General features: G+C 68.1%; 45 protein-coding genes and 1 tRNA gene (1 of these 46 only partly in view). 21 read left to right on the forward strand and 25 right to left on the reverse strand.

Annotated elements, in window-relative coordinates:
- A protein-coding gene (locus CH42_RS04450) for an acyl-CoA dehydrogenase family protein (protein WP_053352064.1) crosses the window boundary here: on the forward strand, window positions 1-426 show its 3' end. Its footprint begins 798 nt before the window's first position; only the last 426 of its 1,224 coding nucleotides appear in the window; its start codon lies off the left edge, out of view; it ends in the stop codon at window positions 424-426.
- Window positions 427-431: 5 nt separating this feature from the next.
- Here the strand turns inward: CH42_RS04450 and CH42_RS04455 are convergent, their stop codons facing one another.
- The 4 genes from CH42_RS04455 to CH42_RS04470 all read right to left on the reverse strand — a co-directional run bounded on the left by CH42_RS04455 (window position 432) and on the right by CH42_RS04470 (window position 4,800).
- On the reverse strand, window positions 432-920 hold the full coding sequence (locus tag CH42_RS04455) for a MarR family winged helix-turn-helix transcriptional regulator (protein ID WP_053351982.1): 489 nt from the start codon (window positions 918-920) through the stop codon (window positions 432-434).
- A gap of 50 nt (window positions 921-970) precedes the next feature.
- Window positions 971-1,663, reverse strand: coding sequence for a GTP cyclohydrolase II (locus CH42_RS04460; RefSeq protein ID WP_053351983.1), 693 nt, complete (start codon window positions 1,661-1,663; stop codon window positions 971-973).
- An 81-nt stretch (window positions 1,664-1,744) separates the two neighbouring features.
- Window positions 1,745-3,220 carry an amino acid permease gene (locus tag CH42_RS04465; protein ID WP_053351984.1) on the reverse strand — a complete coding sequence of 492 codons (1,476 nt, stop codon included), beginning with the start codon at window positions 3,218-3,220 and terminating at the stop codon, window positions 1,745-1,747.
- Window positions 3,221-3,285: 65 nt separating this feature from the next.
- Entirely contained in the window at window positions 3,286-4,800 is a 1,515-nt protein-coding gene (locus CH42_RS04470) for an aminotransferase class I/II-fold pyridoxal phosphate-dependent enzyme (protein WP_053351985.1), read from the reverse strand.
- A gap of 73 nt (window positions 4,801-4,873) precedes the next feature.
- Between CH42_RS04470 and CH42_RS04475 the strand changes: the two genes are divergently transcribed.
- Window positions 4,874-5,773, forward strand: coding sequence for a LysR family transcriptional regulator (locus CH42_RS04475; protein WP_053351986.1), 900 nt, complete (start codon window positions 4,874-4,876; stop codon window positions 5,771-5,773).
- A gap of 7 nt (window positions 5,774-5,780) precedes the next feature.
- Here CH42_RS04475 and CH42_RS04480 read toward each other — a convergent pair whose 3' ends face one another.
- Window positions 5,781-6,344 (reverse strand): TetR/AcrR family transcriptional regulator, encoded by a 564-nt coding sequence (locus tag CH42_RS04480; protein WP_053351987.1) that lies wholly within the window; start codon window positions 6,342-6,344, stop codon window positions 5,781-5,783.
- 133 nt (window positions 6,345-6,477) lie between these two features.
- On the opposite strand from CH42_RS04480, the gene CH42_RS04485 reads away from it, so the two are divergent.
- The 3 genes from CH42_RS04485 (at window position 6,478) to CH42_RS04495 (ending at window position 13,141) form a co-directional block, all read left to right on the forward strand.
- Window positions 6,478-8,178 (forward strand): amidase, encoded by a 1,701-nt coding sequence (locus CH42_RS04485; RefSeq protein WP_053351988.1) that lies wholly within the window; start codon window positions 6,478-6,480, stop codon window positions 8,176-8,178.
- Between the two features lie 131 nt (window positions 8,179-8,309).
- Window positions 8,310-10,274: a hypothetical protein gene (locus tag CH42_RS04490; RefSeq protein WP_053351989.1), complete on the forward strand. Its 1,965-nt coding sequence runs from the start codon at window positions 8,310-8,312 to the stop codon at window positions 10,272-10,274.
- An 89-nt stretch (window positions 10,275-10,363) separates the two neighbouring features.
- Window positions 10,364-13,141 (forward strand): Ig-like domain repeat protein, encoded by a 2,778-nt coding sequence (locus tag CH42_RS04495; protein WP_053351990.1) that lies wholly within the window; start codon window positions 10,364-10,366, stop codon window positions 13,139-13,141.
- Between the two features lie 100 nt (window positions 13,142-13,241).
- On the opposite strand, the gene CH42_RS04500 is transcribed toward CH42_RS04495, so the two are convergent.
- On the reverse strand, window positions 13,242-13,799 hold the full coding sequence (locus CH42_RS04500; RefSeq protein WP_053351991.1) for a MarR family winged helix-turn-helix transcriptional regulator: 558 nt from the start codon (window positions 13,797-13,799) through the stop codon (window positions 13,242-13,244).
- A 100-nt stretch (window positions 13,800-13,899) separates the two neighbouring features.
- Here CH42_RS04500 and CH42_RS04505 point away from each other — a divergent pair.
- The 3 genes from CH42_RS04505 (at window position 13,900) to CH42_RS04515 (ending at window position 16,509) form a co-directional block, all read left to right on the forward strand.
- Window positions 13,900-13,971: transfer RNA gene (locus tag CH42_RS04505), tRNA-Gln, on the forward strand.
- Window positions 13,972-14,056: 85 nt separating this feature from the next.
- Window positions 14,057-15,487 carry a bifunctional UDP-N-acetylglucosamine diphosphorylase/glucosamine-1-phosphate N-acetyltransferase GlmU gene (glmU, locus tag CH42_RS04510; RefSeq protein WP_053351992.1) on the forward strand — a complete coding sequence of 477 codons (1,431 nt, stop codon included), beginning with the start codon at window positions 14,057-14,059 and terminating at the stop codon, window positions 15,485-15,487.
- 44 nt (window positions 15,488-15,531) lie between these two features.
- Entirely contained in the window at window positions 15,532-16,509 is a 978-nt protein-coding gene (locus tag CH42_RS04515; RefSeq protein WP_053351993.1) for a ribose-phosphate diphosphokinase, read from the forward strand.
- A 178-nt stretch (window positions 16,510-16,687) separates the two neighbouring features.
- Here CH42_RS04515 and CH42_RS04520 read toward each other — a convergent pair whose 3' ends face one another.
- The 7 genes from CH42_RS04520 to hpaH all read right to left on the reverse strand — a co-directional run bounded on the left by CH42_RS04520 (window position 16,688) and on the right by hpaH (window position 25,176).
- Window positions 16,688-18,241 (reverse strand): APC family permease, encoded by a 1,554-nt coding sequence (locus tag CH42_RS04520; protein WP_053351994.1) that lies wholly within the window; start codon window positions 18,239-18,241, stop codon window positions 16,688-16,690.
- 280 nt (window positions 18,242-18,521) lie between these two features.
- Complete coding sequence (gene hpaD, locus CH42_RS04525) at window positions 18,522-19,664, reverse strand: 3,4-dihydroxyphenylacetate 2,3-dioxygenase (RefSeq protein WP_053351995.1); 1,143 nt, start codon at window positions 19,662-19,664, stop codon at window positions 18,522-18,524.
- Window positions 19,665-19,700: 36 nt separating this feature from the next.
- Window positions 19,701-21,197, reverse strand: a complete 1,497-nt coding sequence (locus tag CH42_RS04530) for an aldehyde dehydrogenase (protein ID WP_053351996.1) — start codon at window positions 21,195-21,197, stop codon at window positions 19,701-19,703.
- 65 nt (window positions 21,198-21,262) lie between these two features.
- A complete protein-coding gene (locus CH42_RS04535; RefSeq protein ID WP_053351997.1) occupies window positions 21,263-21,940 on the reverse strand; it encodes a GntR family transcriptional regulator in 678 nt (225 codons plus the stop codon).
- Between the two features lie 2 nt (window positions 21,941-21,942).
- Entirely contained in the window at window positions 21,943-23,481 is a 1,539-nt protein-coding gene (locus CH42_RS04540; protein ID WP_053351998.1) for a fumarylacetoacetate hydrolase family protein, read from the reverse strand.
- 115 nt (window positions 23,482-23,596) lie between these two features.
- The gene (locus CH42_RS04545; RefSeq protein WP_053351999.1) at window positions 23,597-24,406 is read right to left on the reverse strand and encodes an HpcH/HpaI aldolase family protein; all 810 of its coding nucleotides are present in this window, start codon (window positions 24,404-24,406) and stop codon (window positions 23,597-23,599) included.
- A complete protein-coding gene (gene hpaH, locus CH42_RS04550; RefSeq protein WP_053352000.1) occupies window positions 24,391-25,176 on the reverse strand; it encodes a 2-oxo-hept-4-ene-1,7-dioate hydratase in 786 nt (261 codons plus the stop codon). The genes CH42_RS04545 and hpaH overlap by 16 nt, the downstream gene beginning before the upstream one ends.
- Window positions 25,177-25,343: 167 nt before the next feature.
- On the opposite strand from hpaH, the gene CH42_RS04555 reads away from it, so the two are divergent.
- The gene (locus CH42_RS04555) at window positions 25,344-27,452 is read left to right on the forward strand and encodes a DEAD/DEAH box helicase (protein ID WP_053352001.1); all 2,109 of its coding nucleotides are present in this window, start codon (window positions 25,344-25,346) and stop codon (window positions 27,450-27,452) included.
- Window positions 27,453-27,699: 247 nt separating this feature from the next.
- Here CH42_RS04555 and CH42_RS04560 read toward each other — a convergent pair whose 3' ends face one another.
- Window positions 27,700-29,112 (reverse strand): aldehyde dehydrogenase family protein, encoded by a 1,413-nt coding sequence (locus tag CH42_RS04560; RefSeq protein WP_053352002.1) that lies wholly within the window; start codon window positions 29,110-29,112, stop codon window positions 27,700-27,702.
- Between the two features lie 197 nt (window positions 29,113-29,309).
- Between CH42_RS04560 and CH42_RS04565 the strand changes: the two genes are divergently transcribed.
- Entirely contained in the window at window positions 29,310-30,878 is a 1,569-nt protein-coding gene (locus CH42_RS04565; protein ID WP_053352003.1) for a GMC family oxidoreductase, read from the forward strand.
- A 109-nt stretch (window positions 30,879-30,987) separates the two neighbouring features.
- Here CH42_RS04565 and CH42_RS04570 read toward each other — a convergent pair whose 3' ends face one another.
- On the reverse strand, window positions 30,988-31,290 hold the full coding sequence (locus tag CH42_RS04570) for an EthD family reductase (RefSeq protein ID WP_053352004.1): 303 nt from the start codon (window positions 31,288-31,290) through the stop codon (window positions 30,988-30,990).
- A gap of 18 nt (window positions 31,291-31,308) precedes the next feature.
- Window positions 31,309-32,967 (reverse strand): amidohydrolase, encoded by a 1,659-nt coding sequence (locus CH42_RS04575; RefSeq protein ID WP_053352005.1) that lies wholly within the window; start codon window positions 32,965-32,967, stop codon window positions 31,309-31,311.
- A 329-nt stretch (window positions 32,968-33,296) separates the two neighbouring features.
- Between CH42_RS04575 and CH42_RS04580 the strand changes: the two genes are divergently transcribed.
- Complete coding sequence (locus tag CH42_RS04580) at window positions 33,297-34,010, forward strand: SDR family NAD(P)-dependent oxidoreductase (RefSeq protein WP_239683944.1); 714 nt, start codon at window positions 33,297-33,299, stop codon at window positions 34,008-34,010.
- Between the two features lie 65 nt (window positions 34,011-34,075).
- On the opposite strand, the gene CH42_RS04585 is transcribed toward CH42_RS04580, so the two are convergent.
- The 8 genes from CH42_RS04585 to CH42_RS04620 form a co-directional block, all read right to left on the reverse strand.
- Window positions 34,076-34,771 (reverse strand): ABC transporter ATP-binding protein, encoded by a 696-nt coding sequence (locus tag CH42_RS04585; RefSeq protein WP_053352006.1) that lies wholly within the window; start codon window positions 34,769-34,771, stop codon window positions 34,076-34,078.
- On the reverse strand, window positions 34,768-36,528 hold the full coding sequence (locus CH42_RS04590) for a branched-chain amino acid ABC transporter ATP-binding protein/permease (protein ID WP_053352007.1): 1,761 nt from the start codon (window positions 36,526-36,528) through the stop codon (window positions 34,768-34,770). The genes CH42_RS04585 and CH42_RS04590 overlap by 4 nt, the downstream gene beginning before the upstream one ends.
- Entirely contained in the window at window positions 36,515-37,390 is an 876-nt protein-coding gene (locus CH42_RS04595; RefSeq protein WP_082309289.1) for a branched-chain amino acid ABC transporter permease, read from the reverse strand. Before CH42_RS04595 ends, CH42_RS04590 begins: the two co-directional genes overlap by 14 nt.
- A gap of 151 nt (window positions 37,391-37,541) precedes the next feature.
- Complete coding sequence (locus tag CH42_RS04600) at window positions 37,542-38,726, reverse strand: ABC transporter substrate-binding protein (RefSeq protein ID WP_053352008.1); 1,185 nt, start codon at window positions 38,724-38,726, stop codon at window positions 37,542-37,544.
- Window positions 38,727-38,802: 76 nt separating this feature from the next.
- Window positions 38,803-39,627 (reverse strand): MoaF C-terminal domain-containing protein, encoded by an 825-nt coding sequence (locus tag CH42_RS04605; protein ID WP_053352009.1) that lies wholly within the window; start codon window positions 39,625-39,627, stop codon window positions 38,803-38,805.
- A gap of 276 nt (window positions 39,628-39,903) precedes the next feature.
- Entirely contained in the window at window positions 39,904-40,866 is a 963-nt protein-coding gene (locus CH42_RS04610) for an AraC-like ligand-binding domain-containing protein (RefSeq protein ID WP_053352010.1), read from the reverse strand.
- A gap of 141 nt (window positions 40,867-41,007) precedes the next feature.
- A complete protein-coding gene (locus CH42_RS04615; RefSeq protein ID WP_053352011.1) occupies window positions 41,008-42,285 on the reverse strand; it encodes an aspartate aminotransferase family protein in 1,278 nt (425 codons plus the stop codon).
- Window positions 42,286-42,387: 102 nt separating this feature from the next.
- Window positions 42,388-43,401 (reverse strand): phosphotransferase enzyme family protein, encoded by a 1,014-nt coding sequence (locus CH42_RS04620; RefSeq protein ID WP_053352012.1) that lies wholly within the window; start codon window positions 43,399-43,401, stop codon window positions 42,388-42,390.
- 131 nt (window positions 43,402-43,532) lie between these two features.
- On the opposite strand from CH42_RS04620, the gene CH42_RS04625 reads away from it, so the two are divergent.
- A complete protein-coding gene (locus CH42_RS04625) occupies window positions 43,533-44,156 on the forward strand; it encodes a TetR/AcrR family transcriptional regulator (RefSeq protein WP_239683936.1) in 624 nt (207 codons plus the stop codon).
- A gap of 16 nt (window positions 44,157-44,172) precedes the next feature.
- Here the strand turns inward: CH42_RS04625 and CH42_RS04630 are convergent, their stop codons facing one another.
- Window positions 44,173-44,739: a TetR/AcrR family transcriptional regulator gene (locus CH42_RS04630; protein WP_053352013.1), complete on the reverse strand. Its 567-nt coding sequence runs from the start codon at window positions 44,737-44,739 to the stop codon at window positions 44,173-44,175.
- Between the two features lie 241 nt (window positions 44,740-44,980).
- On the opposite strand from CH42_RS04630, the gene CH42_RS04635 reads away from it, so the two are divergent.
- The 9 genes from CH42_RS04635 to CH42_RS04675 all read left to right on the forward strand — a co-directional run bounded on the left by CH42_RS04635 (window position 44,981) and on the right by CH42_RS04675 (window position 56,200).
- Window positions 44,981-46,675: a CocE/NonD family hydrolase gene (locus tag CH42_RS04635; protein WP_053352014.1), complete on the forward strand. Its 1,695-nt coding sequence runs from the start codon at window positions 44,981-44,983 to the stop codon at window positions 46,673-46,675.
- A complete protein-coding gene (locus tag CH42_RS04640) occupies window positions 46,672-47,184 on the forward strand; it encodes a DUF3237 domain-containing protein (RefSeq protein ID WP_053352015.1) in 513 nt (170 codons plus the stop codon). The genes CH42_RS04635 and CH42_RS04640 overlap by 4 nt, the downstream gene beginning before the upstream one ends.
- Window positions 47,185-47,306: 122 nt before the next feature.
- Entirely contained in the window at window positions 47,307-48,950 is a 1,644-nt protein-coding gene (locus CH42_RS04645; protein ID WP_053352016.1) for an ABC transporter substrate-binding protein, read from the forward strand.
- 31 nt (window positions 48,951-48,981) lie between these two features.
- Entirely contained in the window at window positions 48,982-49,941 is a 960-nt protein-coding gene (locus CH42_RS04650) for an ABC transporter permease (RefSeq protein WP_053352017.1), read from the forward strand.
- A complete protein-coding gene (locus CH42_RS04655; RefSeq protein WP_053352018.1) occupies window positions 49,938-50,801 on the forward strand; it encodes an ABC transporter permease in 864 nt (287 codons plus the stop codon). The genes CH42_RS04650 and CH42_RS04655 overlap by 4 nt, the downstream gene beginning before the upstream one ends.
- Window positions 50,798-52,582 carry an ATP-binding cassette domain-containing protein gene (locus CH42_RS04660; protein ID WP_053352019.1) on the forward strand — a complete coding sequence of 595 codons (1,785 nt, stop codon included), beginning with the start codon at window positions 50,798-50,800 and terminating at the stop codon, window positions 52,580-52,582. Before CH42_RS04655 ends, CH42_RS04660 begins: the two co-directional genes overlap by 4 nt.
- Window positions 52,579-53,061: a DUF3237 domain-containing protein gene (locus CH42_RS04665; protein ID WP_053352020.1), complete on the forward strand. Its 483-nt coding sequence runs from the start codon at window positions 52,579-52,581 to the stop codon at window positions 53,059-53,061. Before CH42_RS04660 ends, CH42_RS04665 begins: the two co-directional genes overlap by 4 nt.
- 42 nt (window positions 53,062-53,103) lie before the next feature.
- Entirely contained in the window at window positions 53,104-54,885 is a 1,782-nt protein-coding gene (locus tag CH42_RS04670; RefSeq protein WP_053352021.1) for an amidohydrolase, read from the forward strand.
- 247 nt (window positions 54,886-55,132) lie between these two features.
- Entirely contained in the window at window positions 55,133-56,200 is a 1,068-nt protein-coding gene (locus tag CH42_RS04675) for a hypothetical protein (protein ID WP_156322462.1), read from the forward strand.
- The last annotated feature ends 165 nt before the right edge of the window (window positions 56,201-56,365 follow it).

Genomic DNA, 56,365 nt, shown 5'->3' on the forward strand with positions numbered 1-56,365 from the left:
CTCGGGGTCGCGTGGGGCGCACTCGGCCAGGCCACCGCGGTGTACGAGACGGCGGTGCACTACGCGCAGCAGCGCGTGCAGTTCGGGCGCTCGCTCGCGGCCTCGCAGATCGTGCAGGCACGCCTCTCCGAGATGCTGAGCGCGTTGACCTCGCTGCAGACGCTGCTCATGCAGCTCACGCGCGCCGAGGAACGCGGAGAACTCACCGGCCCGGGCGCCTCACTCGGCAAGTACACGGCGACGCGCACGGCGCGCGACCTGGCCCGCAACGCGCGTGATCTGCTCGGCGGCAACGGCATCCTGCTCGAGAACCGCGTGGCGCGGCACTTCGCCGATATCGAAGCACTGCACACTTACGAGGGCACGGAGACGGTGCAAGCTCTGATCATCGGTCGCGACATCACGGGTATCTCGGCGTTCGCCTGAGCCCGCTACAGGGCGCGCTCAATGCCGGGCAGCAGCTTGCCGAGCAACACGGCGAGCTGCTGCTGCTCGGCGGCGTCGAGCGGGCCGAGCACGAGTTCGCGGATCTGCGCGACGTGCGCGGGCGCTGCGTCGCGCAGCGCCTCGAGCCCCGCGCTCGTGAGGTGCGCCGAGCGTGCGCGGCGGTCTGCGCCGCAGCTCGAGCGCTCGACCCACCCGCGCTCGACCAGCGCATCGATCGCGTGGCTCAGGCGCGAACGGCTGAGCCCGGCGATGCGGGCGAGCTCAGACATCGAGGGCTGCTCGTCGGTCGGGCGGGCGAGCATCACCAGAATCGCGTAACGGGCGTGATTGATGCCCGCCTCATCGCGGAGGGTGCGATCGAGTGCCTGAGGCAGCAGCTGCGCTACGCGGATCAGGGGCAGCCACGCGGCCATCTCGGCGTCGGCGAGGCGCCGTTCGGTGCCGGATCGCCCGACGTCGTCGACGCTCGGCATTGTCCGGGCAGGTGGCTGCGTGCCGCCCGCGTCGGCAGAGCTCCCGCTGCTCACGCCGCGGTGAGGTCGATCGTGTGCGCGGTGTGATCGCGCTTCGATTCGAGGTACTTGCGGTTGAACCCGGAGAGGTGCACCGAGGTGGGAACGCGGCCCGCGACCTCGATGCCGAGCGCGCTGAGCTGCTCGGCCTTGTCGGGGTTGTTGCTGAGTAGGCGGATGCGCTCGGCGCCGACGGCCCGCAGCATCTGCGCGGCCGAGGTGTAATCGCGCTCGTCTTCGCCGCGGCCGAGCGCGACGTTCGCCTCGTAGGTGTCGAGGCCCGAATCTTGCAGCGCGTAGGCGTCGAGCTTGGCGTAGAGGCCGATGCCGCGGCCCTCTTGCCGCAGGTAGAGCAGGAAGCCTCCCTGCTCGGCGATGCGTTCGACGGCTTCGCGCAGCTGCGGGCCGCAGTCGCAGCGCTCTGAACCGAAGACGTCGCCGGTGAGGCACTCGCTGTGCAGGCGCACGAGCGGGGCATCTGCCTCAGCGGATTCCGCACCGGCTGCGGCGACTCCGGTGGCAAGCGCTGCCTCCCAGTCGCCGAGCCCGAGCAGCAGGTGCTCTTTTCCGTCGACGAGGTCGGTGAAGGTGAAGACGTCTGCGGTGGTCGCGTAGTCGTCGGGGAAGCGCAGGGGGATGCGTACGCGGGTGCGCACAGAGGCAGCCGGGGACGCGTCGATCGTGGTGTGTGAAGTTTCAACCATGTGCGATACAACGCGCACGGGTGGCGGGTATTCCCGGGGCTCGCCGAGATGACGCCGTGTTGCCGGCGAGCCCCGGGAGGGTTACTCGTCGTCGAGCGGGTGCGCGACGGTCGGGATCGCCCCGGTGAGCGGGCGCCCCTCCTTGATCAGGCGGCGCTTGCGCAATTGCCACAGCACGGTGAGCAGAATAAACCAGACGGGGGCGGCGAGAATCGAGGCCCGTGTGTCGGCGCCGTAGAGCAGCGTGCCCGCGATGAACACGAAGAATCCGAGCACCAGCCACGGGGCGACGCGCGACAGCGGCATCTTGAACACCGAGGTCGCGTGGCGATCCGGGTGGCGCTTGCGATACACGATGTAGCTCACGACGATCGACCCCCAGGTGAACAGGATGAGCGTCGCACACATCGAGGAGACGAACGTGAAGGCCGCGATCACGCCGTCGCCGGCGAAGAGCAGGGGAATCGCCGCGAAGAGGAAGACGCAGGTGAAGAACACCGAGCGCCGCGGCACACCGTGTCGATCGGTCAGCGCGAACTTTCGGGGAGCATGGCCGTCTTTGGCGAGACCGAAGAGCATGCGCGTACCCGAATACAAGCCGGAGTTCGCGCTCGACGCCGCCGAGGTGAGCACCACGAGTTGGATCACGACCGCCGCGAGTCCGAATCCGGCCGTGGCGAGGGTGGCGACGAAGGGGCTTTTGTCGGGCGAGATCTCGTCCCAGGGCGTGACCGACATGATGACGACGAGGGCGCCGATGTAGAAGATGAGAATGCGCACGACGATCGAATTGATCGCCTTCGGCAGCGTCTTTCGCGGGCTCTGGGTCTCGGCGGCGGCGGTGCCGACGAGCTCGACGCCGATGAACGAGAAGATGCCCATCTGGAAGCCCAGCACGAAGCCGCTCGCACCCATCGGGAAGAGGCCGCCGTGCGTCCAGAGATTCGTCACCGACGTCGTCGTGCCGTCGGGCGAGGTGAACTGCGTCGCCATAAGGATGATGCCGACCACGATGAGACCGAGGATCGCCACGATCTTCACGATCGCGAACCAGAACTCCGTCTCGCCGAAGAATTTGACCGGCTGCAGATTGAGCACGGTGAGCACGAGTGCCGTGATGAGGGCGGGCACCCACGCCGGAATGTGGGGGTTGAACCACTGCACGTAGGCGGTGATCGCGACGATGTCGGCGACGCAGGCGATCACCCAGGAGAACCAGTAGTTCCACGAGACGAAGAACCCGGCCCACGGCCCCAGCATGTCTTTCGCGATGTCGCCGAAGGTCTTGTAGTGCAGGTTCGAGAGCAGCAGCTCGCCCAGGGCCCGCATGATGAAGAAGACGAAGAAGCCGATCACCAAGTAGACCAGGATGATCGAGGGGCCCGACACACTGATCAGCTTGCCGGAACCGAGGAAGAGGCCGGTGCCGATCGAACCGCCGATGGCGATGAGCTGGAGGTGGCGGTTCTTCAGGCCGCGCTGCATGCCGCCATCAGGCTCTTCGGCGGCTGCCGACCCTCCGGGGGACTGCGGCGTTCCCGTGTGCGTACTGGTCATGACACTCCTTCGTGCGTCGGCCGGATGCCGACTGGTGTGGTGGTGGGGAGATGAACGCGCGGGCGTCAGACGACCACGCGGAACGTTTCGAGGGCAGCGTCGACCGATCCTCGAACATACCCTGCCGGGCTCGCGGCGGTGGCGCGGAGGAACGCGACGACCTCGGCCGACAGCACCTCGCCGGGCAGCACATTGGGGACTCCGGGCGGGTACGCCGCAAGCGCGTCGGCGGAGACGCGGCCGACGGCATCGATCGCGCTGACGACCTCGACATCGCTGAAGAATGCCTCGCCCAACCCGATCGCCCGCTCACAGGCGGCTGGCAACGCGATCGGACGCTCCGGCTCGACCTCGGCCTCGGGCAGCTGCTGCAGCGCATCGAGGAATCGGTCGGCATCGATGTTCGACGTCGCGCCGATCAGCGCGAGCAGGGCCGACGGGGTCGAGAGCTCGCAGTAGATGCGGTGGTCGCGCAGCAGCAGATGGTGCGCCTCGCCTCCGGTGATGCCCGCACCGCGCGTATCGATCGCGATCTTGAACGGGTCGTTCGCGATGGCATCCGCGCGATCGAGCACGTCGGGCGTCGCGTCGCGATAGCGACGATCCTCGCGGATCGCGGTGCGGATGCGCTCGGCGGAGCGCAGCGAACGGCCGATGAGGTCCGGGCGCGTGGCGATGTGCTTGCGGGCCTCGTCAAGCGAGGCGAGCAGCAGGGCGCTGGTCGAGGTCGACTGGAACGAACGGACCACGCGGTCGACGAGCGATTCGAGCTGGGCGGCGAACGGTCCGTGCCCGAGCTGGATCATCGCCGACTGCGTCAGCGATCCTGCCGCTTTGTGCGTGCTCGAGATCACGAGGTCGGCGCCGAGGCGGGCCGCATTCACCGGGAGGTCCGGGTGCATGCCGAAGTGAGATCCCCACGCTTCGTCGACGATGAGCGGCACACCGTGGTCGTGCGCCACGCGGGCGATTGCCGCGATATCGGCGACCGCGCCGAAGTAGCTGGGCGAGACGACGTAGACCGAAGCGCTCTCGGGGTGCGCGTCGAGGGCCTCAGAGATCTGCGCAGCGGTCACGCCGTGCGAGGCGCCGAGCCCGGCGTCGACCGACCCATAGACGAAGTGCGGATCGAGCCCGACGTGCGTGGCCCCGTCGATCACGCTCGAGTGGACGCTGCGCTGCATCACCGTCTCACGGCCGAGTCCTCGCGCCACGGTGGTCGCGACGTGATTGCCGCCGGAGGCGCCGTTGGTGATGAACCACGTGCGACTCGCACCCCAGGCCTCGGCGGCCAGCTGCTGCGCACGCATGAGCGGGGTGACCCGGCCCGGAGTCGTGAGGCGCCACGTGCGCTGGTCGACTCCGCTGAACAGCATGGGAAAGTCGAGGGCGACCGCGTCGGCACCGACGAGCGCATCGATGCCGGGCGCGTTGCCGGCGACACCGTGGTGCGCGGGCACGTGCAGTCGCTGCCAGGGCTCTGCGGCGAGTGACCGCAGCGCATCGACATACGGCGTCTCGAACTGTTGAGCAGAGACTGGGGCGAGGGCCGCGTCCGCGCGGCGGGGTGAATCGAGCACGTCCCCACGATAGGCAGCCGTGAGCCCCTGCGGAATATCAAGTATTCGCCGTTTGTGACATACCCTCTATGACATGATCACCCTGCAGCAACTGCGCGTCCTGCTCGCGATCCGCGAAGCGGGAAGCCTGACCCGCGCGGCCGACGCGCTCCAATACGGGGTGCCGACGGTGACGCACCACCTGCGCGGGCTCGAGGCGCACCTCGGCACGCAACTCGTCGTGCGCGACCGGCTGGGAGCACGGCTCACCGAACTCGGCGCCCACTTCGCCGACGAGGTGGCCCCCGTGCTGACGCGCATCGCGCGCGCCGAACGCAGCGTCGCCGAGTTGCGCGACGCGGGCACGGTGACCCTGCGCGTCGGGAGCTTCTCGTCGATGGGATCTCGGCTGATTCCGGCAGCGGTTTCCGAGTTGCAGCGCCGGTCGAACGTGCGGGTCGAAGTCGTGGAGGCTGAGCCGACGGAGGTGGTGCGCATGGTGCGCACCGGGGAGGTGCACGCCGGGCTGATCTACCACGTCTCGACCGAACCCGGCTTTGAAGGGACCGATCTCGTGCAGCGCTCCCTCTTCTCCGAACCGTACCGCGTGCTCGTCGGGCGCGAGAGCGCGTGGGCTGCGGCCGACGTGATCGACTTCGCCGAACTCGGCGACACGGCCTGGGTATGCAGTCGCAGCGACGACGAGGCCTCGGACCGCGTGCTGCGACGGGTGCACCAGGCGCTCGGGCTGCCGATGCGCGTGCTCATGCGCACCGACGACCTCTACATGATTCACGGCCTGGTCGCCGAGGGGCTCGGCGCGGCGCTCACCACCGACGCGGCCGTCGACGCGGACTTCGACGTGGTGCTCCGCCCGGCCGTGCAAGATCTGGGGGAGCGTCGCGTATCGTTCGTGACGCGACGCGGGCCCGTGCCGCCGGCGGTCGGGTGGCTCGGCGAGGTGTTCGAGCGAGCGACGGCCGATCTGCGATGAATCGCGGCTAGAAGCCGGAGTGCTGCAGGGCGTCGCGCACAGCGCTCTGCGCGGCCCGGGCATCGATCTGACCCGTCAACCAGCGCCCCGAGAGCCCCTCGACGAGTGCGGTGAGGAGCAGTGCGACGGCGTCGGGATCGCCTGGGATGCCGCGATCCCGCGCCGCCTCGCGCACGAGCTCGGCGACCGTACGCTGCCAGGCCGCGGTCGACTGCGCAACGGCTAACGCCTGTACGGGCTCGAACACGGCGAGTGCGCGGAGCTCGTTCCACGCGATCGAGCCGGCGCGAATTGCCGGGTCTTCGCCGAACTCCGAGCACAGCAGAGCGGCGAGTCGCTCGGCGGCCGGCGCATCGGCCGAGCTCTCGGCGGCACGCCCAACTGCACCGGCGGTGACGTGGTCGAGCGCGGCTCGCAGCAGTCCGTCGCGATCGCCGAAGTGATATGCGAGGAGGCCGATCGATACCCCGGCTTCACCCGCGACGTCCTGCATGCGGAAGCCGCGAATGCCGGCGCGTGCGATAACGCGCTCACAGGCGTCGAGAATGCGGTCGCGTGCGTCGTTGGCCATGCGATCCCTTCGGTTTCGCGTGCCCGCTTGACAGAGAACGCGTCAGAACTGAAACTGTTTTCAGGATACGCGCACGGGTATCCGTCGAGCAAGCGCGCGAGGCTGCGCACCGCTGCACAGAATTGAGGTTCCCATGGGCGACTCCGCCGCACCGTTCCAGATCATCGAGGCCACGATCGAAGAGGTGCTCGCCGCATTCCAGCGCGGCGACATTACGAGCACCTGGCTGACTGAGCGCTATCTGGCGCGCATCGAAGCCTACGATCGCGGCACCGACGGCCTGCACGCCATCGTCGTCGACAACCCTGACGCTCTGGCCCAGGCGGCCGAGTCCGATCGCCGCTGGCGCGACGGCACCGCGCGTCCGCTCGAGGGCGTGCCGTTCACGGTCAAGGACTCGTACATGGTGCAGGGGCTCACGGTGGCGTCGGGATCACCGGCCTTCGAGCACCTCGTCGCGCAATGGGATGCGTTCTCCGTCGCCCAGTTGCGCGAAGCCGGCGCGGTGCTGATCGGCAAGACGAATATGCCGCCGATGGCCGACGGAGGCATGCAGCGCGGGGTCTACGGCCGCGCCGAGAGCCCCTACAACCGCGATTTCCTCGCCGCTGCCTACGCATCCGGATCGTCGAACGGGTCCGGAGTATCGACCGCGGCGAACCTCGCGGTCTTCGGCATGGGGGAGGAGACGGTGTCGTCGGGGCGCAGCCCCGCATCCAACAATGGCCTGTGCGCTTACACGCCGTCCTGGGGTGTGCTCAGCATTCGCGGCAACTGGCCGCTGTTTCCCGCCCGCGACGTCGTGGTGCCGCACACCCGCTCGATGCCCGACATGCTCCGGGTGCTCGACGTGCTCGTGCACGACGACGCGAACACCCGTGGTGATTTCTGGCGCAATCAGCAGGTGATCGCGCTGCCGGCGCCGAGTGCGCATCGGCCTGCGAGCTACCTCGATGTGCAAGATCCCGATGCCCTGCGCGGCAAGCGTTTTGCGGTGCCCCGCATGTACCTCGGCGAGGACCCGAACTTCCCGATCGAGGTGCGCCCCTCAGTGCTCGTGCTCTTCGCGGCCGCTCGTGCGCGACTCGAGGCGCTCGGCGCCGAGGTCGTCGTCACCGACTTCCCGTTGATCGAGCAGTACGAGGGCGACCGCCCGGGGCAAGAGAACGTCAGAGCGCTCGGCGTGCTGCCTGAAGGATGGATGGACACGGAATTCAACCACTTCCTCGCCTTCGGCTGGGACGATTTCCTGCGAGCCAATGGTGACCCGTCCATCCCGAACCTGGGCGTCGTCGACCCCGACACCATCTTCCCGCAGCCCCCGGGGGCGCTGCCCGACCGCTACGAAGAAGTCGACGACTACGAGAACCGGTACCGTGCGACCGTCGCCATGGCGCGGGAGGGCATCTCCGACCCCCGCGATCGCGCCGACTTCGCGGACGGGCTGCGCGCGCTGGTGCGGCTGCGCGAGGAGCTGTTCGAGTCGTGGCTGACCGCTGAAGGCTATGACGGCGTGGTGTTCCCGGCGAACGCCGACGTGGGGGCGCAGAATGCTGATGTCGATCAGGCGGCGGCCGATCGAGCCTGGGCAAACGGCGTGTTCTTCTCGAACGGCAACTACGCACTGCGGCACCTGGGCATCCCCACGGTCACGGTCGCAATGGGACTGATGAGCGATATCGGTATGCCCGTGGGTCTGACGTTCGCCGGCCGCGCCTACGCTGACCCGGAGCTCTTGGCCTTCGCGGGAGCGTTCGAGGCGGGTGGCGGCGGCACGCTTCGTCGGGCGCCGGAGTCCGCCCCGGCGCTGCAGGGGGACGTCGCCGGGGAGTAACTCCGGGGCGCTGCCCGGCGCTGCGACGCATGCATCCTTACATCAGATGTTGTTCAGGTGATCCTCATATAGATATGATGAGGCGCTCGCGTCCGCTGAATGGCCGAGTTCATTTCTGAGAACGAGGACGCATGCGCCAGCGACGCCACACCCACGAGCGAGCCCGAAACCGGCGACACACCCTGGCGGTCGCGGCGCTCTGCGGCAGCTTGATCGCTTCGATCGGCCTTGGCGCGGCACCGGCACCCGCGTCAGCTGCTGCCGCCCAGCAGGCGAAAGTCACCGCTGCCGTGGGCACGGACCGCGTGGTCACCGTGTCGGTCGCGTGCGCATCGTCGAAGACCTGCTCGGGGTCGGTGAAGCTCGTGCTGAGCACCGGTGGCTCGAAGACGATGTCGTACAGCGTCGCGAAGCGGTCGAGCAAGCTGCTGAACTGGACGCTGACCGCCGCCCAGTACCGCACCTTTAGCGTGAAGAAGCAGGCCACGCTGACGGTCAGCGGCACCGCGGAGAAGCCGAGCGCGGCGAAGTTCTCCGCGAAAGCCACGGTGAAGCCGGCGACTCCGCAGCTCACCGTCACGCAGAAGTCCATCGCGGTGGGCGCCGATCGCACGGTTCCGGTCGCGCTGCGCTGCGCGGCATCCGCCGGGTGCGCCGCCAGTGTGCAGCTTCAGATCGGCGGCAAGACGGCGGCCACTCAGAAGGTCAGTGCGAAGTCAGGCGCGAAGGCGATCACGTTCACCCTGTCGCAGACGGTGGTCGACGCGCTCGCCGCCGGTGAGACCGCCCAGCGGGTCGTGATCGCCGAGACGAGCCCGGAGCCGGTGTCGGCGACGACCTCCGTGACCCTGACGAAGCCGACACCCGAGCCCGAACCTGAGCCCGATCCGGAGCGTGGCTTCTCGAAGGCCTACGTCGAACGCAACTGGACTCCCACGGAGTTCGACACGTGCCCGGCCGAACTCCATGCGTCGTATCGCGTGCTCGGCCCCGATGGGAAGTACTACCCGACCTGGCACCCGGCGCAGGTCACCGATCCCGCCACCGGGCAGCTGTGCACGTTCGGGCACGAACACGGCGCCGACCCCGCCACCTCCGACATCATCGACTGGGTCGCCGCATGGTACGCCCCGGATGATCTGGTCGACGGCGAGCCCACCGGACTGCCGTTCGGGTACACCAGCGAAGAGCTCGACAACTACGTGCACGAGCACGGCGACATGTCGATGCGGCACGAAGACAATGGCGGGCACAAGGTGTTCGTCGCCAACAACGTGAAGATGCTCGATGCGAACCGCAACTGGCTGAAGCTCGCCGACGGCTCGCAGCTCACCTGCGACTTCCTCATCAAGCAGCACCAGGGCAGCTGGTCGCCCGACGCCACGTCGAACAACGCCCACGAGATCCTCTACGCCGCGAAGTGCACCGACGGCACCGAGATCATCACCTCGATGCTCTCCCGGTTCGGCAACGCGAACGAGATGTTCTCGACGTGCGCGACCGAGATCCCGATCGCCACGGTCGGCAGCACCCTGCCGGCGGGCGACGGCGGCAAGCGCATCATCCCGACGCAGCAGTGCGTCGCAGCGAACCCCACCGACTGGTCGCTGTACGAGCTTTGGCAGGGGGAGAACACGATTACGAGCGCCGACGGTGCGGTGCTGGCGCACTTCGATCCGTGGTTCGGGATCCGCAACCCGAGTCGCATCTACGACTCCCGCACGAGCTCCGCGACGGTCAACGGCATTAGCCGCCCGCTCGATCTGGCCTGGCTCACCGAGGGTGCGCCCACCGACTACCTCTGGGCCGGGCTCGCGGCGCAGGAGCGCTTCGACTACCGCGATCCGCGATCCCCATTCGATGGCGCGCAGCGCGACTTCTACCTCGCCGATCTGCAGCTCTCGGATCCGGGGACCGCGTCGGGCATCGTGTACACCGATCCCTATGGCGGCAACGCGCAGGCGAAACCCACCGTCGGGTCGGTGCCGCAGCTGATTCACCCGGGCAGCGTGCTCGGCACCGTGCAGCTCGCCCGTCAGAAGTTCGACGCCAAGGCCGACTTCGGTCTCGGCAACGGGGTGCACGCACCCAACTGATTCGGCGCGGGCGCCGCCCGCAGCCGTCGGATCAGACCGAGCACGCTCGGTCTGCACACCCCTGCCCTCGGCAGATCGAAAGGACCGCAGTGAAGAGCACATTCGGGAGGATCGCGGCCGGCTCGGCCGCCGCGATCGCACTGATCGGGGCGACGCTCGTCGTTCCGACGGTGGCGGCAGCGCCGGCGTTCGCCGACGCACCCGTCGCCACCCCGCACGTGTCGGAGGTGCGCTGGACCGGCGAAGCCGGCGGCGACCTTGGATACGCGGCGAGCCGCACGTCGTGCGACGTGAACGGCGATGGCGTCGACGACGCGATCGTAGGCGACTGGTGGTGGGCGCGTGGCACCACAAAGAATGCCGGGGCGGCGTACGTACTGCTCGGGAGGGAGAACCCCGTCGGCGGCCCGATCGGCACCGGCGGCGCCGTGGGCGCGGTGCGCATCGACGGCCCAAACACCGCCAACGCGTTTGCAGGTCAAAGCGTGTCGTGCCTGAACGATGTGAACGGCGACGGCATCGACGATCTGCTCATCGGATCGAACCGTACGCAGCGCGCCTGGGTGATCCTCGGCGCACACGATTTCGAGCCGGTCGATGTCGACTCGCTCGGTACGCGTGGCTTCGAGATCACGAACACGGCGGCGGTTGCTGAGAACAGCGCCCCGGGTGGCAGCGCGAACTTCGGCTACGCGGTGACCGGGCTCGGTGATGTCAACGGTGACGGCTTGGCCGATTTCGCGATCGTCGACAACCTCTACGATCGCCCGGCGGATGCGACGGCGGGAACGCCCGCGGTCGCGAACATCGGCCGCGTCTGGGTGATCGCCGGATCCGAGAACGTGTCGACGCTCGACGTCGCCGCGCCGGAATCGGCGGGGCGCGTGCTCCAGACCATCGACGGTCGTGCGGGCCAGATCATCTCAGCGGAGAGCGTCGGCGACATCAACGGTGACGGCCTCGCCGATCTGGTGATCGGCAGCTACGCGGCCACCCCGTGGGGGAGCGCCTCGCCGGTCGCGGGTGCCGCGTACGCGATCTTCGGCTCGGCGACGCCCCAGCACCTCGATGCCGGGGCGCTCGGTGAGCACGGGTTCGCCGTGTACGGCCCGCAGCGCGGGCGCGATCGCCTCGGTACCTCGGTCGCCGCTCTCGGCGATATCAACGGCGACGGCCTGGCTGACTTCGTCGTCGGCGGCGACGGCGTATCGAACGCTGCGACCGGTCCGCGCGCCGGAGCCGCCGCGGTCGTGTACGGCTCGGCGTCGACGCAGACCGTCTTCACGACGCCCGGAGCCGCGCAGAACGCGGTCTACCAGTGCGCCGATGAATCGGTGAACACCACCGGTGTCTGCGTGACGACCGCCGCCCCGCGCGGCTATTGGATCGAAGGCGCCGTCGACAACGACAAGTTCGGGTGGTCGGCGGCCGGCATCGCCGACCTCTCGGGCGACGGCGTCGGCGAGGTCGTGCTCGGGGCCTGGGGTCAGGATTCCGCGGGCTCGAACGCCGGTGCGCTCTACGTGATCTACGGGCAGCCCGCGTTCTCGGGCACGCTCTCGGCCGCCGCGCTCGACGCGACTACCGGGATCCGCATCGACGGCGCGACTGCCGGAGCGCAGCTCGGCCGCTCGGTCGGCACCGTCTCCGACTTCGACGGCAACGGCGTCCCCGACCTCGTCGGCGGCGCGAACGGCACCGACTACGCCGCCGTGTACCTGCTCGGCGCCGCGAAGACCTCGCTGACGCTCGAAAGCACCGAGCTCTCCGTTGCGAACGGTGGCGCGCTCACCGCGAAGACCGCGGCGCGCGCGGGTGCGGGCGCCGTGGTCGGCACGGTCTCATTCACCCTCGACGGCGTCGCCGTGCCCGGCTGCGAGGCGGTTCCCGTTGCCGACGCGACCGCCACCTGTGCGAGCGCTGCCTTCACGGCCGGTGGATCCTTCACCGCTGCGGCGACGTTCCACGACGCGAGCGGAGCGTTCGCCGATGCCACGGCCGAGCTGCCCGTCGAGATCGCGAAGATCGCGCCCGCAGTGTCGGTGTCGGGTGATCTCACCGGAACGGCGCTCGATGCGTTCGACTTCACCGCGACGGTTCCGGCAGACGCTACCGGAGAAGTTGAATTCCGTGCCGGATCGCAGAGCCTTGGCACGGCACCGGTCTCCGGCGGAGTCGCGACCCTCACCACCACGCCGCCCGTCGCCACCAGCTACCAGCTGACCGCGGTCTACGCGGGTGACACCCGATACGACGCGGCGACCTCCAAGGCGAAGCGCGTCACCGTGTCGCATGCCCCCGTGTACCTGTCGACCGTGCGCTTGAGCGCGACCAAGGTCGTCTACGGCGTGCAGCCCACGGCGTCCGTGACGGTCTCGGGTGCTGCGGCCGGAACGGTGCTCTTCACCTCGGGTGCGCGCGATCTCGGCACCGCCGCAGTCGGCGCGAACGGTGTTGCCACGCTGAAGCTGCCGAAGTTCTCCGTCGGCGGCTACCGCATCACGGCGCAGTACCTCGGCGACGATACCTACGCGGATTCGGCGAAGCGCACCACGCCTGGCACCGTGCAGGTGGTGAAGGCGTCGGTGAAGTCGGCGAAGATCACCACGAAGACGGCGAAGAAGGGCACGCGTCCGTCGGTCACCATCGCGTTCGGCAAGCTCGACAACGGCGCGTACCCGACCGGCAAGGTAACGGTGTTGTTCGGCTCCGCGAAGCAGACCGTTTCGCTCGCCGCGGCCAAGCGCGGTGTGCTCACCGTGAAGGCCCCGAAGGCGCTGAAGGCGAACACCAAGGTGACTGCCCAGTTCGTCGGCGACGGCAACACCAATGCCAAGACGGCGACCGCCACCCAGAAGGTGAAGTAGTTCGACAACTGAGGCCCGGCACCGAGCACGCTCGGGGTCGGGCCTCAGTGTGTGCGCTCCTCCGTGGGCGCTGATCCTGACGCGCTGATCCGTGCGCGCGCTACTCCGTGTCGGCCCTTTCGACGGTGCGGTCCGCCCCTTCGAGGGGCTCGGACACCGGAACGTAGCGATCGACGCTCAAGGCGAGACGTCGTAGCAACACGCCGAGGCGATCCCGCTCAGACCGGGGAATGCCATCGAGGAGACGCTCCTCGGAATCGGTGAGGCGGGTGATCGCGGCGTCGACGAGCGTCAGCCCCTGGGGCATCATCTCCACGAGCACGCCGCGCCCGTCGTTGGGGTCGGTCAGGCGACGCACTAGCTCGCGCTCGGCCATGCGGTCGATGCGATTGGTCATGGTGCCGCTGGAGACCATCGTCTGCTGCCCGAGCAGCTTCGGGCTGAGTCGGAACGGTTCGCCGCTGCGACGCAGCGCCGCAAGCACATCGAATTCCCACGACATCAGGCCCGAACGTTCGAACGCGTGCGCACGCGCGCGGTCGATGTGCTTCGTGACACGCCACATGCGCGAGAAGATGGCCAGTGGGGCGAAGTCGAGATCAGGGCGGGCGGCTTCCCAATCAGAGATGATCCGGTCGACCTCGTCCTCGTGCTTCATCCCTCCATTATCTGATGAATCTGGGGCGAAGCGCGACTCGCGGTGGCACTTCTCAGCCGCGAGCCGTGGCAGACTAGTACGCGTGCCGAATCCGGCACGGTCCGCCTTAGTGTAATGGCAGCACGACAGCCTTTGGAGCTGTTCGGTCTAGGTTCGAATCCTGGAGGCGGAACGGAAGCGGTCGACGAGCTCGGTCGGTTCTCGCTCCGCACGGCGCATCGCGTCAGGGGAGTTCCGTCGGTCGACGAAAGGACAACATGGCAGAGCACGTCGCGGTCGTCATTCTCGCAGCGGGTCAGGGTACCCGCATGAAGTCCTCGCTTCCGAAAGTGCTGCACCGTATCGGTGGGCGTTCGCTCATCGCCCACGTGCTCGATGCCGCAGCCGGTCTGCAGCCGTCGCAGGTCGTCGCCGTGGTGCGACACGACCGCGACCGGGTGTCCGCTGCCATCCTGGATCACGCTCCCGACACCGTCATCGTCGACCAAGACGAGATCCCGGGCACCGGTCGTGCCGTCGAGCAGGCGCTGGCCGCGCTCCCGGCTGACTTCGAAGGCTCCGTCGTCGTGCTCTCGGGCGACGCGCCGCTCATCGACACCGCCACGCTCGACGGGCTCGTCAGCGGGCACCTCGGCGAGGGCCGCGCCATGACGCTGCTGTCGGCGATCTTCGACAACCCGACCGGCCTCGGGCGCATCCTTCGCGACCCGGCGGGTTCGGTGCTCGGCATCGTCGAAGAAAAGGATGCTGACGACGCGCAACGCCGAGTCACCGAGATTAACGGAGGCATCTACGTCTTCGCACGGCGCGCGCTCGAAACCGCGCTTGCAGGGATCGACACGAACAACGCGCAGGGGGAGAAGTACCTCACCGACGCCGCGGCCAGCATTCTCGCGACCGGCGGTTCGGTCGAGGCGGTCGCCACGGACGACCCCTGGACCATCGCGGGCGTCAACGACCGCGCGCAGCTCGCCGAGGCCGGGCGCGAGCTGAACGCCCGCATCGTGCGCGCGCACCAGCGAGCCGGCGTCACGATTCAAGATCCAACCAGCACGTGGATCGACGCGGATGTGTCGATCGAGCCCGACGTCGAGGTGCTGCCGGGCACGTTCCTGCAGGGCGCCACGTCGATCGCGACCGGGGCGATCATCGGCCCCGACACCACGCTCGTCGACTGCGAGGTCGGGGTCGACGCGCGTATTCGTCGCAGCGAGGCGACACTGGCGGTCTTCTCCTCCGGCGTCGAGGTCGGCCCGTTCGCATACATCCGACCCGGCACCGAGCTCGGCGCCGGTGGCAAGATCGGCGCGTTCGTCGAGACCAAGAACGCGCAGATCGGTGACGGCAGCAAGGTGCCGCACCTCAGCTACGTCGGCGACGCGACGATCGGCACCGGCAGCAACATCGGTGCGGGCACGATCTTCGCGAACTACGACGGCGTGCAGAAGCACCGCGCAGAGGTCGGCGACGGCGTGCGGGTGGGGTCGAAGAACGTGCTCATTGCGCCGGTTACCATTGAAGACGGCACATACACGGCAGCGGGAACAGTGGTGCGCAAGAACGTACCCGCGGGCTCGCTGGCGATGAATGTGGCACCTCAGCGCAACATCTCCGGATGGGTCGCCGAGAACCGAGCGGGCACGAGCACCGCCGAGGCGGCGCAGCGCGCCGCTGAGCGCGAGAACTAACGAAGAGCATTGGAATTTTCAGCACCGATGAGGAGCATGCAGCGATGAGCAATATTGAGATGGCCGGGCAGAAGAAGCTCGTCCTGATCACGGGCCGGGCCTATCCCGAGCTGGCGGAGCAGGTCGCTGCCGAACTCGGTGCGGAACTCGTGCCGACCGATGCCCGCACCTTCGCGAACGGCGAGCTCTACGCCCGCTTCGACGAGAGCGTGCGCGGCTCGGACGCCTTCGTGATCCAGTCGCACACGAACCCCATCAACGAGTGGCTCATGGAGCAGCTCATCATGGTCGACGCGCTGAAGCGCGCGTCCGCGAAGCGCATCACCGTGGTGGCGCCCTTCTACCCGTATTCGCGTCAAGATAAGAAGGGTCGCGGTCGCGAGCCCATCTCGGCCCGACTCGTCGCCGACCTCTTCAAGGCCGCGGGCGCTGACCGCATCATGTCGGTCGACCTGCACGCGCCGCAAATCCAGGGCTTCTTCGACGGCCCGGTCGATCACCTGTTCGCGATGCCGGTGCTGCTCGATCACTTCCGCAAGACCATCGCGCGCGACGACCTCACCGTCGTCTCGCCCGATATGGGCCGGGTGCGCGTCGCCGACGTGTGGAGCGACAAGCTCGACGCGCCGCTCGCGATCATTCACAAGCGCCGTGATCCGCTGGTGCCGAACCAGGTGTCGGTGCACGAGATCGTCGGTACCGTGCAGGATCGCTGGTGCGTCGTGGTCGATGACATGATCGACACCGGTGGCACGATCGCAAAGGCTGCCGAGGCACTGAAGGCCGCCGGTGCGCGCGGCGTGACCATTGCCTGCACCCACGCCATCTTTTCGGGCCGTGCGACCGAGCACCTGTCGCAGGACTTCATCGATCAGGTCGTTGTCACCGACACCCTGCCGGTACCGGAGGACAAGCGCTTCGACAAGCTCACGGTGCTCTCGATCGCTCCGCTGCTCGCGAAGGCGATCCACGAGGTCTTCGAAGACGGCTCCGTCACCTCCATGTTTGAGGGCGCAGCCTAGCAAAAACGCGTCGCGTTTTTGCTCGGCTGCGGCGGCGCTACAGCGCCGGCCTCATGCCGCCTCCGCTTCAGACACCGATTCAACGAAACGCATACAGCTCCGGGAAGGAACTGTATGCGTTTCGTCGATTCGGTGTGCGGGGTGGCACGCGGAGTGCCCCAGGCCCTCGCTTGAGGGTCTAGTCGCCGTCGACGACGTCCACGATCTGCGTGCCGTATGCGCCGGGTTCGGTGCCGTGCCCGATCTGTGCGTACTGCTGGGGCGCTCGAGCGCGCATGATGAGTGCCCACACGATGCCCACGATGGCTGCGGCGAACACGATGCCCGGCAGCAGGAAGGTGGTCGCGTCGGGTTCGGTCTGGCCGAGCATGAGCGGGAAGTTCTGCAGGATCATGATGAACACCCAGAGCAGTGCAACCCCGGAGACTGCGGGGGCGACGACGGTCACCCAGACGCTCAAACCACGGCGGTTTCGCGCGAAGTAGCCGATGACGGCTGCGGCCGTTACCGCCATGAGCAGCACGAGGCCCATGGCGCCGGTGTTGGTGAGCCAGGTGAACATGGTGAGCACGGGGAAGAGGAAGGCCGAGTCGCCGAGCGCGTCGGCCCCGCCGAAGACTTCGCCGCCCAAGATGAACGCCACGACCACGACGATCGCGATGACGGTCTGCGCGACTGATCCGGCCCAGGGGGCTCCGACCTTCGAGGTGCGCGCGAACCAGGCGGGCAGCACGCCCTCACGGCCGAGCGAGAAGAAGTAGCGCGCGACGGCGTTGTGGAATGACTGGAGCGAAGCGAACAGGCTGGTGAGGAAGAGCAGCGTCATAATGTCGGAGAAGATCACGCCGGTCTGGTCGGTCATGAAGACGAACATGAGGTCGGGGCCCGCTTCCTGCGATGCGGCGACGATCGCCGAGGGGCCGATGCCGACGGAGAACGCCCATGCGCTGAACGCGTAGAAGATGCCGATGATCGCGATCGCCGCGTAGGTTGCGCGGGGCACGGTGCGCTTCGGATCCTTCGCCTCTTCGCCGTAGATGGCGGCGCCCTCGAACCCCATGAAGGCGGCGACGCCGAACACGAGGATGATGCCGAGTGCCGGGCCGAACAGTGCGCTCGGGTTGAGGGCGGCTGTCGAGACGCCCTCGGGGGCGGCGGCGAACGACACGATGTCGAAGATGATGACGACGAGGAACTCGAGGCCGACGAGCACGCCGAGCACCTTGGCCGAGAGGTCGACACGGTTCACGCCGAGCACGCCGACGACCACGATGCAGAGCAGGATCCATACCCACCACGGCGACGCGAACCCGAACTTGGCCTCCAAGAACATTGAGAGCTGGAAGCCGAAGAGTCCGTAGATGCCGACCTGCATGGCGTTGTACGAGACGAGCGCGATGAGTGAGGCGCCGACGCCGAGGGGCCGTGCGAGGCCCTGCGCGATGTAGGCGTAGAACGCGCCGGCGTTGGTGATGTGTCGGCCCATCGCGGTGTAGCCGACCGCGAACACCGTCAAGATCACGGCGATGAGCAGGAACCCGAGGGGCACGCCGAGCGATTCGGTGACCGCGAACGAGGTGGTGACGCCGCCGGCGACCACGGTGAGCGGTGCGGAGGCGGCGATGATCATGAGGGTGATCGCGGGGACGCCGAGGGTGCGGCGGCTGAGGCCCGGGTCGTGTTCGGCGGTGGGTGACGGGGGTGATGCCTGTGTCTGGCTCGATGCGCTCATCGGGGAGGTCCTCTCGCGGGTGGCGGCTGTGCCGATGCGGGGTATGGGGCGCCGCATCGATGCAGCGCCCGCTGATGGGTCGAGTCTAGAAAGCGGGCCTTCGGGGGTCTATGCCGTCAGCGCATGGGGCATGGACATGCGCGCAAAGCTGTCCAAATGGATAGTGCGGGATCGCCGGGCCGGCACCGATGACGCGTCGTGGGCGGTGAGTCGCTCAACGACAGCGGGCCGGGGCGCATGCGCGCCCCGGCCCGGATCCTGCACGAACGAACCGCAGAATTTACAGCGTGTTGCCGAGCTTGAAGCCCTTCTGCTCGTCACCGTCGCGGGTGTACGAGAATCCGTCGGCGCCGATGGTCACGGCCATCTCGGAGTCGTCGGTGCGCGCAATGACCGGCTGCGGGTTGCCGTCGAGGTCGAGCACGAGCGAGCCGTCTGTGTACCAGGACGGCACGACCGGGTTGCCCCACCAGTCGCGTCGCTGGTTGTCGTGCACGTCCCAGGTGACCACGGGGTTGTCGGGGTCACCGGTGTAGTAATCCTGCGTGTACACCTCGACGCGGTGACCGTCGGGATCGCGCAGGTAGAGGTAGAACGCGTTCGAGACGCCGTGGCGACCCGGGCCGCGCTCGATGCTGTCGGAACGGCGCAGCGAACCGAGCTTGTCGCAGATCGCGAGGATGTTGTGCTTCTCGTGCGTCGCGAAGCACACGTGGTGCATGCGCGGGCCGTCGCCACCGGTCATTGCGGTGTCGTGCACGGTCGGCTTGCGGCGCATCCACGCGGCGTAGACGGTGCCCTCGTGGTCCTGGATGTCCTCGGTGACACGGAAGCCCAGGTTCTGCATGAATCCGACCGCGCGCGGCACATCGGGCGTGATCTGGTTGAAGTGATCGAGACGCACGAGCTCACCCGGAATGTGCAGGTCGTAGCGCCAGGACATGCGCTCCGTGTGCTCGGTCTGGTAGAAGAACTCGTAGGGGAATCCGAGCGGGTCGACCACCCGCACCGAATCGCCGATGCCCGTCACGAAGCCGTTGGGGTTGCGACGCACTTCGCAACCGAGCTCCTCGTAGAACGCGACCGCGAGGTCGAGGTCTTCGGGTGTGCGCACGCGGTACGAGAACGCGGCGACGGCCGCGACCGGGCCCTTGCGCAGGATGAGGTTGTGGTGAATGAACTCCTCGGTCGAGCGGAGGTAGATCGCCTCATCGTCCTCGGTCGTCACGTACAGCCCGAGCACGTCGACGTAGAACTCGCGCGACGCGGCGAGGTCGGTGACGATGAGCTCCATGTACGCGCAGCGCAGGATGTCGGGCGCGGGCGACGTGGGCGTCGGGATCGGGTTCTCGGACTGGATCGGGGCCTCTGTGGTGACCCAGAAACCTGCCGACTGCTTGTCGGCGTCATTGAGCTTTGCCATGGGGTGCTTCCTTGTGCTTCCGTGCAGAATGAGCGGTTACTTGCCCGCGCCGAAGCGGGGGGAGTGTGCCTCGTTGAGCGTGATCTGGATCGACTGCGCCGTCGTGTAGAAATCGACGGAGCGGTACCCGCCCTCACGGCCGAGGCCCGAAGCCTTCACGCCGCCGAACGGCGTGCGCAGGTCGCGCACGTTGTTCGAGTTCAGCCAGACCATGCCCGACTCGATGCCGTGCGCGAAGTTGTGCGCGCGCTTCAGGTTCGACGTCCAGACGTAGGCGGCCAGGCCGTACTTGGTGTCGTTCGCGAGGGCCAGCGCCTCTTCGTCGGTATCGAACGGCGTGATGGCGACGACCGGGCCGAAGATCTCCTCCTGGAAGATGCGCGCTTCGGGCTTCACGTCCACGAACACGGTCGGGGCGACGTAATTGCCTTCGGGGAACCCTTCGGGGCGACCGCCGCCGGCGAGGAGGCGACCCTCGGACTTGCCGATCTCGACGTAGCTCATGACCTTCTCGAAGTGGCTCGGGTGCACGAGTGCGCCGACCTCGGTGGCGGGGTCGGAGGGCAGCCCGATGACGATGTTCTTCGCACGCTCGGCATACCGGGCCACGAAATCGTCGTAGATCGAGCGTTCGACGAGCACGCGCGAGCCCGCGGTGCAGCGTTCGCCGTTCAGGCTGAAGACGCTGAACACGGTGGCGTCGAGTGCCTCTTCGAGGTCGGCGTCGGCGAAGACGACCGAGGGGCTCTTGCCGCCGAGCTCGAGCGAGAGGCCCTTCAAGAACGGCGCGGCATTGGTCGAGATCATCGCGCCCGTTGAGCTGTCGCCCGTGAACGAGATCAGTGGCACATCGGGGTGCTTCACCAGCGCATCGCCGGCGACACTGCCCGAACCGAGGATGAGGTTGAAGACGCCATCGGGCACGCCCGCCTCGCGGAAGATTTCGGGCCACAGGGCGGCGGAGAGCGGCGTGTAACTCGCGGGCTTCAGCACCACGGTATTGCCCGTCGCGAGGGCGGGTGCCAGCTTCCAAGACTCCTGCATGAACGGCACGTTCCACGGCGTGATGAGGCCGGCGACACCCTTGGGCTTGCGATTCACGTAGTTGATCTGACGGCCGGGCACCTTGGTGACGTTGTCGTGCTCGGCGACGATGAGATCAGCGAAGAAGCGGAAGTTCTCGGCCGCGCGTCGTGCCTGGCCCTTCGCCTGGGTGATGGGCAGGCCAGAGTCCCAGCTCTCGAGCAGCGCAAGCTGATCGTCGCGGGATTCGACGATGTCGGCGACACGGTGCAGGATCCGCGAGCGCTCACGGGGGAGCAGCGTGGGCCAGGGGCCCTCGTCGAACGCGCGCTTCGCTGCGGCGACCGCGAGATCGACGTCGGCCGCGCTCGCCGAGGCGGCCGTGATGTAGACCTCGTTCGAGACGGGTTCGATGACCTCGAACTCGGAGCCGTCGAGGGCGTCGACGAATGCGCCGTCGATGAAGAGCTGGATCTTCTCGGGCAGGCCTTCGGGCTTCTGGTGCGTCATGCGTTCGCTCGCTTTCTGGTGGAGGGAATCGGAATGAGGGGGTGTCTTTGGGGAAGGGGTGCGGCTCAGGCCGCAGAATCCGCTGCCGAGGCGTGCGGCTGCTGCTGGCGCTCGAGTACGGCGTGCAGCGTGGCGAGTCGATGCTCGCGAGCCGCCAACTCGACCTCGATTGCGGGGGCACGATCTGCAAGCAACTGCAGGATGCGATCGTGCTCGGCGACGGACTCGTGCGCGCGCTCGGGAACGAATCCGAATGAGGAATCGCGGAGCATGCGCATGCGGTTCCAGCCGCGGTGCACGAGATCGAGGATGTGCGGATTGGGGCACGTCTCGAAGAGCACGCGGTGGAACTCGAGGTTGAGTTCCGTGAAGTAGTGCGGGTCGAAGTGCTCGAGGCTGCTGCGCATGCGCTCATTGACCTCGGTGGCTCGGCGCAGCTGATCGGCGGTCAACGTCGGGGCGCTCAGCGCGGTCGCGGAACCCTCGACGAGCGCCAGGGTCTCCATCGTGTGCTGATACTCGGTTTCCTTCAGCAGCGCCACCTGGGCGCCGATGTTGCGCTCGAACGTCACGAGCTGCTCGGCTTCGAGGCGGCGGATCGCCTCGCGCACGGGCACCACCGACATGTCGAGCTCGTTCGCGATCGGGGCCAGCACGAGGCGATATCCGGGGCCGTACTGGCCGCTATCGATGCGCTCGCGGATCAGTCGGTAGGCGATTTCGGACTTGGATTCGGCAGCCACGGTCAGACCTGCGCTTTCGGAGCATCGCTGGCGACGTGGGCGTCGTACTTCGCCCGCCACTCGGCGTTCATCGGGAAGAGCCCGTCGACGGGGGCGCCGCCCGCGACCTGCTCGGCGACCCACGCGTCTGCGGCCTCTTGCGCGGCGGCCTCGGCGGCCACCTCTGCGAGCAGGAACGGCGGGATCACGATGACGCCGTCGCGGTCGCCCATGATGATGTCGCCGGGCTGCACGGCAGCACCGCCGCAGGCGACGGCGACGTCGACCTCCCACGGCACGTGGCGGCGCCCCAGCACGCTGGGGTGCGCCCCCTGTGAGAACACGGGGATGTCGAATGCTTGCACCGCTGCGAAGTCGCGCACGCCGCCGTCGGTGACAATGCCTGCGGCACCGCGCACCTGCGCGCGCAGCGCGAGCACGTCGCCGACGGTGCCGGTCTCGGGTACGCCGCGCGCCTCGACCACGAGCACCTCACCGGGATTCACCGTGTCAAACGCGCGCTTCTGGGCGTTGAAGCCACCGCCATATTGCTTGAAGAGATCGGGGCGGAACGGGATGAAGCGGAGGGTCTTCGCGGTGCCGAGGATCGTGTCGCCCTCGTGGTTCGGGTGCACGCCGTCGATGAAGATGTCGACGTATCCGCGCTTGCGGAGCGCCCCCGAGACGGTGGCGACCGCGACGCCGTCGAGCTGCGCGCGAATCTCGTCGGTCAACGTGGGTGCTGCAGGTGGGGCCTCGGCTGGGGCGTTGGCATCGAGCGGGGTGGCGCGGCCGGCGGCGACCGCGGCGGCGTGCGCCGCCTCATCGCCCCACGCTTCGATGCGCTGCAGGTCGTCGATCTGCGGCTTCGAGCCGAAGTCGCCGAACTCGGTGGTGCCCTGCGTGACGGTGGTCGAGAGGCGACCCGTGGTCGGGGCGCCCGGCGCGGCCGGCGCGTCGACCTCGACCTCGACGACGTCGCCCGGAACGACCACGGAGGAGCCCGCGGGAGTGCCGGTGAGGATTACATCGCCGGTCTCAAGCGTGAGGTGCTGCGACAGGTCGGCGACCAGTCGGCCGAAGGGGAACGCGAGTGTATCGCTCGTGTCTTCCTGCACGAGTGCACCGTTGACCCAGGTGCGCACGCGCCAGGCGTCCTGCCCGATATCCGCCGTCGAGATCGCGCGCGGTCCGATCGGGGTGAACCCGTCGCCACCCTTGTTGCGCAGGTTCGAGCCCTTGTCGGCAGCGCGTAGGTCGTACAGGCCGAGATCGTTCGCGGCAGTGACCGCGGCGACGTGCTGCCAGCCCTGCTCGGGGGAGACGTTGCGGGCCTGCTCGCCGATGACGAGTGCGATCTCGCCTTCGAATGCCAGCAGCTCGGTGCCCGCGGGGCGCTCGACGGTGCCGCCGGTCGGTGCAAGCGACGAAGCGGGCTTGAGGAAGTACGACGGCTGTGCCGGGGTGCGACCTCGCTGTGCGATGCGCGACGGGTAGTTCAGGTGCACGGCAATGACTTTGCCGGGCGTCTCGATGCCGAGTTGCTCGATTCCGTACGTCATCGGGGCCTCACTTCTTCGTTGTATCTGAAATCGTATACGATCTGGTGCGGGTTGTCGAGGGCGCCCTCTGGGCCGACTCGAAAACTCCGCACATGCGGCACATGCCGCTGTCGGATTAGTACGACGCCCTCTGCGGCGTCGCGTCATCGCCGACGAATCGAGCAACCAGTGCTTCGGTCTGCCGGGCGAGGATCGCGACGTCTGCTCCTACGGCGACGAATGAAGCGCCGGCGGCGATGTAGCGCTCCGCGTCCTCCGGAACGAATGCGTTGACGCCGGCGGGCTTGCCCGCAGCGACGGCGCGCTCGATGGTGGCGAGGACCGCGGCGACCACGTCGGGGTGGTTCTGCTGACCGAGCAGCCCCATTGACGCCGCGAGATCCGACGGGCCGATGAAGATCGCGTCGACGCCGTCCACCGCGAGGATCCGTTCGGCATCGGCGACGGCCGCCGCCGACTCGATCTGCACGGTCAAGCTGATGGTCTCGTCAGCTCGACCGAGGTAGCCCTCGACCCGGTTCCAGCGAGCCGAACGGGCGAGAGCCGAGCCGACGCCGCGTACTCCGCGCGGCGGGTACCGCACCGCACGCACGATCTCCTCGGCTTGCTCGGCCGAATCGACCATCGGCACGAGCAGGTTCTGCGCGCCGAGATCGAGGAACTGCTTGAGTAGCACGGTGTCGCCGAAGGGCACGCGCACGAGGGGTGCGACCGGGTACGCCGACATCGCATGGAGCTGGGCGAGTACCGACTCGAGGCCGTTGGGGGAGTGCTCGGCGTCGAGCAGCACCCAGTCGCACCCGCTGCCGGCGACGATCTCAGCGGTGACGGGGCTGCTGGCAGAGGCCCACAGGCCGATGAGGGCGCGGCCTGCGGACGCCAGGCGATCCCGCAGCGTCTCTGGGAGGCTCAGATGAATCGGCATGTCACCGATCCCAGCTCGTGGTAGTCGGCGTGCACGGTGTCGCCGCGCTCGACCCACATCGGCTTCGTGAACGAACCGGCGAGGATGATCTCGCCGGCCTCGAGCGACTGGCCGTGCTGCGCGAGCTTGTTGGCGAGCCAGACGACGCCGAGTGCCGGGTGTCCGAGCACGGCACCGGCCACACCCGAATCCTCGATGGTCTCGTTGCGGTACAGCAGGGCCTTCGCCCACGTGAGGTCGAGTTCGTCGACGCGCACCGGGCGGCCGCCGACGACCATCGCGCCCATCGCAGCGTTGTCGCTGATGGTGTCGACGATGGTGCGACCCTCCAGCTCCAGGTGCGAGTTCAGGATCTCGAGCGCCGGCACGACATACGCCGTCGCGTCGAGCACGTCGAAGAGTGTGACGTTCGGCCCCGAGAGCGGCTTCGCGAGCACGAACGCCAGCTCCACCTCGATGCGCACGTTCGAGAACTTGTCGAACTCGATCGTCGCCCCGGACTCGAGCACCATGTCGTCGTGAATGACGCCGTAGTCGGGCTCGCTGATGCCGGTGGCGACCTGCATCACCTTCGAGGTGAGACCGATCTTGTGCCCGACGAGACGGGCCCCGGCGGTGATGCGGCGATCCGACCACTCCTTCTGAATGGCGTACGAATCTTCGATCACCATGTCGGGGTAGCGGGCGGTGAGTCGGGGGAGGATCGCGCGATCCTTATCCGCCTGCACCAGTTCGTCGGCGATGGCTGCAATCTGCGTCTGCTCGAGCACGTGACCTCCGTTGTCGTTCGCGGTTGGGTAGATCGTATACGATCTGACCGCACGGACGCCAGGGTGCTGTGGGTGCGGCGTGCGTGAACCCTGAATGGACCGCGAGCGCCAGGTCGATGACGTCACGGCGTGCGCACTCGCAGCATGCGGGAACGGGGTAGACTAGTATGATGACCTCTTCCGAGAACGCTGCCCCGACCGAAACCGAGGGCGAGCGCATTACCTTCGCCGACCTGGGCCTCGCGCCCGAGGTGCTCCGCGCGGTAACGGAGGTCGGATACGAGACCCCCTCCGCGATTCAAGCCGCGACCATCCCCGTGCTGCTCGAGGGAACCGACGTCGTCGGCCTCGCGCAGACGGGCACCGGCAAGACCGCTGCATTCGCACTTCCGATCCTCTCCCGCATCACTCCAGGCCAGGGAGTGCCCCAGGCACTCGTGCTCGCCCCCACACGCGAACTCGCACTCCAGGTGTGCGAGGCATTCGAAAGCTACGCCACTCACCTCGACGTGCACCTGCTTCCCGTCTACGGCGGCCAGGCCTACGGCCAGCAGCTCTCCGCGCTGCGCCGCGGCGTCGATATCGTCGTGGGTACGCCGGGCCGCATCATGGACCACCTGAAGCGCGGCTCGCTCGACCTCACCGAAATCAAGTTCCTCGTGCTCGACGAGGCCGACGAAATGCTCAAGATGGGCTTCGCCGAGGATGTCGAGACGATCCTCGCCGACACCCCGAGCACCAAGCAGGTCGCGCTCTTCTCGGCGACCATGCCCGCGCAGATCCGCCGCATCTCGCAGCAGCACCTGAACGACCCGCGCGAGGTCAAGATCGCCGGCAAGACGCAGACGAGCTCGAACATCACGCAGCGCTACAACGTGGTGTCGTACACGCAGAAGCTCGACGCGCTCACGCGCATTCTCGAGGTCGAAGAGTTCGACGGCATGATCGTCTTCACCCGAACCCGCGGTGACTCCGAGCAGGTCGCCGAGAAGCTGCGCGCCCGCGGCTATTCGGCCGCCGCCATCAACGGCGACATCCAGCAGGCGCAGCGCGAGCGCACCGTGCAGGCGCTGAAAGACGGCAAGCTCGACATTCTCGTCGCCACCGACGTCGCCGCTCGCGGTCTCGACGTCGAGCGCATCAGCCACGTCATCAACTACGACCTGCCGATCGACACCGAGTCGTACGTGCACCGCATCGGCCGCACCGGCCGCGCCGGCCGCACCGGCGACGCGATTAGCTTCGTCACGCCTCGCGAGCAGCGTCTGCTGAAGGCGATCGAGAAAGCCACCAAGCAGCCGCTCACCCAGATGCCGCTGCCGATGGTCGACGAGGTCAATGCGACCCGCCTCTCGCGCTTCGATGACGCGATCACCTCTGCGCTCTCAGAGACCCGTCGCATCGACGCGTTCCGTGACATCATCGCGCACTACGTGCGACACCACGATGTGCCCGAGACCGACGTCGCCGCCGCACTCGCCGTGGTGTCGCAGGGCGATCGACCGCTGCTGCTCACCGAAGAAGACGACCGCAAGTTCGAGCGCGACCGCAAGCAGGCCGCGAAGTTCCTCGACGACTCCGCCGGCGGCCGCGACCGCCCGGCGCGCGAAGACCGCGGGCCGCGCGAGCGCCGCGACGACCTCCGCATGTACCGCATCGAGGTCGGCCGCCGTCAGAACGTGCAGCCGGGTCAGATCATTGGTGCGATCGCGAACGAGGGCGGGCTGACTCGCGACGACTTCGGCCGCATCCAGATTCGTGACGACTTCTCGCTGGTCGAGCTGCCCGCAAAGCTCTCCGCAGAGTCGATCGCGCGCCTCGAAGATACGCAGATCGGCGGCAAACCGATCAACCTCCGCGAAGACAACGGCCCCGCGCCCCGCGGCAAGGGCTTCGACGACCGCGGTGGTCGTGGCGGTCGCGGCGGCTACGACCGTGGCGATCGCGGCGGCAATGATCGCGGTGGGCGCTCCGGCGGCTACGGTCGCGATCGCGACGATCGTGGTGGGCGTTCCGGCGGCGGCGATCGCTGGTCGCGCGACGATCGCGGTGGGCGCGATGGCGGCTACGGCGGCAACCGTGACGATCGTGGTGGCCGTTCGGGTGGTGGCTACGGCGGCAACCGTGACGACCGCGGTGGGCGCTCGGGTGGCGGCTACGGCGGTAACCGTGATGATCGCGGCGGGCGCTCGGGTGGCTACGGCAACCGCGACGACCGCGGCGGCCGCGACTTCGGCTCGGATCGCTCCGACGGCAAGCGCAAGCCGCGCTGGTAACTTCTCGCTCAACGACTGAGGGGCTGGATCCATTTGGATCCAGCCCCTCAGTCGTTTTGGTGGGTGCGCGGGCTCTGGCCCCCGCGCACCCGAGCCCCGGCCCGCGGCGCGCGACTCGCGCCGAACGCACCCCTTTCTCGCGAATGCACGCCCGGGTAACCGGTGCGTTCGCGAGAAAGGGGTGCGCTCGACGGGAACGTAGCCCGTGATGTGCGGGCGGGAAGACCTCGCGGGGCCTCGGCTTCTCTCAGCCGCTGATGACGTGGGGCTCGGCGACAGCTTTGAGGCCCGCCACACCGAACTCTCGGCCATACCCCGACTGCTTCGCGCCGCCGAACGGAATCATCGGGTGCAGCCCGCCGTGCGAGTTGATCCACGTGGTGCCCGCCTGCAGACGCGCGGCGACCGCGAGGGCGCTGGCGCGATCCGACGACCACACCGAGGAGCCGAGACCGAACTCGAGCTCGTTGGCGAGCCCGATGACCTCATCGAGATCCGAGTAGCGGATGATGGGGAGGGCCGGGCCGAACTGTTCCTCGACCACGAGGTCGTTGTGCGGGTCGATATCCGCGATCAGCGTGGTCGGGTAGAAGTTGCCCACGGCCTCGCGATCCGGCTCGCCGCCCAACACCACGCGAGCGCCCGAAGCCTTCGCCGACTCGACGAGGCGATCCACCTCCTCGAACTGCGCGCGGTTCTGCAGCGGCCCGAGCACGTTCTGCTCCTCGAGGCCGACGCCCATCGGCACGGCGGCGGCGACCTTCGCGAGCTCATCGACGACGGCGTCGTACACCGAGTCGTGCACGTACAAGCGCTTCAGCGCCGCGCAGGTCTGGCCGGTGTTGATGAACGCGCCCCAGAACAGATCCTCCGCGATCGTGGCGGGATCGACATCGGGCAGCACGATTCCGGCGTCATTGCCGCCGAGCTCGAGCGTCAGCCGCGCGACATTCGCAGCGGACGCCTCGATGATGCGCTTGCCCACCGGGGTTGAACCCGTGAACATGATCTTGCCGATCTTCGGGCTGCGGGTGAGCGCGTCGCCCACAGTGCTGCCGGGGCCGGCCACGATATTGAGCACGCCCTCGGGGAGTACCTCGTTCATCACGGCGACGAGTGCGAGCACCGACAGCGAGGTGGTCTCGGCGGGCTTGATGACGACGGTATTGCCCATGCGCAGCGACGGTGCGATCTGCCAGATGGAGATCATCATCGGCCAGTTCCACGGCGAGATGGCACCGACGATGCCGAGTGGCCGGTAATGCATCTCGGCGTAGCCCGACTCATCATCGATGATGACCTCGACGGGCAGTGGGGTGTCGGCAGCGGCCCGCGTCCACGCGACGCAACCGCCGACCTCGAAGCGAGCGTTGGGGCCGTTCAGCGGCTTGCCCTGCTCGCGCGACAGCAGTTCGGCGAGCGCCTCAGAGGATTCCTCGATCGCGTCTGCGGCGCGATGCAGGTACGCGATGCGCTCGGCGTCGGGCAGCGCGGCCCACGAGCTTTGCGCTGCCTCCGCGCGGTCGATTGCGGCGTGCAATTGCGCGACATCGGCGACGGGGGCCGTGCCGATGCGCGCGCCGGTTGCGGGGTCGAACACGTCGCGGGTCTCACCGCCCGTCGGGGTGATGGCTGCCAGCAAGCTGTCGTAGGTGTGCATGGGTCCTCCGCTTCGAGATCCGGATCCTGATGGGATCAGGCTACGAGCGGAGCCCTCGTGGGTGCTTGTCTGAGTGAGCAGTCGCCTTGACGATTCGGGCACGCTTGGGCGCGACCTCTCGACGGTCACCCGATGGAAATGGAATCGTCATGAGAAGGAGGTATGCGGCGACGGTGCCGCGCCGGAGAGGAACGCACATGTCGCAGGAGTCACGCACGGAGGTGCGCAACGTGATCGTGGTGGGAGCCGGTTCCGCCGGGTCAGTGGTCGCGAGGCGGCTCGCCGATGCGGGGGTCTCGGTCACCGTGCTCGAGGCCGGCGGTGAGGACACGAATGCGGCGATTCATGATCCCATGCGCATGGGCGAACTCTGGCACAGTGCCGACGACTGGGACTACTACACCGAACCGCAGGCGGGTGCGAACGGGCATCGGCTGCATCTGCCCCGAGGCAAGGTGCTCGGCGGTTCGCACGCACTCAACGCGATGATCTGGGTACGGTGCTCACCGCTCGACTTCGACCACTGGGCATCGCTCGGCAACGATGGTTGGGCGTGGGCCGATGTCGCTCCGGTATATCGCGACATCGAACGCTTCCACGGCGCCGGCGATGGCACCGGGGTGCGCGGCGCCGACGGGCTGCTCGACATCACCGACGAGTACGAGCTCGCGCCGATCCAGCAATCGATCATCGACGCGGCCGTCGCGGAGGGGCTCCCACTGAACCCCGATTACAACGGCGCCGAGCTCGATGGAGTGTCGCAGCAGCAGATCACTGTGCGTGATGGTGCACGTCTCAACAGCTACATGGCCTACTTGAAACCCGTGCGCGATGCCGTGCGCGTCGAAGTCGGGTGCCACGTCCATGAGCTGCTCTTCGACAATGCGGCGGGGCAGGATCGCCCCCGCGTGGTCGGGGTGCGTTACGCGCAGGGCGGCGAGCTGAAAGAACTCTTCGCCGATGAGGTCGTGCTTGCTGCGGGTGCGCTCGACTCGCCGCGAGTGCTGCTGCGGTCAGGGATTGGCCCGGCCGAAGAACTGCGCGAGGTCGGGATCGAGAGCCGAGTCGACCTGCCGGGCGTCGGCAAGAATCTGCACGATCACCTCCTCGCGCCGGTCATCTTCGAGACCGAGCGACCGGTCGGCGCCCCCGAGCCCGGCCGTTCGGTGACGCAGACCCATCTCTTCTGGAAGAGTCGAGACGAACTCGATCGACCCGATACGCAGCCGATCAACTTCTCGGTGCCGATGTACGGCGATTTCCTCGAGCCCAGGTCGTCGGACGGTTTCACGTTCATGGCGGGGTTGGTGACGCCGCAGGCGCGCGGATCGCTCACGCTGTCGGGGCCGCACGCGAGCGACCCGGTGCGCATCGATCTGGACGCACTCGGACACGATGACGACGTCGCGTCGCTCGTTGCCTCCGTGCAGCAGTGCCGTCGCATCGGACAGCAGGACGCACTCGCGGAGGCATGGGGAGCTCGCGAGGTCTATCCCGGAGCCGAAATCAGTGACGGCGACGACCTGGTGAACTACGTGCGCGAGACCGTCGCGACCTATCACCATCAGGTCGGCACCTGCAAGATGGGCATCGACTCGCTGTCGGTCGTCTCACCGCGCTTGGCGGTGCACGGCGTTGACGGGCTGCGAGTGATTGACGCGTCGATCATGCCGCGCATCACCACGGGCAACACGAACGCACCGGCCGTGCTCATCGGTGAGCTGGGTGCGCGATTCCTGCTTGACGACGCTGCGGCTTCGGCCTGATCGACACCGTCGCGAAGCGCACATCAGGGCCGGCGGAGCAGCTCCGCCGGCCCTGATTTCACCGTGTGTTGCGCGCTCAGCTCCTCCCGGAAACCCGCGGCGAGTGCGCTCAGCCCGCGGGGTGCTCGACGGGGAAATCCAGAACGATCGCACCACCGGTCGCGTATCGGGGCACATCGGCCTCGACCTCGCGGCCGGCCGGCGAGGCCATGGCGGCACGCAGCTGCTCGGCGTCTTCGAAGGTTGCCTCGAAGACTGCGAAGTACGGCGCATCAGTGATGCCGATGGCGAATGAGATGTCGCGCACCCCGGGGAGCCGGGCGCAGAGCGGCAGATGGATATGCCGGTAATGCTGCTCGAAGGCGGCGTGATCGAGCGGTTCCGGATACAGGACGAGCAGACGGTGCGACATCGGTATTCCTTTCGTCGATTATGCGTCGGCCGGTCGACGCACGAACACGCATCGACCGGCGAACCAGGTCTCGGTGACGGTCGTCCGCGCGAGTTCGTGCGGCGGATGCGTGAACGGATCGCGGTCGAGCAGCACGAAGTCCGCGGACTTGCCGGGTGTGATGGTGCCGGTTTCGTCGCCGAGGCCCATGGCCTCCGCCCCGTTCGCGGTGAACGCGGCGATCGCCTCCTCGAGCGTGATCGCCTGCTCCGGCCAGAGTGTGCCGGGGTAGTCGCCGGTCGGGTCCTCACGGGTGACGAGCCCGTGAATGCCCTCCCATGCATTGGGTGAGGGGGACACCGGCCAATCTGAGCCGCCGGCGACCACGGCGCCGGCATCGATGAGCGCGCGGTTCGGTTGGATGCGGTCGGCGCGCTCGCGGGGGAGCACCTCACGAATAGCCTCGACGATCGGCCCCGGCACCCAGATGAACGGGGAGATATCCGCCGAGACCCCGAGCGCGGCGAAGCGCGGGATGTCATCGGGATGCACGAACTGCCCATGCGCCACTTGGTAGCGCGGCGCGGTGATCCCGTCCGTGCGCAACTGCTCTACCGCGTTGAGCACGGCGTGCACCGAGGCGTCTCCGGTGCAGTGGATCTTTGCGGAGAGCCCCACGGCCGCCACACGGCGCAGCCATTCGGTGAGCGCCGCGGGGTCGAGCAGCGTTTCTCCGCGGAAGTGATCGCCGTGGGCATCGTCGGGGAGATACGGCTCGAGGAACGCGCCGGTGCGCGTCGGGGGCACACCGTCCAAGAAGATCTTCACGAAATCGGGGCGGTGATGTTCGGAGCGGAAGCGTTCACCGTCGAACACCAGATCTTCGCCGATGTCGGAGAACCCGAAGATCTCGTCGTTGATGAGCATCGAACTCACCACCCAAGCAGTGAGATCTCCTGCGATATCGAGCGCGTGCAGAGCGCCGAGGATGTGTGTGGAGACCCCGGCATCTTGGAAGGCAGTGATGCCGTAGGAGTTCAGAATCTCGACACCACGTTGTGATGCCCGCCGTTCCTGATCGACGGTGAGCCCTCCTGCGGCGGCGTGCGCCTGAGCGACGGGAATGCCTGCGGCTTCGAGCAGCACTCCGGTGAGGCGATCCGGATGCTCGGAATCAACGAGCGCCCCCTCGTGTCCGACCGTGATCTCGGCGATAGCGAGGGCCCGGCTACTGACCCACCGATTGTGGTGAGAGTCGTCTGAGAGCATCACGGGCCGCCCGCCGGCGGCGGCATCGAGACGCGCCAGTGCGGCCGCCGTGCTGACGTCGCCCAGACGATCGCTCGCCCATGGGCCGCCCACGACCCACGCGTCTTCAGGGAGGCCCGAAGCGTGCTCGGCGACGGCTGCGATGATGCCATCGATCGTCGCGCCGATCGGCACGCGCAACTCGAAGAGGTCTTCTTTGCCGGCAAGAAAATGATGGTTGTGCACGTCGACGAGCCCGGGCATCACAAATGCGCCGCCGAGGTCACGGACGACGGTCGATGGGTGCGCGAGCGCAGTGATCTCGTCGGTGGTGCCGACCGCGATGATGCGACCGTTCGCGATCGCGATCGCCTCGGCCCAGGGCCGATCAGCGTCGACGGTGTAGATGCGGGCATCGATGAGGATCACTTCGGGTGTGGGCGAGGTCATCAGTGACTCCGTTCGTCGTCGTACGGGGCCGCGCACGCCACCGCGCGCGGGTCGCTCTCAGTCTTTCAGCGAGGCACCCGCCGACATTGACCCTGCGTGCGTCGATGTTGCGTCAGGGAGACCGAATCTCATTGCGGATCAGCGGGCACGGCAAGCTGGAGGAGTGCGGCACCGATCAACGTGCCGAGCCCATTCATCGACGAAGGGACGACGACCATGCCTGAACAGCAATCGATGCGCGAGCGCGTCATCGTGATCACCGGCGGAGGCACCGGTATCGGCGCGGCGATCGCGCAACGATACGCGAGCGAGGGGCGTCGGTCGCCATCATCGGTCGTCGCCGCGAACCCCTCGAAGCCGTTGCCGCGGCGACGGGAGCACTGCCGGTCGTCGCCGATGCCGCAGACGCTGAATCTGCCCGCGCTGCCATCGCCCGCATCGTTGCGCACTTCGGCTCGGTCGACGTGCTCGTCGCCAACGCGGGCGGCCACGGCTTCGCCGCAGTCGGCGAGACGAGCGACGCGGACTGGAACGCGGCGATCACGGCGAACTTGACGACGGCGTTCGTGATGGCGCGCGAAACCCTGCCCGCCTTGACCGCGAGTGCGGCGTCGAATGGGAGCAGCGAGATCGTTGTCGTGTCGTCGCTCGCGGGACTCTTCGCCGGCCCCTCGGTTGCCGGCTACACGGTCGGCAAGCACGCGCTCATCGGGTTGACGCGCAGCCTGGCGCGGGACTACGGCAGGGCCGGAGTGCGTGTCAATGCGGTCTGCCCCGGCTGGGTGCGCACGCCGATGGCCGATGCCGAAATGGACGAGTTCGCCGACCACGCGGCGCAGATCGCCGATCGCGAGGCAGGCTACGCGGCGGTGACCGCAGATGTGCCACTGGGGCGACCGGCTGACCCGGATGAAATCGCCTCGATCGTGCGGTTCTTGGGATCTCGAGAGTCGTCGTACATGACCGGCTCGGTGCTCGTCGCAGACGGCGGCGCGCACATCGTGGATTTGCCCACCGTCGCCTTCGCGCACGCAGGGATGTAGCGTCGCGAACAGCCCACCCCACTGACGCGGGCGTGCACCGGGTACACCGGTGCACGCCCGTCCGTTTATCCGCCGAGGTACGCGGCTTTCAGGAGATCAGGGTTCGCCGACAGTGCGTCGGCGGGGCCCTGCGCGTGGCTGACGCGGCCGCTCGCGATCACCATGGCCTCATCGGCGATGCCGAGCGCGAGGTGCGTGAACTGTTCGACGAGCAGCACCCCGACGCCCGACGCCGCGATCTGCTGGATCAGGGGGAGCAAGCGCATGAAGACGACGGGAGCGAGCCCGAGCGACATCTCGTCGATGAGCAGAAAACGCGGTTTCGCCGCGAACGCTCGCGCGAGCACGACCATCTGCTGCTCGCCGCCCGACAGCAGCACCGACTGAGCGTCGATGCGCTTCTCGAGCTCGGGGAATGCCGTCAGCACCTCGGCGAACACGGCGTCCGTTTGCGCGGTGAGCATGATGTTCTCCCGCACCGTGAGCGACGGGAAGATCGCCCGACCCTGCTCGATATGCGCGATCCCCGCCCGTGAGCGCTGCACGCGACTGCGTTTGGTGATCGATGCGCCGTCGAGCTCGATATCGCCTGCTGACTGGGGAATGACGCCCGAGACGGATTCCAGCAGGCTTGACTTGCCTGCGCCGTTCGGACCGACGAGTGCGAGGATCTTGCCCGGACGCAAGGTGAGGTCGACGTCGGAGACCACGGGGCCGGCACCGCGGCTCACCGTCACGCCGGTCAGTCGTAATTCGCTCATGAGCTGATCTCCGCATCTCCCATGTACGCCGCGATCACGGCGGGGGTGTCGAGTACCTCGGACGTCGGGCCCTGCGCGAGCACACGACCGAAATCGAGAACGGTGAGTTCCGTGCAGACCGAACGCACCAGATCGAGATCGTGCTCGATGAGCACGATCGCCGTGTCGAAGCGCGACGGGATGCGGGTGAGTCGGTGCCCGAACTGCAGGTGCTCCTCGTGCGATAGGCCGGCCGCCGGCTCGTCGAGGATGAGGAGCCGGGGCGAGGCGAGCACCGCGGCGGCGACCTCGATGAGGCGTCGGGTGCCCACATCGACGGTTGAGAGCGGTGTTTCGGGTGCGGGGCAGCCGAGGAAGGCGAGTGCGTCTGCGAGCTCATCGTGGTCGATGCGGCGGCGGGCGACGAACCGGACGTACGCCTCGACGGTGAGCTGAGGGGGCACGCGATCTTGTTGGAACGTGCGTCGGACGCCGCGCCGAGCCCGCTGCGTCGGAGAGAGCCGCCCGATCTCGACCCCGTCGAGCAACGTGCGTCCGGTGTGCTGCGGCAAGAAGCCCGAAACGGCATCGACGAACGTGGACTTGCCAGCGCCGTTGGGTCCGATGAGCCCCATGATCGACCGAGGCCGCACGGTGAGCGTGACGTCATCGAGCGCTTTCAGAGCACCGAACTGCACGCTGAGTCCCTGGACCTCGAGGACGGGTGGGGCGCTCTCGGGAACGGGCTCGGCGGCCTCCGGAACGGCGAAGACATCGAGCACGCTTGTGCCCACTTCGGGATGGGCTGCCGTGCGTTCAGCCGCGCGTGCGACCGATCGCTTCCGCAGCAGACCGCGGATACCCTCGCCGAGGTTCGAGCCGCTCGTGAGCGCCTGGATGCCGAGTAGCCCGAACACCACGAAGCCCCAGTCCTGCGGCACGCCCCACTTCTTCAGCAGTTCGGGTACGACGACCCAGAGAATGCCGCCGAAGATCGCCATATCGATAAGGTAGGCCCCGCTCATCACCGCGAGGATGTACAGCGCGAGCGACTGCAGCGGTGCGAAGCTCGTTGCGAACGGGAGTTGCACCTGGCCGGCGAGGAGGCCGCCCGAAATGCCGCCGAGCGCAGCGCTGACCGCGAATGCCGAGAGTTTTGCGGCCGAGACGCTCTGCCCGACGGCTGCGGTGCCGCGCTCCGAAAAGGCGACCGCTTTCCAACTGCTGCCCATGCGGCTGCGCTGCAGACCGAAGACCGCGAGCGCGCAGAGCACCATCACGATGGCGGCGAAGAAGAAGTACTCGCGGTCGCTCGAGAAGGCCTCGGGGCGCTGCACCTGCACACCGTCGTTGGAACCCGGGAACTGGATCTGCACGAGCATGACATCGAACGCTGCGGCGAACCCGAGCGTGACCACCGCAAGATTGACGCCGCGCAACCGCAGTGCGGGGAGCCCGATGAGGATGCCGGCGAGTCCGCCCGCGACTCCACCGGCGAGGAGCCAGACGATGAAACCGCCGGGGGCGTCAAGCGTGTTGAGCCAGGCAACCACCCAGGCGCCGATCGCGGCGAACGTGAGCTGCGAGAGCGCGATGATGCCGGCGGAGCCGGTGACCACACCGAGGCCGAGCACGGCAATGATCGCGGTGAGGGCGCTGATGCCGAGGAAGACGTAGTATCCCGACAGTCCGGCACTGAGCCACCAGGCCGCACCGATTCCGATTGCGGCGATGACGAACGGCAGTGCGAGCCGAAGTCTGCGATTAGCGGGCAGCATCCCACACCTCCTTCCGCTGCGACCAGAGCAGCAGCACGACGATGAACAAGAACGGGATGAAGTTGCGCACGAAGGAGAAGGCCGGGATCTGCGCGACGACTCCCGACACGATGCCGAGCAGCAGCCCGCCGGCCACGGCGAGGTCGAGACGTCGGAACCCGCCGAGCAGCGCGGCGGCGGAAGCCGGGATGATGAGCATGGACAGGCTGATCGCATCGTTCGACTGCGACGGCGCGATGACGAGAATCGTGATCGCCGAGATCGCACCGGTCGCCGCCCACACGCCGATGGAAAGCGGAGTCGCGGAGATGCCGATCAGCTCGGCGGTCGTCGGACGTTCGGAGAGCGCCCGGAGCCGCGTTCCGATCGTGGTGCGTGCGAGCAGGAGCGCGCACCCGGCCGCCACAACGACGGCGAGCGCGACCATGACGATCGTCACCCAGCTCACGACGACCCCTGCCACGGTGAATGCGGGGCCCGAGAGGATCGGTTCGAAGGGCTGCGGCTTGTTGCCGAAGAGGATGAACGAAAGGGAGATGAGCATGAGGAGCGGGGCCACGGTCATCGCGGAGCGCAGCGTCACCGACGCCTCTGCGAGCCAGGTCGCCGCGATCCATCCGATCGCGCCGTTGAGCGCGGCACCGACGATGATGCCGATGATGGTCGCCGTCCACACCGGCATGCCGAGTTCTGACGCGAACCACACCGCTGCGAACGCCGCGAACATGCCGGTCGCCGCCTGCGCGAAGTTTACGACGCGCACCAGACGGCTCATCAGTGTGAGGGTCACGGCGAGCACGGCGTAGAGGCCACCCGAGGCGAGACCTGCGAGCGCGCCCTGCAGCAACGCGCTGCCGTTCACGCGATGCCTCCGCGATGCGCGAAGACGGGGGATTGATACTGCATGAGGCTCCTTCGCCGGATCACCAGTGGGTTGCGTGCGGTGCGGGTGCTCGGCAGCGACGCCAAGTCGTGCCGAGCACCCGGGATCGACCGAGAGGTCGGGGGGGGGGCTAACTGGCCGGGATCAGCCAGTCATCCGAGGACTTCTTCCAGGCGCGAGTGCCCGATTCGAGCACGACCGGCCAGCCGCCCGGGGTGAACTCCTGCGCGGCGATCTCATCGAACTGGTAAGGGAAGGCGACCATGGGGCTCTCGATGGGCTCCATGCTGTGGAGCGCCTCCGAGACCGTCTCGCGCGTGATGTCACCATCCATCCCTGAGAGCACGGTCACCAGATTCGTCGCGGCCAGGTAGCCGCCCTGACTGAACGAGGTCAGGGCGATGTCGTTCTCCTCCATCAGAGACTTCCAATCGGCGTTGATCTCGTTGTCCTCGGTGAACGGGTAGAACTCCGCGGGCACGTGCACGCCCTTGCCGGTCCAGTCGAGGGCCGAAGCGAAATTCTCGCTGTAGACGCTCGTGAGGAACAGGAAGGTCACGTCATCCCAGCCCTGCGCTTGCGCGGCCTTGACCTGCCCGATCGCGTCGGGTTCGATGCCGTTGACCGCGATCGCCTTGCAGCCGGCGTTCTTCGCTTTCACGATGTACGGGGTGTAGTCGGACCCGCCGTACGGCAGGCTGTCATCGACCAGCAGTGGTTCGTCGCCGGTGATCTCCGTCCACTTCTCGACCCCGGCGAGATAGGAGGGCTTCGTGGAGCCGGCGATTTCCAGGAGCACGCAGATGTTGTCGAGACCGAGGTTTTCTGAGCCGTTGAGCAGCGTCAGGGTCATGTCGTTGAACGGGCCGACGTTGGTGGGCGCGATGTTCGGCGAGTTGAAGCAGCCGGTGTCGACGCCGATCCCCGGCATCGACAGCACGCTCTCCTGCTCGTAGTACTTCTGATTGATCTCGCACTCGATGAGCGATGCGCCACCGACCAGGGCCACGACCTCGTCGCTGCCCACGAGTTGGCGGGCGGCTGCCGTGGCAGAAGCCGGATCGCCCTTGTCGTCGACCGTCGTGTACTCGATCATGTGCCCGTTGATGCCGCCGTCGGCGTTGACACGGTCGAAGACTGCCTGCGCTGCGGCGCTGGCCTCGGGGAAGGTTGCGGCACCGCTCAGGGTGTTGACCGACCCGAGCTTGATCGGGGCTCCGTCGCCCCCTCCTGCGTCTCCGCCGCCGGCGCAGCCGGAGAGCGCGAGTACTGCGGTTGCGGCGAGCGCCGTGACTGCGGTGATGCGTCTCTGCATGGTGAGTCCTCTCAAATGAATGGTGATGCGGGTGGAAGTGAAGGGGAGCCGTGCCGGCCGGTGCTGCGCGTTGGCGTCAGACCGGCTGCGCGTCGGGATAGTCGACGGTGCCGAGCGGAATCACGTGGCCTCCGGCGCGGGAGTGCTCGGCCTCGCCCGAGCCGGTGATGCCGAGGAAGACGCCGGTCGTGCGCTTCGCCGGGCCGAGGTCGTGCAACCACGCACTCGCCACGGCGATCCGGAACTCGCGAAAACAGAACAGGTACAGGTCATCGGCAAAGCGCCACACCGTCGACAGATCCATGTCGCCGTGGCCGCGCTGTACGCCGGTGATGCACTGCCAGGCATAGCGTTCGCTCGAGATGTAGACGTGCTCGTAGAGGTGCTCGGGGCTGTACCGGTACAGGTTGCGCACCCCGATGAGGTCGCGCGACGGGCCGGGTGCCTCACCGGTCGGTTCGCCGCCGTCGGTGACGGCTGACCAGAACGTCTGGCCGACCCGGGGTTCTCCGGCCCGGTCGTGCCTCGCGATTCGGGAGCGTACGACGAGCGCCCGGTGCGTCGACTCCGAGTAGACGACGGTCAACGACTCGCGTTCGCGGGAGACGAGCGGCAGGTTGACGAACACGACGTCATCGCGAACGCGCACGACATCGATCGGATCGCGGTGATCGCGGTCTGTTGAATCGGGATCGGCGAGCGCGCCGTCCGCACTCCACACAACCTCCCGGGCGTCGAAGGCGAGTCGGAGCACCGAGCCGTCGTCGAGCTTGAGCGTGAGACGCGTTCCGGTGAGATCCGCATTCGGCAGCCGGTAGGTGTCGATGCCCGCGGCGAATTCGTCGTAGCTGCGCCACTCGGTGTCGGCACCTGTGCCGGTGAGGTCGTGCTGCGTGGTCATCGTGTCGCTCCTTTGCTCGCGCGCGGCGATCGGAGCGACAGTGGGCCGTGCGAGGTGACCACCGTCGGGCTTCGTCACCCGTCAGATGGCTCTCACTGTATGCAGCGGCGCGAGTTCCGTGGAGGTTCCTCGGGCTGCCTGGCGGTCTCAGTCAATAGGCGTTCGCTGCACGACAACGGGGGTCACGAAACGGTTGCGAAACCGATGCGCATTCGCGCCGAGGGCACGCGAAAGAGGCGCCCCAGGGGCACACGAACGTGTTGCGCAGCGCCCGAGTCAGGCGCGGCGCAGTTCACTCGGCGACAGGCCGAATGCCGCCTTGAAGACGCGGCTGAAATGGGCGGCATCGGTGAAGCCCCAGCGCGCGGCAACGGTCGAGACGGTGCGATCCTGCAGCACCGGATCGAGCAGGTCGGCGCGGCACCGATCGAGTCGGCGCTCGCGAATCCAGGTCGAGACGGTGGTCTCGGCCTGCCGGAACAGCGAGTGCAGGTGCCGGGTCGAGATGTAATGCGCCGCCGCGATGCTGTTCGGCGAGAGATCGGAATCGCCGAGGTGAGTTTCAATGTACGAGGTGATTTTGTGCAGCAGAATCTGATGCGGATCGCGCTGCCCGGGGTCGGCGTCGAGAATGCTGGAGAAGAGCGTGCTCATCAGGTCGAGGCTCGTGTGCGCAAGCTTGGCGCGCACCCGCGAATCGAGCGAGGCGAGCTGTGCCGGGAACTGTGAGAGGAACGCGGTCACCACGGGTGCCAGCCCGTTGTGCTCCCTGCCGAGCGATACTGCCGTGAGTTGCTCCGTGAACGGGATCGGGAGATCGACGCGATCCTTTGGGAACATCATGATGAGATTGCGGAAGTCTTCGCCGAAGAGCAGGGAGTACGGCCGCGAGGTGTCGTACACCGAGAGATCGCCGGGTCGCATGACCACCTCGCGGCCGTCTTGCACGAGGATGCTCGACCCGGTGAGCAGCAGACTCACCTTGTAGTACCCGCTGCCCCCATCGGCGATCGTTTCAGGGGTGCGCTCCACGAGATGCGGGCGCGCAGCGACCTCCGTGAACACGACGTCGTCGGCGTCGGCCGAGATCATGCGAGCGGAGAACGGGCCGTCGTGCTCGGTCGACACGCGCAACGGCACGAATGACGACGCGACCATGCTGCGGAATGTGCCGAGGTCGGGTGCGAGTGTTCGAGGAGCGTTCGAACGCGCATCGTTCTGCGTCATTGCAGTCGTCATGTGTCGTCCCTCCGGCATCTATGGCGGTAGTGGTCTGTGCCGAACCAGTGGTGCCGTGGTTGCGGTCTTGCTCGGGGCGGCCCGCACGGCGGTGTACTTCGAGAGGATACACCTCACCGCCGTGCGTGCTCGCAGCTCGATTCAGACGGGAGCGACCTCGGCGAGCGATTCCTCGAGTGCGTCGAGCAGCACCGGCAGTTCGGCGGCGCCGAAGGCGAGCGGCGGGCGTACCTTGAGGACGCTCTCGTCTCGGCCGATCCGCGAGATAAGCACGCGCTTCGCCTTCATCGCTTCGACGACGCGTGCCGCGAGCTCGGGTGCGGGTGCGCCGTCGACCGCGAACTCCAGGCCGAGAAACATACCGGCACCCTTCGCGCTGCGCACGCAGGAGTACTGCTCCGCGAACACGTCGAATCGCGCTCGAGCGATTCGACCGAGGTCGTGCGCCTGCTCGCGCAGCCGGCGATCGTCCATTTCGAGCAGCACTGCCTCGCCGACGGCGGCCGACACCGGATTGCCAGCGAACGTGTTGAAGAACTCGTTGCGCGATCCGAACGCATCGAGCACCGCCTCGCTCGTGACGACCCCCGACATGGGGTGTCCGTTGCCCATCGGTTTGCCCATCGTCACGAGGTCGGGCACCAGTCCGGCGTATTCGTGACCCCACATGTGCGTGCCGGTGCGCCCGAATCCGCTCTGCACTTCGTCGGCGATCACGAATCCGCCGGCCGCGCGCACGCGATCGGCGATGCCGCTCAAGAGCCCGCGCGGCACGCGGGGCATGCCCTCGGTGGAGAAGAGCGGGTCGAACAGGCACGCGGAGACCCCGAAGCCCGCCTCGTCGAGTGACGCGATCGCTGCATCGACCGAGGCGAGGGCGTCGGCAAGCACCTCTGATTCCGGGCGCGCATCATGGTCGAGATCGGGAATGCGGATCGCCCGCACGTGAGCGCCGAGCGGCTCGCGCGTGCGCAGTCCGGTCGTCAGTTCGGCGAGCGTAATCGTGGTGCCGTGGTAGCTGTAGTCGGAGACGATCACGCCCTGCGACCCGCTGAGCTGCCGAGCGATTCGCAGCGCGAGCTCGTTGGCCTCCGACCCCGAGTTGCCGAAGAAGACACGGTCGAGCTGCGGGGCGAATGTGCTGAGGAGTCGCTCCGCATAGTCGATCACGCGCCCGTTCAAGTAGCGCGTGTGCACGTTGAGAGTTGCCGCCTGTTCAGTGAGTGCGCGCACGACGCGGGCGTTCGCGTGACCGACGTGGGGCACGTTGTTGTATCCGTCAAGGTAGCGTTCGCCCGATGCCTCCGTCATCCAGACGCCGGAGGCGGAGACAAAGTGCAGCGGTTCGGCGTAGAACAGTGGCGAGTAGGGGCCGAGGGTGCGCGAACGGCGCTCGAGGAGTGCAGTGGTGGAGAGCATGAGGGTCCTGTCGGTGGAGGCGGTGAGCAACGGTGAATGGGTGGGCGACCTGGGAGGCGCTGAGAGCGGCGAGAGTCAGGTCAGGGTGAGGATCGCCGAGCCTCAGCGGTCGATCAGCTCTCGGGCGAGTGTGACGACGTGGGGCAGCACGGTGCGCGCGTGCCACTCGGCCGTGGGCTCACCGCGCCGGTCGGCCGACCAGCCGAGATAGGTGAGCCCGCGTGCGAGCAGGATCGCGGGGAACACGTCGTGGTCGGCGTCATCGAGGGGGCGCACCGCGGTGTACCCCGAGAAGAGTGCCGTGCGGTACTCGGTGGCGCGGGGGTGGGGCGTGAAGAAATAGAGGGCGGTGGCGAGGTCGAAGAGATGCCATCCAGCGGCGAAGTCGTCGAAGTCGATGAGCACGAGACCGTTGGGCGTGCGCAGCACGTTCTCGGGAGTGAGGTCTGCGTGGATCGGGCCGAAGCGGTGCGCGGGCGTGCCGTAGGCTGCGAGCTGTTCGCGCACGCGATCGATCGCGGCGATGACGACGGCGCGATCGGCTCCGGCGAGCTCCGCGAGCCGGAGCGGATCGCCCCAGGCGGGGGCCGGCCCGATGAGGCCATCGAGATCCCAGTTGTCACGGGGTACCGCCATGGAGTAGCCCGACTTCGCGGTGGCGTCGTGGACTTCGGCGATGAGTCGGCCGAGTTCGGTGAAGTCGGCGGGATCGAGGTTCGCCGTGCCCGCCACCGCGGAGCGTTCGTCGCCGAACGTTCCGGAGTTCGGAACGAGCCGCTGCAGATCGACCTGATGCGGTCCGCTCGCGAACTCGGCCTCGGTTTCGGCGCCGACGACGACGAAGCCGCGACCGTCGGGTGCGGCAATGAACTCGGGTACGGCGACACCAGCGCGATGCAGTGCGCGCACGAAGTCGAGCTCGCAGGCGAGTTCGTCATCGGAGTGGTACCCCTGGCGGTGCACGCGGGCGACGTAGTCGTCTTCGGCATCTCTGAACGCGAAGACGAAATTCTCGCGGTTCTTCAGCAGCGTGAGTTCGACCTCGGAACTGCGACCGAATGCGGGGAGGGCGGCGCGTACGAGTGCGGTTGCGGCGGTGAGATCGGCGGTGACCATGAGGCCTCTCGGTGTGTGGGTTGGGTGGTGATCCCGCATGAATTTGGGCCGTGCGGGACTATTCTGTACTCGGAGTATAGAAACTGAACTCAGGATACACAAGAGTCGCGCGACTCGCCTAGACTGGTGCTGTGGTCCCCGAGATACTCACCCCAGCCCCCGTCGCGGCGACGCTGCGCGAACGGCGCCAGCAGCGCACGCGCGCAGATCTCGTCGACGCCGCCCTCGAGGTGATCGCCGACGTGGGAGTGCACGAGGCCACGATCGAGCGGGTGTCGGCGGCATCGGGCATCTCCCGGGGCACGGTGTACGCACATTTTGCCGGCGGGCGCGATGCGCTGCTCGCCGCGGCCTACGCGGAACTCGGGCGCCGGCAGGTGGAGCGAACGCTGCAGGCGGTGTCCGAAGCCGAGAGCTGGAGCGGGCGACTGCTTGCGCACGCCCGAGTGCTCTTTGATCTGGCTCGCGACGAGCACACCGGCGACTTCTATCATGTGTCGGGGCCGACCCTCGTGAAGCATGGGCCTGAGCGCGGGATTGGCTCGGGTGCGAGCGTCCTGCTCATCGCCGACACGCTCGCGATTGCGCGGGGTCTCGGAGAGGTCGACGCTGCGCTCGACGCGCAGATGACTGCGGTGCTGCTCGTCGGTGCGCTCCGAGAGGCGGCGATCACAGTCGCGGCGGGTGAAACCACAGCCGACCAGGCCTTCGCGGCGTTCGCCGGCCTGGTGAACGGGCTTGCGAACTCCCGATAGGCGCTGCGCTGCTCGGTCAGTGGCGCTCGAGCGCCCCCAGTAGCGCGTCGACGGCCGCTCGCGATCGTTCGGTGCGCTGTGGCTCGCGGTCGAAATCTCCGATGAAGACATTGCCGAGCGCGGTCGTCAATACGCCCTGAGCCGCGACTTCGTGGAGCAGGCTTCCCGCGCCGGGGTGGGCGGCCGCGATGAATTCGATGAGACGCTCGCGAGCCGACCCGTAGGCCTCGGCGAGCACGGAGGCGATGTCGGGGGAGGATCGCGCAAGCTCGACGAACGCGAGCACGATGGCGTTGTCGGCGCTCGAGCTCGCGAACTCGTCGCCGAAGAGGTAGTCGAGCGCGGCCGGCAGATCGTCGATCTCGGCGGGCAGCACCGCCGGGGCGGCGTAGAACGCTCGCGCCGTGTCGAGCAGCAGTCGGTCGCGGTTGCCGACGAAGTGGCGCACGTGGCCGCGAGACATGCCGGCGGTGTCGGCGATGCGATCGAGCGTCGTGCCGCTGATGCCGTGCTGCGCCATCGTCTGGAGGGTAGCGGCAATGATCTGCTCGCGGCGCTCGTCGGCGACTGAAGGGCGTGCCATAGCGAATCCTCTCTGAATCGGGCTGCGGGGGCAGGGCGCTGAGGCGGGGCCGGGGCTTCGCAGCGCGGCCCGCACGTGCAGGCTCTCCTCGAAGACTAGCGATGATTTCGACGAAGTAAAAATTGTCTAGTCAGACTTGACTATTTAATGACATCGTCCCTACAGTGATCCCACCGGCACCGCCCGGACCCGGCATCCGCACCGCGCGATTGCCCGCATCGACCCGTCTCGAAGGAGTGACATGGCCGACTACCTGCGCCTCGAAGCCGCACCGCTGAGTTCGCTCGCCACCGAGGAGCGCGTGCGCACCCGTGACGGTGTGCACCTCGCCACCGACGTGTATCTGCCCGCGAGCTCAGGCACCGGTGGCACCGCCGACCCGGCCGCGCGCGATGCGACCCCGGGGGATACGATTCTCATCCGCCTGCCCTACGACAAGAGCGGCGAGTACACGTTCATTCCGCTGGTCGCCGAGTACTTCCTCGCTCATGGATACCGCGTCGTTGCGCAAGACGTGCGCGGCAAGTTCCGCTCCGAGGGCGATGCGTTGCTCTTCGTGAACGAGGTCCGCGACGGTGAAGACACCTTGGACTGGATCGTCGCGCAGCCCTGGTCGAACGGTCGGGTGGCGATGTGGGGCGACAGCTACTACGGTTACACGCAGTGGGCTGCGGCGGCGAGCGGGCATTCGGCGCTCCGGGCGATCGCCCCGCGCGTCACCGGCACCGCGCTCGGCGAACCGGTGCACAGAGATGCCGACGCCCGCGAGCGCGCGGTCGAGATGGGCATCACCAATCTGTACCCGCTCACGCACTTCCACGGCAACGACACCTATCTGTGGGAGCCCGACTGGTCTCGACGCGACTTCGAGGCGCAAGCCGAAGCGTTCCAAACCTGGGCCGGCTCGCGCTCGATCTCGTACGACCAGTGGGTGCCGCATCCCGTGACGCTGCCGCGCTTCCCGGCCGGCAGTCCATTCGCGGGTCGCTCCGTGCCGGTGCTGCACACGATCGGGTGGTGGGACAATTGCGCACCGCTCTCGTGGGCCGATGTCGCTGAGATTCGCACGCGGCCGGGCTGGGACGCGCATCACCACCTGCGCATCGAGTCGATCGATCACGAGAGTTATCAGCTCATCGAGGCTCCCGGCGATCGGGTGCCGGATCGCACCGAGGCACAGATCCGCGCCATTCTGCCGCGCACGCTCGACCCCGCGCTCGCGTTCTTCGAGGTGTTCGTGCGCGGCAACGGCGCCGCCGAAGACATTCCGCGCGTGGTGTGGAACCTGGCGGGCACCGACGAGGAGCGCGTGGAGACCGTCTGGCCGCCGGCGAATGCGCGGCACGAGACCCGGTTCGCGACCGCCGACGGCGAGTTGGTGGTGGATCGCCCCGCCTCGACGAGCGAACTGCAGTGGGCGCACGACCCCGACCACCTGGTTCCATCAACCGTTCCCGATGCCTTCTCGTATCTGCTCCACCTGCCGAACGAGGCTCCGATCGGCAGCCGCGACGATGTGCTCGTCTTCACCGGCCCTGAGCAACAGACTGATATCGAGCTGGCGGGCCCCGTCACCGCGACCCTGAACGTGCGCTCCTCGGGCCCCGTGCTCGACTGCTTCGTGCGCCTGCTCGACGTCGCGCCCGACGGCACCGCGCTGCGCATCGCCCGCGGGCAGCGGCAGCTGCGCGAAGCCGAACGCGGGGGTGAGCTGCGGGTCGATCTCGGCCACGTCGGCTACCTGTTGCGGGCGGGCCATCGGCTGCGCGTGCACGTGTCGAGCAGCGACTACCCCGAGTTCCTGCCCCAACCCGGCACGGGGCGCGACCCCTGGACGGACGGACTCGAAACCGAGCGCAACACCCAAACCCTGATCGTGGGAGGCGTCGACGCCTGCGCGATCGAACTCCCCGTGCTGAACGGAGCCCTCGCATGACCCTCGATCCTCACACCCTGCATACCGACCCGGCCGTGCTGGCCGAGCTGCCCGCGCCTCGTCTCGAGTTCGTCTTCGAGATCCGCGCCTCGATTGCCCCCGACCACCACATCGGGCGCGGCGTCGACGAGGCGCTGAGCTTCACCCCGGTGACCGGCGGCAGCGTGCGCGGCCCGGCATTGAACGGGGAGGTGCTCTCGGGTGGCGGCGACTGGGCGGTCACGCGATCCGGCACCGCCGAACTCGAAGCCCGCTACCTGATTCGCGCCGATGACGGAGCGGTGATCGACATCGTGAACCGCGGGTACTTCCGCGCGACTCCCGAGCTGTTGAGCCGCATGGAAGCGGGGGAGGACCTGCCCGAGACGACCGACGGCCTGTACTTCCGCACGGCCCCCGTCTTCCAGACCGATGCCCCCGCGCACCGCTGGCTCGCCGAGCACCAGTTCGTCGGGCTCGCGCGCGACGACCGCGGGCAAGTGTGCGTGCGCGTCTTCGTGCTGCGCTGACACCGCCGGCACCGCGCAGTGGTCGCAGCCATCGGCCACGGCCACCCCAGATCATCTCCGATCCACCCCGAACCGCGCGGCCGAGTCGACGACGACCGGTCGCACCCGCGAAAGGAAGCATCATGAAACGAACGGCACTCACCGCCGGGCTCGCGCTCGGCGCCGTCGCCCTGCTCGGCCTCACTGCCTGCGCACCGCGCGACTCCGCCTCGAGCGGTGACCGTAAGCCGATCAGTGCGGCCGACCTTGTCGCCTCGACGCCCGCCGGCACGCAGCCCGTCGACGAGGTCACCTGGTCGGTGCTGGAGGGGGAGCCGGCAACGCTCGACCCGGTGTCATCGGCGAACCTCATCATTCCGAACCTCTGCGACAATCTGCTCTCGCTGCAGCCCGACTTCTCGGTCGAGCCCGGGGTCGCGACGAGTGCGGAGTGGACGACCCCCACGACCTTTGTGATCGAGCTTCGCGATGACGTGACGTTCTGGGACGGCACCCCGTTGACCGCGGCCGACGTGGTCTACAGCCTGGAGCGCAATCGCTCGCCCGAGTCGCAGTGGTTCAGCGCCTTCGCGCTCGTCGACAGCATTGCGGCGACCGGAGACCGCGAGGTGACGCTCACCTTCACCGCGCCCGACTCGGCATTCCGCGATGCGATCGCCGGGCAGGGCGGCGCGGTGATGAGCGCCGCCTACGGCGCGAGCGCGGGAGACGCGCTGGGCACGTCTGACGGTGGACTCATGTGCACCGGCCCGTACGAACTCGCCGATGGCGGATGGAAGCCGGGCAGCGAGATCGTCACCACGGCGAACCCCGACTACTGGAACGGCGCGCCCCTCGTGCAGTCGTTGACGTACGTCTTCGTGACCGATTCCTCGACGCTCGCGACCGCGCTCACGCAGGGCGAGATCGACGGCGCCCTCAACGTGTCGCCGAGCTCGCGCGCCGCATTCGAGGGTGACGGAGCGGGCAGCCTGATCGTCGGGCCGTCGACGGCCTCGTGCAGCTTCGGGCCCACGACGTCGGAGGGGCCGGCGGCGAACCCCGACATTCGGCGCGCGCTGAGTCTCGCGATCGATCGCGACCAGTACATCTCGACGGTGCTGGGTGGGCTGGGCGAGGTGCAGCGCACCATCGTGCCGCCGTTCACTTTCCAGGAGCTCGCTGCGGCAGATACCTACCAGGCCGGCTATGACGCGCTGCCGGCCCCCGAAGTGGACCTCGATACCGCGAAGCAGCTCGTCGCCGACAGCGGCGAAGACGTCAGTCGGCCGCTCGTGCTCGCCGTGCCGGCCGGTGCCACGGAGTTCAAGAACACCGCGCAGATCGTGCAGAGCGCCGCGAAGCAGATCGGGCTCACCATCGAGATCAACGAGATGCAGGCCTCCGATTTCGGGGCGATGTTCTACGACGCCGGGGCCCGAGAGGGCATCGACTTCGTCGCGACGCAGGGCTATCTCGAGACTCCGGGCGTGCTGGGCTACCCGACGCTCTTCATGCTGCCGGAAGATCTCGGCGGCGTCTTCAACTGGAGCGGGTACCAGAACGACGAGGTGACTAAGCACATGCAGGCCGCGCGCACCGCGACCGACGAGCAGACCGCGGCTGATGAGTTCGTCGCCGCGCAGCAGATCTTCGCTCCCGACATGCTGCAGGTCACCCTCGCCGGCGCCTATCAGTTGAGCTACCTGAACGACGATCTCAGCGGCATCACGAGCTCGGTCGCCATGTACAGCAGCCCCTGGGCGCTGCACCTCGGCGGCAAGTGATGCGTCGGGGCAGCGCGAACGGAGAATCGCCATGAACACCGCACTCGTGCGCGCACTCGCGAGCCGACTGGGCGGGCTCCTGCTCACCCTGTTTCTCGCGAGCGTCGTGATCTACGCCGCGCTGCTCCTCACCCCGGGCGACCCCATCGCGGCACTCGCGGGCGGGGCGAAGCCGACCCCCGACCTGGTCGCGCAGATCCGTGCGGAGTACCACCTCGACGACCCGATCTGGTCGCGCTACCTCCAGTGGCTGGGCGGCGTGTTCTCGGGCGACTTCGGGCGATCCTTCGTTTACAAGACCGATGTGCTCACGCTTATCGCACCGCGATTCGGGGTCACCCTGCAACTGGTGCTGCTCACCGTCGTGATCATCCTGTTCGCGGGCGTCGGCTCGGGAGTGCTCGCGGCGACCCGCGGGCCCCGGGTCGATCGAGCGATCGGATTGCTGACGGCGCTCGGCATGGCGCTGCCGACCTTCGTCGTGGCGATCCTGCTGATCTGGGTCTTCGCGAAGTCGCTCGGCTGGTTCCCGGTATACGGCGAGGGCGCGGGCGGGTGGGATCGCGTGTGGCACCTGATCCTGCCCGCGATCTCCCTCGCCGTCATGTTCATCGCCTACATCAGTCGCGTGACCCGCAGTTCGCTGGTGGCCCAGCTGCACTCCGAACACGTCGAAACCGCACGCGTGCGCGGCATTCCGCGCGGTCGCATCTTCCGGGTGCACGTGTTTCGCAACGCGGCTCCGCAGATTCTCGCGATCTCGGGTACGACGGTCGCCGGGCTCTTCGCCGCGTCGGCCATCGCCGAGCAGGCGTTCGGCCTCGGCGGCATCGGATCCCTGCTCACCGAGGCCGCCGCCCGCAAAGACCTGCCCGTCGTGCAGTTGGTGTCTCTGCTGCTCGTCACCATCTTCGTCGTGCTCAACGCGGTCGCCGACCTCGTGAGCGCCCTGATCGACCCCGATAGCGTCGGGTCCGGGAGGATCGCATGAGCGTCGCACAACTCGCCGCGGGGCGCACCCCGCGCGCGGTGCAGCGGGCGGCACGCGCCGACTGGCTGTTCCGTATCGCTCTGGTCGTGTTCGGCCTCGTCGCGCTGGCCGCCGCACTCGGCCCGTCAGTTGCCTCATACGACCCCAACGAACTCTCGGTGGGCGACATCAACGGGGTGGGTTCGCTGGCGCACCCGTTTGGCACCGATGACGTCGGGCGAGACATCCTCTCCCGGGTGCTCGCCGGCGCGCGCACGAGCGTGATCGCGCCGATCGCAGTCGTGCTGCTCTCGACGGTGCTCGGCTCGGCGCTCGCCATTGTCGCCGCCTGGTTCGGCGGGGTCGTCCGCGGCACGATCGCCCGCGTCATCGACGTCATCTTCGCCATTCCGGGCCTCGTGCTCGCGGTGCTCGCCGTCGCGATGTTCGGCAAGGGCGTGGTCGCACCCGTGATCGCGCTGTCGATCGCCTACATTCCCGTCGTCGCCCGGCTCACGCAGACCGCGGCGTCTCGGGAACTCGGCAAACCGTACATCGCCGCACTCCGCGTGCAGGGCGTCTCGAGTCTCGCGATCTGCTTCCGGCACCTCGTGCCCGCGCTCATCCCGGTGGTCGCGGCGCAGGTCGCGGTCGGATTCGGGTACGCCATGCTCGACCTCGCCGCGATCTCATTCCTGGGGCTCGGCGAGCAGCCGCCCGCCGCCGACTGGGGATCGATGATCGCGAGCGGGCAGGCCGGCATTCTCGCCGGAGCGCCCGAGCAGTCGATGTACCCTGCGATCCTCGTCGTCATCACCGTGCTCTCGGTGAGCATCATCGGGGCGCGCATCACCACCTGGGCAGAGGAGAAGGAACGATGACCGCAGCCCCCGTACTGGAGCTCGACCACCTCTCCATCGCGACGCCCGAGCATCCGCTCGTACACGACTGCACGCTGACCGTGGGAGCTGGCGAGGCCGTCGGCCTGGTCGGTGAATCGGGATCGGGCAAGACCCTCTCGGTCCGCGCCGTCGCCGGCCTGCTCCCGGCGCACTTCCGCACCGGCGGCACCGTGCGACTGCTCGGCCACGACCTCGAGCGCACCCCGCCCGCCGAACTGCGCGAACTGCGTGCGCGCCGCCTCGGCATGATCTTTCAGACGCCCCGGGCGCACCTCAACCCGCTCCGCACCATCGGCGACTTTCTCACGGAGGCGCAGGTGACCGTCGGGCGCGTGCGTCCCGACGCGGCAGCGCGGCGGGCGACCGAACTGCTCGACGAGGTCGGCATCACCGACCCCGTTCGGCGACTGCGCCAGTATCCCGCCGAGCTCTCGGGCGGGCTGCTGCAGCGCGTCATGATCGCGGCGACGCTCGCCATGGACCCCGAGATATTGCTCGCCGACGAGATCACGACGGCGCTCGACGTCACCACCCAAGAAGAGGTGATGGCGCTCATCGGTGACCTCCGTCGCGATCGCGGGCTCTCACTGCTGTTCATCACCCACGACCTCGCGCTCGCCGGCGCCGTCTGCGACCGCGTCGCCGTGATGCGCCAGGGGCGCACCATCGAGACCCTCGACGCCCGCACCATGCGCGCCGACGCCCGCGAAGAGTACACCCGCGTGCTCATGTCGGCGTCACTGGGCGATGGGACGGCGCGGGCGGTATCGGCTGAGGCTGCGCAGGAGGTTGGGATCGCTGCGTCCGCTTCCGCGCCTGAGCCCGAGCACGCGCCCGAGCCGATTCTGCAGGTTGCGGGTCTGCGCAAGACCTTCCGCGTACGGGGAGCCGGGGGCGCCCGCGAAACGTTCGTCGCCGTCGACGACGTCGCATTCGTACTTCACGCCGGCGGGTCGCTCGGCATCGTCGGTGAATCGGGATCGGGCAAATCGACCACCGCGCGCATCATCTGCGGCCTCGAACGCGCCGATGCCGGCACGGTCATCGTCGCCGGTGACGACTGGAGTACGCCGGCGCGCCGCGGAACGGAGCGCCGTGCACGGGCGAAAACCGTGCAGATGGTCTTCCAAGATCCGTACCAGTCGCTCGACCGCCGCCAAATTGTGCGCCAGTGCCTCGACGAGGCGATCCGCGTGCACCGTAAGCGGGCACCGCAGTCCGAGATCACCGCCCGCATCGCCGAGCTCGTCGCGCAGGCACGGCTCGACCCCGAACTGCTCGACGCGCGCCCGCGCGCCCTGTCGGGCGGACAGCGGCAGCGCGTTGCCATCGCCCGCGCGCTCGCCGCAGAACCCGAGGTGCTGGTGCTCGACGAGGCCGTCTCGGCGCTCGACGTCACCACGCAGGTCGAGATTCTGAGCCTGCTCGACACCATTCGCCGCGAGACCGGTGTCGCGCTGCTCATGATCACCCATGACCTCACGGTGATTCGGCGACTGTGCGACGGCGTCATCGTGATGAGGTCGGGGCGCGTGGAGGAAGCGGGAACGGCCGAGCAGATCCTCGACGATCCTCAGGCCGAGTACACGCGACTGCTGCTCGACTCGATTCCCCGTGAGGGGTGGGTGCCGCGCCGGCGCCGCCTCGGTCGCACGTCGGCGATCCCGACCCTCACCGGGCCGGTCGCCGCCGCACCTCGCTACGATCTCGACCGTGGCCGCACTCGTCGCCGCATCTCTGAACCGAAGGACCCCGCATGACCGACACCCTGCTCACGCCCGCGTTCGAGTACTGCTTCGAACTGCGCGTCGCCGTAGCCGATGCGCTGCCCATCGGCGGATCGACTCCCGAGGAAGGGCTGCACTTCGCTCCCATCACCGGCGGCACGTTCGATGGCCCGCGCCTGCGCGGCCGCATTCTGCCCGGCGGCGGAGACTGGTGGAACGGTCGGGGGCTCACCGTGCGCCTCGACGCCCGGTACATCATCGAGGCCGAACTCGGCGGGGGTGCGACGGCCGCGATCGACGTGGTGAACCGCGGATACTGGCGCACCGACGAGGCGGGCCTCGCGCGCCTCGAAGCGGGGGAGCACGTCGGCGAAGACGCGCTCTACTACCGCACCGCATTCGTTTTCCAGACCGAGCATCCCGAGCTGGAGTGGCTCACCGCATCCCAGTTCATCGGGTACGCGAGGCCGGAGACCGGGCACGTGGTCATCCGCGTGTTCCGGCTCATCTGAATCACGCCGCAATCGGCACCCTCATCTCGAAGGAGCGATGATATGACCCCCACCGACAGCCACACCGACCACCGTGACGACCCTGCTGCGGAGCCCGCACCCGCCGACCTCTGCCTGGTGAACGGTCGCGTGTTCGATGGCCGCGTGCGCACCGACGCCACCGGTGTGGCGGTGCGGGGAGGCCGCATCGTGGCCGTCGGCTCCGATGAGCGCGTGCTCGCGCTGCGTGGCCCCGGCACCCGGGTGATCGACGCGCGAGGCGGGCTCATCACGCCCGGCTTCGTCGATGCGCACGTGCACGCCGCGTTCGCCGGGGTCGAGCGGCTGAGCTGCGACCTCAGCGGGGCGCGGAGCGTCGATGAGACGCTGGAGCTGATTCGAGAGGCCGCGCGCGAGACGGGCGGTGGTGTCGGAGCGGGTGCCGGTGCCGACCGAGATGCCTGGATCACCGGCGGCGGCTGGAGTCACGAACTCTTTCCGCACCCCACCCGCCAGCAGCTCGACGCCATCGTGCCCGATCGCCCGGTCGCGCTCTCCGACGCGGGGCACCACACGCTCTGGGTGAACTCGCGTGCGCTCGAGCTCGCCGGCGTGACCGCCGCGACGCCGCAGCCGCACAACGGGCACATCCACGTCGACGCGCAGGGGGAGCCGACCGGGTATCTCAACGAAACCGCTGCGGAACTCGTCGGCCGGGTGATCCCGCCGTCGACCGACGCCGAGATCGCCGCCGGCCTGCTCAACGCGCAGGAGTACCTGTGGTCGCTCGGCATCACCGGCTGGCACGAAGCGATTCTCGGCGAGTACAACGGCAAAGCCGACTGCTCGGCAGCGTACCGCGAGCTCATCGCATCAGAAGAGCTGCTGAGCCAGGTGTCGGGCGCGCTGTGGATCGCCCCCGGTCTGCCCGAGCACGACGTGCCCGAGCTGGTCGAGCGCTTCGTGCGGCTGCGCGCCGAAAACGCGGCGGCCGGCTTCGCGACGTCGACCGCCAAGGCCATGATCGACGGGGTGCCCCACGGCGGCACCGCCGCACTGCTCGAACCCTACTGCTCGCACGGCGATCCCGAATCCGCGCCCGACTCGGGCGAACTGCACTTCGCGGAGGGGGCCATTCGGGCATTGGTACAGCAGCTCGACGCCGCCGGATTCGCGCTGCACCTGCACATTATGGGGGATCGCGGAATCCGCGTGGCACTCGACGCCGTCGAAGCGGCCCGCGCCGCCAACGGACCGGGGCCGCGGCACCACGTCGCGCACCTCTCGATGATCCACCCCGATGACGCCCGCCGCTTCGGGCCGCTCGGCGTGACCGCGAACATGCAGGCGCTCTGGGCCGCACCCGACCCGCACGTCGTCCCCATGATCGGCGAGGAGCGGATGCGGCGCGGCTACCCGTTCCGCACCCTCGCCGACGGCGGCGCCGACCTCGCGATGGGCTCGGACTGGCCGGTCTCGCCGCCCGACCCGTGGCTCGCGATCCACGTCGCCGTGAACCGGTCGCTGCCGGCGGGGCCTGACGCGGTGGCGGGGGCTGAGGGGTCTGCGGTTGGTGGTGCTGGTGTTGGTGCTGGTGCTGCCGGTGCTGCTGAGGTGCTCGACCCGGCGCAGGCGCTCACACTGGCCGAGAGTGTGGCGGCCTACACCAGCGGTTCGTCGAGCCTGGTGCTCGGAGTTGCCGGGCGAATTCGTGTCGGCGAGCGCGCCGACCTCGCGATCGCGACGCGTGACCCGTTCGACGGGCCCGCTGACGCGGTGCTTGCCACAGCGACGGCCGCCACGATTGTCGCCGGCCGCGTGGTGTTCGAGGCGGAGGCGCGCTAGGGCGGCGCTGCGCGCCCGCGCCGCTACCCTTCCTCGAGCGCACCACTTTCTCCCGAGCCCGACCGCCGCCCTTCCACCGAACGCACCGCTTTCTCCCGAGCGCACCCTCATAGGGGCGGTCCTCTCGGCCGAAAGTGGTGCGTTCGTGGCGCAGGTGATCCGCTCACATGCCTGTCTCCGGCCGCCAGCTGGGTCAAAAGCTGTGGATACCCGACGCCCGCCCGGTCACGTGCCGCATGCTCGTCAGGTGGATGATCTCGGCAGACGACTGACGCGGGCAACCGACGCGCTCACCTCCAGCAACCAACTCGCGCGTTCGGGCGTCACCGCCCGTGGCCTGGCGCTTGCGGTCGCGCATGGCGACTTCGTTCGCCTGAGGGCGGGGTGGTACGTCGCGGGGGAGTATTGGCGAAACTCGGTTCCCGAGTCGCAGCACCTTTCCGCAATCGTCGCGGCGCAGCGCGCGGCGAATTCTCGGCTGACGTTTTCGCATCGGTCGGCGGCGGTGTTGCACGGACTCCCGGCATGGAGCGACTGGGTGTGCGGAGCGGCGCGCGCAGCGATTCCTGACACTCGACGCGTACATGTACTGGGTCAGCCGGGAGGGCGAGGCGGAGCCACACCCGCGATCGTGCGGCACCGCAGCCACGTGCATGCTGCAGACGTCGAGGAACTCGAAGGGGTGCGAGTTACGCGGGCCGAACGCGCGGTCGCCGACCTTGCACGAACCGAACGATTCTCACTCGCCCTCGCGTGCGCCGATGCGACGCTCCGTGCACGCGCCCGGCGCGGGCAGGTGGTCGACGATGCCGCATGGCACGCATGGCAATCGAGCATGCGCAGGATCGCGGAAACGTCGAGTGAACGCCGCGGAGTCCGAGCAGTTCGCGCGTTGCGACTCCTCGCTGACCCGCGAGCCGATTCTCCGTTCGAGAGTGCCGCACGTTTTCGGCTCGTGCAGCTCGGATTCGAGGTGCGATTGCAGGTCGAAGTTGTCGTGCCGCAGCTCGGACGGTACTTCGTCGACCTTGAACTCGTCGATGCGCAGGTTTTCATCGAGTGCGACGGCCGAGCGAAATATCTCGATTCCTCATTGAACGGCGGAACTCCCGAACAGGCGTTCTTCGCCGAAAAGCGGCGACATCATGGAATCACGGCTCATACCGGCAAGCCGCTCGTGCGCCTGGAATCCCATGACAGCAGAACCCTCGAAGGGTTGGCCGGGGTGCTCGCCGCGCACGGCATCCGTGTGCCCGGGCGACCCGCGCAGTCTCACGATGCGCATCTCGTGAGACTGCTGCAGCGTGCAGGGTGAGCGATGGCTTCTCGAACGCACCGGTTTCGTGCGATCGCACCGGCGCAGATCGGGTGCGCTCGGGAGAAACTGGTGCGCTCGAGATGGGGACGGGGCGCGTGGGGTGGGGTCGCGAAGAGGTCGGGGTGGGGTCGGGGGTAGGGGCGGGGGGGGGGGGGGGGGGGG

Source organism: Leucobacter musarum subsp. musarum (assembly GCF_001273845.1).
GTDB classification, from domain to species: Bacteria; Actinomycetota; Actinomycetes; order Actinomycetales; family Microbacteriaceae; genus Leucobacter; species Leucobacter musarum.

Excerpts from the sequence above, each read along its gene's own strand:
- CH42_RS04555 (WP_053352001.1), top strand. The coding sequence starts at position 25,344 with ATGATGACCTCTTCCGAGAACGCTGCCCCGACCGAAACCGAGGGCGAG.
- CH42_RS04605 (WP_053352009.1), bottom strand. The coding sequence starts at position 39,627 with ATGACCACGCAGCACGACCTCACCGGCACAGGTGCCGACACCGAGTGG.
- CH42_RS04540 (WP_053351998.1), bottom strand. The coding sequence starts at position 23,481 with ATGACGTACGGAATCGAGCAACTCGGCATCGAGACGCCCGGCAAAGTC.
- CH42_RS04530 (WP_053351996.1), bottom strand. The coding sequence starts at position 21,197 with ATGACGCACCAGAAGCCCGAAGGCCTGCCCGAGAAGATCCAGCTCTTC.
- CH42_RS04500 (WP_053351991.1), bottom strand. The coding sequence starts at position 13,799 with ATGAAGCACGAGGACGAGGTCGACCGGATCATCTCTGATTGGGAAGCC.
- CH42_RS04655 (WP_053352018.1), top strand. The coding sequence starts at position 49,938 with ATGAGCGTCGCACAACTCGCCGCGGGGCGCACCCCGCGCGCGGTGCAG.
- CH42_RS04590 (WP_053352007.1), bottom strand. The coding sequence starts at position 36,528 with ATGCTGCCCGCTAATCGCAGACTTCGGCTCGCACTGCCGTTCGTCATC.
- CH42_RS04630 (WP_053352013.1), bottom strand. The coding sequence starts at position 44,739 with ATGGCACGCCCTTCAGTCGCCGACGAGCGCCGCGAGCAGATCATTGCC.
- CH42_RS04515 (WP_053351993.1), top strand. The coding sequence starts at position 15,532 with ATGAGCAATATTGAGATGGCCGGGCAGAAGAAGCTCGTCCTGATCACG.
- CH42_RS04635 (WP_053352014.1), top strand. The coding sequence starts at position 44,981 with ATGGCCGACTACCTGCGCCTCGAAGCCGCACCGCTGAGTTCGCTCGCC.
- CH42_RS04570 (WP_053352004.1), bottom strand. The coding sequence starts at position 31,290 with ATGTCGCACCGTCTGCTCGTCCTGTATCCGGAACCGCTCGATCACGCC.
- CH42_RS04600 (WP_053352008.1), bottom strand. The coding sequence starts at position 38,726 with ATGCAGAGACGCATCACCGCAGTCACGGCGCTCGCCGCAACCGCAGTA.
- CH42_RS04485 (WP_053351988.1), top strand. The coding sequence starts at position 6,478 with ATGGGCGACTCCGCCGCACCGTTCCAGATCATCGAGGCCACGATCGAA.
- CH42_RS04475 (WP_053351986.1), top strand. The coding sequence starts at position 4,874 with ATGATCACCCTGCAGCAACTGCGCGTCCTGCTCGCGATCCGCGAAGCG.
- CH42_RS04520 (WP_053351994.1), bottom strand. The coding sequence starts at position 18,241 with ATGAGCGCATCGAGCCAGACACAGGCATCACCCCCGTCACCCACCGCC.
- CH42_RS04615 (WP_053352011.1), bottom strand. The coding sequence starts at position 42,285 with ATGCTCTCCACCACTGCACTCCTCGAGCGCCGTTCGCGCACCCTCGGC.
- CH42_RS04490 (WP_053351989.1), top strand. The coding sequence starts at position 8,310 with ATGCGCCAGCGACGCCACACCCACGAGCGAGCCCGAAACCGGCGACAC.
- CH42_RS04640 (WP_053352015.1), top strand. The coding sequence starts at position 46,672 with ATGACCCTCGATCCTCACACCCTGCATACCGACCCGGCCGTGCTGGCC.
- CH42_RS04650 (WP_053352017.1), top strand. The coding sequence starts at position 48,982 with ATGAACACCGCACTCGTGCGCGCACTCGCGAGCCGACTGGGCGGGCTC.
- hpaD (WP_053351995.1), bottom strand. The coding sequence starts at position 19,664 with ATGGCAAAGCTCAATGACGCCGACAAGCAGTCGGCAGGTTTCTGGGTC.
- glmU (WP_053351992.1), top strand. The coding sequence starts at position 14,057 with ATGGCAGAGCACGTCGCGGTCGTCATTCTCGCAGCGGGTCAGGGTACC.
- CH42_RS04560 (WP_053352002.1), bottom strand. The coding sequence starts at position 29,112 with ATGCACACCTACGACAGCTTGCTGGCAGCCATCACCCCGACGGGCGGT.
- CH42_RS04545 (WP_053351999.1), bottom strand. The coding sequence starts at position 24,406 with ATGCCGATTCATCTGAGCCTCCCAGAGACGCTGCGGGATCGCCTGGCG.
- CH42_RS04480 (WP_053351987.1), bottom strand. The coding sequence starts at position 6,344 with ATGGCCAACGACGCACGCGACCGCATTCTCGACGCCTGTGAGCGCGTT.
- CH42_RS04460 (WP_053351983.1), bottom strand. The coding sequence starts at position 1,663 with ATGGTTGAAACTTCACACACCACGATCGACGCGTCCCCGGCTGCCTCT.
- CH42_RS04620 (WP_053352012.1), bottom strand. The coding sequence starts at position 43,401 with ATGGTCACCGCCGATCTCACCGCCGCAACCGCACTCGTACGCGCCGCC.
- CH42_RS04645 (WP_053352016.1), top strand. The coding sequence starts at position 47,307 with ATGAAACGAACGGCACTCACCGCCGGGCTCGCGCTCGGCGCCGTCGCC.
- CH42_RS04660 (WP_053352019.1), top strand. The coding sequence starts at position 50,798 with ATGACCGCAGCCCCCGTACTGGAGCTCGACCACCTCTCCATCGCGACG.
- CH42_RS04455 (WP_053351982.1), bottom strand. The coding sequence starts at position 920 with ATGCCGAGCGTCGACGACGTCGGGCGATCCGGCACCGAACGGCGCCTC.
- CH42_RS04670 (WP_053352021.1), top strand. The coding sequence starts at position 53,104 with ATGACCCCCACCGACAGCCACACCGACCACCGTGACGACCCTGCTGCG.
- CH42_RS04465 (WP_053351984.1), bottom strand. The coding sequence starts at position 3,220 with ATGACCAGTACGCACACGGGAACGCCGCAGTCCCCCGGAGGGTCGGCA.
- CH42_RS04585 (WP_053352006.1), bottom strand. The coding sequence starts at position 34,771 with ATGAGCGAATTACGACTGACCGGCGTGACGGTGAGCCGCGGTGCCGGC.
- CH42_RS04610 (WP_053352010.1), bottom strand. The coding sequence starts at position 40,866 with ATGACGACTGCAATGACGCAGAACGATGCGCGTTCGAACGCTCCTCGA.
- CH42_RS04575 (WP_053352005.1), bottom strand. The coding sequence starts at position 32,967 with ATGACCTCGCCCACACCCGAAGTGATCCTCATCGATGCCCGCATCTAC.
- CH42_RS04665 (WP_053352020.1), top strand. The coding sequence starts at position 52,579 with ATGACCGACACCCTGCTCACGCCCGCGTTCGAGTACTGCTTCGAACTG.
- CH42_RS04565 (WP_053352003.1), top strand. The coding sequence starts at position 29,310 with ATGTCGCAGGAGTCACGCACGGAGGTGCGCAACGTGATCGTGGTGGGA.